Source organism: Glutamicibacter sp. AGC46, from assembly GCF_053543715.1.
Genome location: NZ_JBLVOJ010000025.1, coordinates 625,982 through 671,782 on the forward strand (window position 1 = coordinate 625,982; position 45,801 = coordinate 671,782).

Annotated in this window: 25 protein-coding genes and 1 pseudogene (1 of these 26 running past the window's edge); 3 read left to right on the forward strand and 23 right to left on the reverse strand. The window is 59.9% G+C overall.

Annotated features, from left to right (window positions below; translation table 11 throughout):
- The 6 genes from ACNPM8_RS17865 to ACNPM8_RS17890 form a co-directional block, all read right to left on the reverse strand.
- On the reverse strand, window positions 1-1,456 hold the 5' portion of the coding sequence (locus tag ACNPM8_RS17865) for a glycosyltransferase family 4 protein (RefSeq protein WP_448940359.1). 296 nt of this gene lie to the left of the window's left edge; only the first 1,456 of its 1,752 coding nucleotides appear in the window; the start codon lies at window positions 1,454-1,456; its stop codon lies off the left edge, out of view.
- Window positions 1,453-2,634, reverse strand: a complete 1,182-nt coding sequence (locus ACNPM8_RS17870) for a glycosyltransferase family 4 protein (RefSeq protein WP_448940360.1) — start codon at window positions 2,632-2,634, stop codon at window positions 1,453-1,455. Before ACNPM8_RS17870 ends, ACNPM8_RS17865 begins: the two co-directional genes overlap by 4 nt.
- On the reverse strand, window positions 2,621-4,528 hold the full coding sequence (locus tag ACNPM8_RS17875; protein WP_448940361.1) for a glycosyltransferase family protein: 1,908 nt from the start codon (window positions 4,526-4,528) through the stop codon (window positions 2,621-2,623). Before ACNPM8_RS17875 ends, ACNPM8_RS17870 begins: the two co-directional genes overlap by 14 nt.
- Window positions 4,529-4,563: 35 nt before the next feature.
- Window positions 4,564-7,218 (reverse strand): glycosyltransferase, encoded by a 2,655-nt coding sequence (locus ACNPM8_RS17880; protein ID WP_448940362.1) that lies wholly within the window; start codon window positions 7,216-7,218, stop codon window positions 4,564-4,566.
- A gap of 4 nt (window positions 7,219-7,222) precedes the next feature.
- Complete coding sequence (locus ACNPM8_RS17885) at window positions 7,223-7,579, reverse strand: hypothetical protein (protein ID WP_448940363.1); 357 nt, start codon at window positions 7,577-7,579, stop codon at window positions 7,223-7,225.
- A 62-nt stretch (window positions 7,580-7,641) separates the two neighbouring features.
- The gene (locus tag ACNPM8_RS17890; RefSeq protein ID WP_448940364.1) at window positions 7,642-10,524 is read right to left on the reverse strand and encodes a heparinase II/III domain-containing protein; all 2,883 of its coding nucleotides are present in this window, start codon (window positions 10,522-10,524) and stop codon (window positions 7,642-7,644) included.
- A gap of 464 nt (window positions 10,525-10,988) precedes the next feature.
- Between ACNPM8_RS17890 and ACNPM8_RS17895 the strand changes: the two genes are divergently transcribed.
- Window positions 10,989-12,074: a glycosyltransferase family 4 protein gene (locus ACNPM8_RS17895; RefSeq protein WP_448940365.1), complete on the forward strand. Its 1,086-nt coding sequence runs from the start codon at window positions 10,989-10,991 to the stop codon at window positions 12,072-12,074.
- A gap of 25 nt (window positions 12,075-12,099) precedes the next feature.
- Here ACNPM8_RS17895 and ACNPM8_RS17900 read toward each other — a convergent pair whose 3' ends face one another.
- The 5 genes from ACNPM8_RS17900 to ACNPM8_RS17920 all read right to left on the reverse strand — a co-directional run bounded on the left by ACNPM8_RS17900 (window position 12,100) and on the right by ACNPM8_RS17920 (window position 19,649).
- Window positions 12,100-13,545: a glycerophosphodiester phosphodiesterase gene (locus ACNPM8_RS17900; RefSeq protein ID WP_448940366.1), complete on the reverse strand. Its 1,446-nt coding sequence runs from the start codon at window positions 13,543-13,545 to the stop codon at window positions 12,100-12,102.
- Between the two features lie 70 nt (window positions 13,546-13,615).
- Window positions 13,616-17,143: a PKD domain-containing protein gene (locus ACNPM8_RS17905; protein WP_448940367.1), complete on the reverse strand. Its 3,528-nt coding sequence runs from the start codon at window positions 17,141-17,143 to the stop codon at window positions 13,616-13,618.
- Window positions 17,140-17,892 (reverse strand): hypothetical protein, encoded by a 753-nt coding sequence (locus ACNPM8_RS17910; protein ID WP_400290968.1) that lies wholly within the window; start codon window positions 17,890-17,892, stop codon window positions 17,140-17,142. Before ACNPM8_RS17910 ends, ACNPM8_RS17905 begins: the two co-directional genes overlap by 4 nt.
- Before the next feature lie 19 nt (window positions 17,893-17,911).
- On the reverse strand, window positions 17,912-18,352 hold the full coding sequence (locus ACNPM8_RS17915) for an adenylyltransferase/cytidyltransferase family protein (RefSeq protein WP_105658121.1): 441 nt from the start codon (window positions 18,350-18,352) through the stop codon (window positions 17,912-17,914).
- Between the two features lie 109 nt (window positions 18,353-18,461).
- Window positions 18,462-19,649: a DUF1972 domain-containing protein gene (locus ACNPM8_RS17920; protein WP_448940368.1), complete on the reverse strand. Its 1,188-nt coding sequence runs from the start codon at window positions 19,647-19,649 to the stop codon at window positions 18,462-18,464.
- A gap of 397 nt (window positions 19,650-20,046) precedes the next feature.
- Here ACNPM8_RS17920 and ACNPM8_RS17925 point away from each other — a divergent pair, with 397 nt between their 5' ends.
- The gene (locus ACNPM8_RS17925) at window positions 20,047-22,593 is read left to right on the forward strand and encodes a right-handed parallel beta-helix repeat-containing protein (protein ID WP_448940369.1); all 2,547 of its coding nucleotides are present in this window, start codon (window positions 20,047-20,049) and stop codon (window positions 22,591-22,593) included.
- Between the two features lie 78 nt (window positions 22,594-22,671).
- On the opposite strand, the gene ACNPM8_RS17930 is transcribed toward ACNPM8_RS17925, so the two are convergent.
- The 11 genes from ACNPM8_RS17930 to rfbB form a co-directional block, all read right to left on the reverse strand.
- A complete protein-coding gene (locus ACNPM8_RS17930; RefSeq protein WP_448940370.1) occupies window positions 22,672-23,955 on the reverse strand; it encodes an O-antigen ligase family protein in 1,284 nt (427 codons plus the stop codon).
- A 2-nt stretch (window positions 23,956-23,957) separates the two neighbouring features.
- Window positions 23,958-25,343: a Wzz/FepE/Etk N-terminal domain-containing protein gene (locus ACNPM8_RS17935; protein ID WP_448940371.1), complete on the reverse strand. Its 1,386-nt coding sequence runs from the start codon at window positions 25,341-25,343 to the stop codon at window positions 23,958-23,960.
- Complete coding sequence (locus ACNPM8_RS17940) at window positions 25,327-26,070, reverse strand: CDP-alcohol phosphatidyltransferase family protein (RefSeq protein WP_105658095.1); 744 nt, start codon at window positions 26,068-26,070, stop codon at window positions 25,327-25,329. Before ACNPM8_RS17940 ends, ACNPM8_RS17935 begins: the two co-directional genes overlap by 17 nt.
- Before the next feature lie 244 nt (window positions 26,071-26,314).
- Window positions 26,315-31,771, reverse strand: a complete 5,457-nt coding sequence (locus ACNPM8_RS17945) for a PKD domain-containing protein (protein WP_448940372.1) — start codon at window positions 31,769-31,771, stop codon at window positions 26,315-26,317.
- A 33-nt stretch (window positions 31,772-31,804) separates the two neighbouring features.
- Window positions 31,805-33,070 carry a hypothetical protein gene (locus tag ACNPM8_RS17950; protein WP_448940373.1) on the reverse strand — a complete coding sequence of 422 codons (1,266 nt, stop codon included), beginning with the start codon at window positions 33,068-33,070 and terminating at the stop codon, window positions 31,805-31,807.
- Window positions 33,067-33,600, reverse strand: a complete 534-nt coding sequence (locus tag ACNPM8_RS17955) for a hypothetical protein (RefSeq protein WP_448940374.1) — start codon at window positions 33,598-33,600, stop codon at window positions 33,067-33,069. The genes ACNPM8_RS17950 and ACNPM8_RS17955 overlap by 4 nt, the downstream gene beginning before the upstream one ends.
- Window positions 33,601-34,227: 627 nt before the next feature.
- Window positions 34,228-35,757 carry a sugar transferase gene (locus tag ACNPM8_RS17960; RefSeq protein WP_448940375.1) on the reverse strand — a complete coding sequence of 510 codons (1,530 nt, stop codon included), beginning with the start codon at window positions 35,755-35,757 and terminating at the stop codon, window positions 34,228-34,230.
- A gap of 568 nt (window positions 35,758-36,325) precedes the next feature.
- Window positions 36,326-39,013 carry a LuxR C-terminal-related transcriptional regulator gene (locus ACNPM8_RS17965; protein ID WP_448940376.1) on the reverse strand — a complete coding sequence of 896 codons (2,688 nt, stop codon included), beginning with the start codon at window positions 39,011-39,013 and terminating at the stop codon, window positions 36,326-36,328.
- Complete coding sequence (locus ACNPM8_RS17970; protein ID WP_448940377.1) at window positions 39,010-41,460, reverse strand: helix-turn-helix transcriptional regulator; 2,451 nt, start codon at window positions 41,458-41,460, stop codon at window positions 39,010-39,012. Before ACNPM8_RS17970 ends, ACNPM8_RS17965 begins: the two co-directional genes overlap by 4 nt.
- A gap of 514 nt (window positions 41,461-41,974) precedes the next feature.
- The gene (rfbD, locus tag ACNPM8_RS17975; protein ID WP_105661118.1) at window positions 41,975-43,396 is read right to left on the reverse strand and encodes a dTDP-4-dehydrorhamnose reductase; all 1,422 of its coding nucleotides are present in this window, start codon (window positions 43,394-43,396) and stop codon (window positions 41,975-41,977) included.
- Entirely contained in the window at window positions 43,396-44,412 is a 1,017-nt protein-coding gene (gene rfbB, locus ACNPM8_RS17980) for a dTDP-glucose 4,6-dehydratase (protein WP_105658120.1), read from the reverse strand. Before rfbB ends, rfbD begins: the two co-directional genes overlap by 1 nt.
- 105 nt (window positions 44,413-44,517) lie before the next feature.
- Between rfbB and rfbA the strand changes: the two genes are divergently transcribed.
- Window positions 44,518-45,435 carry a glucose-1-phosphate thymidylyltransferase RfbA gene (rfbA, locus tag ACNPM8_RS17985; RefSeq protein WP_332595373.1) on the forward strand — a complete coding sequence of 306 codons (918 nt, stop codon included), beginning with the start codon at window positions 44,518-44,520 and terminating at the stop codon, window positions 45,433-45,435.
- Window positions 45,436-45,490: 55 nt separating this feature from the next.
- On the opposite strand, the pseudogene ACNPM8_RS17990 reads toward rfbA, so the two are convergent.
- Window positions 45,491-45,801: pseudogene (locus ACNPM8_RS17990) on the reverse strand (SAM-dependent methyltransferase); the annotation flags it as partial.

Genomic DNA, 45,801 nt, shown 5'->3' on the forward strand with positions numbered 1-45,801 from the left:
GAGGAACCGCAAACACATCAAGCGCTGCATGATACTTTGCTGCTTGCTGGTGCGAAACGCGACCAGCGAAAATACAACGCTCGCCCACACCCAGGTCGTGGGCCAGGCGCATTAGCACTTCACGCTCCACGCCGTCGCCCACAATCAACAAATGCAGATTTGGCCTGCGTTCTGCCAGGCTAGCCATGACCCTGACGAGCGTATCGAGACCTTCGTAGGCAACAAGTGAACTGACTGTCCCAAAATACTCTGCGTGCGGTTCCAACCCCAGCGCGGTTCTTGCTTCGACCGCAGACAGTGGCTGATCAGTATAGGGTTTCCCAACACCGTTCGGGATAACCGTTATTTTCTCCGGCCTGACACCGGAGTCTTCTAGGTTTTTACGCATTGCTTGGCCCAGAGTTAAAACTTCGCTCGCACTCGCAGCCATTTCCGCTTCGCGCGCCTTGAAAAGCCGGTATCGCTGCGACTCAATGGCAGAAGCTGGTCGAGTCGATGCCCACGTATCAGCGAGCTGACCGCGGACTTCGTAAACCCACGGCAAATCAAAAGACTTCGCAACAGCACGAACTGCGAGTGCGTTGGTGAAGTCCGTCGTGGTATGCAGGATAGTTGGCTTCAGCTTCTCAACCAAGGCTGAGAGCATCTGCGTTTGTTGCTGAATTCTTCCAGCTGTATCGAATTGCAGATTCGCTGGAAGCAGATGGTGATAGGTAATTCCGTCCACCACTGATGCTCCCTCTGCCAAGGGGTGCCCAATGGATAGTGGATAACCGACCCGCGTAGCTGCGTGCACTTCGACGTTGTCGCTTTTTAGCGCTAGCAGAAGGGAATGGGTCCGCTGGGTATAACCGCTTGCGGTAAAAGGAAGGGAATTAGTTGCTACATATAGGACCCGCACCGGTCCACTTAGTTCCCAGTCACGTTCCTTTAAACTTGCAACTGGATTCCAAGACTCAAGCACCCTGAGTTCACTGCGATAGTGGCGCAGCTGTCGCGACCTCGAATTGCCGCTGCGGGAAAGTACATTGATGGCTCTATCCAGGTTGCCCATCGAGAAATCCAAGCGCGCCTTTGATCTGGCAGTTACTTCGGTTACCGGTGCGCATTCGAGAATGGCAGATGCCAAATCCCATAGCTGGGCTGCTATAGCGGTGTTTGCCAGCCGTGATGCATTAGCCGAATGAGTCCATTGTTTCTTCTGGGAGGTTATATATTCGGACACCGCTACACGATCTTCACTCAATAGCGCGAGCAGTCCGTCAATTTTCCCGGCGACGAGAGGCGCGCCTCTAAGCTTTTCCAACCGCTTCAGTTGCGGGCCTTTTGCAAATTTCCGGACAGCTTGAAGACAGAAATATTGTGGATCGTCTAAAAGGTTCTCAGTGATGAGTCGGATCACGTTCAGCATGTTTTGTGCTTTATTTCCAGGGAAGTACCCCACATCAGGATTCATGATCTACCCTCCACTAGGGCCGTCAGTTCACTCAGATACTTGGCGCCGAGCCGGTCGAGCGAAGCGTTCTCAAGAACCCACTGAGGCCCTTGTCCATTGTGGGTTTGCGAAGTCTTTGAAGCACCCATGATCGTCAAATGATGAACCAAGCTTTGCACGTCTTGTGGCACAATTTGGCCGGCATTCGATTCCTGGATAATTCTCGTTGCTTCTCCTCGAACCAACCCAGTAATGTGCCGATTGAAGTAAAGCAGTTCATAGAGCTTTGAAGGAATTGTATGTTCAAAGCTTGGCCAATCCGGACGAAGACTTACTATGCAGGTATCAGCCCATGCGTACTGTTCAAGGACTTGCTCGCCACGAACTGGGTGCAAAAATTCCACAGGCGCATCGAGCTTGGCGGCCAGCTTCTGTAGCCGCTCCCGTTCCGTACCATCACCGACGAAACGAATTCGAATGGAAGACGGAAGCTCAGCAGCTGCTCGAATCACGACATCTAAACCTTGGCTCAGTCCCAGATTCCCCAGATAAAGCACGTGAAGGAGGGAGTCCCCACGACTGACCCGGGGAAGGGTGGAGGTGTAGTTCGACAGGTCAACGCCATTTGAAATGACGGATACCCGTCGAGCCCCCTGTTTACGCGCGACATCACCCAACCCAGGGGTTACAGTCACAACCAAATCGGCGCGGCTTAAGACATAAAGGATCAGTTTGGTGACAACCGGTTCCAATTTGGATGACCGCAAGATATTCGACTCGCTAAGAAGATTCGGCCACGAATCGCGAAGATCTACTACAAGTTTAGAACGAAACAATCGGCTAATGATAAATCCGCTAAGTAAGGTGCTAAGTGCAGGAATCGTTGCAATCACAACATCCTGACGGCCTACGAATAGGCAAGCAGGAATCGACGCCAGCGCCTGAAGCACACTACGCATGGCTCTGAATACCAAAAGCTTGGGCTTGCCAAATGTCGGATATCGGACGAGTCGAATGCCACCATCTGTGATCTGAAATGCTTTGCCCCCTGGGTTAGGTGCGACGACACTTATTGAGTTGCCTTGGGTAGCAAATACCTCGGTGAAAGCTCTCCATCGCCGTTGAGGGGGTGTAAATTCCGGAGAAAAGGAATGCGTAAGGAGCAGAACTTTTAAGTTCTTCGAATCAGAAGAAGACATGATTATCATTTCTGCCAAACCATTGAAGGGTGCCGGTTGCTGCGAGCTCTCGATCATTCGCTTGCCAAGTGTGGCCGGTTCCCGCAGAGCGCATCTGCACGAAGTTGAATCGATCCGCCGAATAGATGCGTGCTCCCGCTTGGCCTATGCGGTTCAGGAAATCCGTGTCTTCCCCTCGGCTACGATCGGCAAAGCGATGTTCTTCAAACAGATTTCGCGTACCCAATAGCGTCGGTCCCATGACAATATCTGTAAAGCGATGCTCGCGGTCTGCCATACGAAGAAGAGTCCGATTGGTTCCTTCGAGGTACATATAGTGCGCCTGTTTACCCACAAGGTCTGCTCCGCTAAATCTCAAAGCATTGATTTGATCAGCAAGGTAATAGCAACCGTAAAGGTCGTCATCATCCATTTTGGCAACAAAGTCGCCACCACTGCGTTCAATGCCCAGGTTCAAGCACTGGCCCAAGCTCAACTTGCTATCCGCGTTCACCGTTACAACGTCTCTAAAGTTTCCTTTTTCCAGCGCTTCACTAATGATTTTCCGCTCTGGCTGGAATCCGTGGGACACCAGTATCAGTTGTAGCTCAACATCGGTTTGCGCACCGATCGTTGAGAGCATGTGGGCAAGCTGCTCAGGTCGTCGTGTAGCTGCTATGACACTCACATTTCTTTTAGCAGCCATGGAGAACTTATTTGCCGTTGCATCCGTTGCATACTGGTCCAGACCGGCTAGGCTCAAGACGTTCTGGCTACGGTGGGCGTAGCTATGGTTCATCCAGATTCGACGTTGCGCCAGATGGACGCTTCTGTCACGTTGCTCTCTGCTCCTCGCAAGCATCCTCAAGGTTTGGGAAGCCTGTTCGACGTCAACGACCTCGAAGACTTCATCAGCTGCGAAATAGGTGGACAAAGCTTCACTCGGAGCAGACACCACTGGTGTACCGCAAGCAGAAATTTCGAAGATTCTTCGCGCACACATGCTTGGCGAATCAATGACCGAATTTGCGTTCAAGAATGCAACAAAATCCTGGTACGCGAGGACCATCTGATCATAGGGTAGTGAGCCAATAACTAACTGCGCGTAAGGATCAGGGAACTGATAATTCGGGTCATTACCCAGTTGACGGGAGAAGATTGATACTGGTTCTCCCCCATGCTGAGCTGCATCACGTGCCCCATCGAGCAGGAGCTGCAATTGCTCGCGGCGTTCCGGATATTTGTGGGCGAAATACATGCCAGCGAAAGCAACGCCCTTCGGGTCTACAGACCGTGTCCGAACCGGGTTGTGAATTTCGGGCTGGGCAGCAAACGGCAGTACTGCGATCCGGTCGTGGCCGAGATTTTCACGGTAATTCTCAATCTTCCGTGAATCAGAAGTCAGAACCGCGTCGAAGAGCTTAGCTGTCTCCAAAAAGTCAGCATAGTGCGGTGGGTCTTCCTTATTCCAAAACACTGTCGGGATTCCCGCGTCCTTGAATCCACTAACCATCTGTGCCACGGCATCTCGCGGTGCCGACGGTCCGGTGAGATGATATTGCCATGCGCCGTTGTTGCCGTTCCAGGCAGACTCCACAAATAGCAATTCGAAGTTCTCGGTTCGAAGTTGTTGTTGCCAGTTCTCGGGCGTCACCAATCCAAGGTTCCATTCCGCACCCCACGCGACCTGGCTGAAATCGTCGAGAATGGCAGCTACACGAATAGGTGTGCGGGCACGCCCCTTATTAACGGCCAGACCGGCGCGGCCGCTTCCAACGTGGGCTTGTCCTCGTTTCCGCTTCGAAGGTACTGAAGGATTGAGCCCCAACGCTTGGCGGCGCTGCCACTTCTTGAATTGCGGCAGCCCGCCCCTGCGCAAATGCCATAGACCTCTGCGCAGTGAATCGATGTCCATCTATTTCTAAACTTTCTCTTGCCCAACGCGCTTATCTACACGCCGTAAGGTGTCCCCACTGGCGCTTTATTCGCTGCGAAGAAATCCTTCAGTTCCGGATCTTCCCATTGGTGTGCACCGTAGAACTCGGTCAGTTGAACCACCAACTGCTTGGATTCTTCCAATTCTTCGGGTGCAACACGATTCAACTTGTCGATGTACCACCCCTTGGTGAACTTTTCCATGCGGCGCTTGCGGTATTCGCTAAGCAACCCTATGCGTTCCAGCCATTCAGCACGTGCGCTTTCCAACGGAATATATTTACGGTAGAACTTCGGCCCGAGGCTGTTCACCGTGGAATTCGCCACGGCAGCGAAGTACATATGGATTGGTTCGTTCAGCAACGAGATTTGCTTTGCGTAATAGAGCATCTGCTGGAAGAAGTACGAGTCTTGCCCGACTGCGCCGACAGGCTGTTCGATTCCCAAGGAACGCAACCACTGAGTATTAGCCACGAGTGCTTGGATGCTCATCGGCGTGAAATTAATCTTCCGCAGAACGGACTCATCGACCTCGTAGGTGTCTTCCGCTACTTCGTTCTGGATGATCTGCTTGCGCAGGATGCGAACATAGTTCACGAGTTTGCGACCCACGGCGTTGCGCGCCATATTGCCGATTGCAAACTCCGAATCATTCTCACGAGCTAGCTTGAGCAATTTGGCGTAACCGTCATTGAGGGCTTCATTGTCTGGGTCAAGGTAGGTAATCCACTCTGCTGACGCCATGGCCAGGCCATGGTTACGTGGACGAGAGGCGCTGCCTGAACCGCCGGTTTCAAAGAAGTGCGTGCGTACGTTTGGATAACGTGCAGCAAGGTTCTTGACTGTTTGAACGGTTGTCGGGTCCGTAGATCCATCATCGATGAGCAAGATTTCCATCTGTGCAAACAACGAGCTCCTGCGCAAGGACTCGAAGCACTTGAACTCCAGATGCTCGCCGTTGTTGAAGATAGGAATCACAACGCTGATCGCTGCTGGTTCTTGGCTAACGGTGAGTGACTCACGGCCGCGTTCCGCAACTTCGAAACCGTCTAGTCGGTAGGCATCGCCGTTAGCCGATGAAGTAGCACTAGCTGCCGTGAGCCAGCGCAATGCTCCATGTTCGGGCTCAGCAGCGTCAGTGAACGCATGATGCGTCTGGTAGGCATCGGCTTCTCCCGCCTTGAACACCACATCGCTTGCAACGTACTTTGTCGCATTCAATAAGTCCTGCAGGTAGTGCTGGCCATAGTCGAAACCATCTGCGATAGTGCAAGCCACATCGAAGCCTGCAACACGAGCTGCTTCTACCGAGGCAAAAACTTCTAGTTCTTCTCGGTACGACTGGCCGTCCACAAATTCTTGGGCCGTCGAGAGCGCTCCAACGACCGCAACCTTTGGTTTCGGCGCCCCTGCTTCAGCCAAGCCGCATACGCTCAACAGCTTACGAATGCGATCAAAGTTCACATGATGGGTGAACACGTTGCGTAAGCCAGCCATCTGGTTACGGTATTGGTGTTCAGGAGTCAGCGATTCGATGATGCTCTGGGTTTCCAGGGCGCCGTCTGGCATGAACACGTTCGGGAACTGATCGTTGACACCAGCACTGTAGTTGGATAGTACGCTGCAGCCCATTGCTTGAAGTTCTACAACGCGGTTCGCATACATGCTGGGGCTGCCAACCACGGAGTTCAGGTTAATCACCAGATCGCTGGTGCGATGAATCTGCAATAATTCATCGTGCTTGATCGCTGGCTCTACATAAGGAAGGTAACGCTCTGGAAACAGATACTTTTCATTGTCAAGAGACCAGTTCCGGTCTACGATGCGTAGGCGTTTACCTGATTCAATCACTCCGTCGAAGATCTGCAAAGCCGAGCGTCGTCGCTCATGATATTTATGGTTATGCCACGAACCGGCAAATACCACGTCATCAATACGGTTCTCTCGACTCCCTACCGGATTGTGGTGCAGGTGATCGACGCTGAATGATAATACTTCAATTGCCTTAGCTTCAGGACATGCTTTTTCGTAATCCGGGATCTTCTCCAGCGCACTGGTGAATATGTAATCGCATTTCTTAGCCGTGGACAGAAATACGTCGAAGTTCGGAGGGTCCTCTTTCGAGTAGAAGGCCACCGGAGTACCCGCATTCTGGAACAGCGGGATCAGTTCATTTTCGATAAGTTTGCGAATTCGGCTTCGCTGCTGTGACGCACCAACCCATTCGCCGGCAAGCCCACGCCAGCTCGTCGTCACTAATACCAAGTCCAGCTGACCGAGATGGTCACGAAAGTTCTTTGGAGTCAGCGGGATGAAATTGGCGGTTGAGACGAACGACTTATAGAGGAACTCATCGGCAATAATTCCAATTCTTGCACTGAAAGGAGCGTACCAACGTTGGCCGTTGGTTTCTTCACGGTTAATGATTCCCTTGTACTGTTCACTGAGGCCAGTGCTGATCGAATTAAAGTGAGCTCGGCGTTCAAAATAGTCTTCAGCATTTCTTGCGGGCTCCAGGAAAGGGTGCTCCCCCAGCAACGATCCTCGGAAATAGGCTGAATCCAGGTGCTTCGCAATTTCGAAACCCATGGGATACCCAAGAGGCGCTTCGAGCTGCCCGACCCGTGCTTCAATGGTATTGAGTCTCTTCTCAAGACTTGCTGCATCCATGGTTCTATTTCCCTGCTTTCTTGCGCCAGTACCAAAGTTGAAGCCGCCCCAGTTTGGAATTCTTCAACGCTTCGTAACGCTTCTGTAAATAGTTCAGCTCGGAATTGAGGCGGGAGATCTCCTTGCGATCCGCGGGACGCGCAACGATTTTCTTCTTGGCCGGCAGCTTGATTGACTGGCCGGCAGCTACCTGAGCGAGCTGGTCGTCGCGTTTATCAATGATCTTCAACAGCTTCACTTCTCGCTGATAGAGATCAATGAGTTCTTGCTTGAGCTGAGCGTTCTCAGCTTGATACTTCAACGGCAGAAAACTCGCGCGTTCACCCAGCGCTCTCAGATCTTGTCCATCCTGATGGGTCATTTAGTTACTTTCTCTTCAAGTTCTTCACATTGAATGGCCGGTAATAATGGAATATCCAAAGATCAGTGCCCCTCTTGAGCCATTACTTTCTCATGAGGATGCAAACCCACCTCACCCAACAGGCGCAAGTACACTTCGGCATTTGGGCTTCGATGGCCACTTCCCCATGCTTCTGTGATGGTCCGTGCTGTGATGCCTGGTAGATCTTCAATCTTCTCTAGGAAGGGTTGGCGATGTTCGCTCGAATGATGTGAATCCCCGTCGTTACGGATGAAGAGCACATCCACTTTTGAGTTGAGTGCCTTGTATCGTTCCGCAGCGTCCAACCGCTGACGAATGCGGGCGTCACTGAGACGACCATTCGGGAAGACTACATCCGTCGCCTTTTGCGCCAGACGAGCGTGGTAGGACGTGACACACGTCTGAGGATTGAAGGCAATCACTCTGCTCTCAGGTAGGAACGCGGCGACTTGGAGCGCAGCGAAACCACCTCCTGAACTTCCTGAGAGCACCACCCGATCCATTCCGAGAGCTTTCATGCGTTCTCCGACGAGCAATGCCATCTCTTCATGAAGGTCCTGTGTTTCTGTGCCGAGGAACCATGCCAAGCTCACGCCGGGGTCAAGATCTAGCGTTGGGTCTGCAAAAACCATCTGATTGATTCCCAATCCCGATAAGCTTTGACCTCGCTCGAACCGAGGAAGCGAGTACTTGCCGCGGTCCAATGCTCCATGGAAGGACACGTGCAAGGTATCGCCTTGGCCCGGGATGGTGGATATTGGCAGTGTCAGCCGGCCATACCGGTAACTCTGGATGCCCCGGTAGCCTGAGTCTTTCGCAATAGCGCTCCGCGATTCGTAACTCCGGACATTTCCATTGCGATTCGAAATTGGCTTCTTCTGGTCCCAAGAGATCAGCGGTGCACGCAATTTAGCCACGTCCATAAGTTCTTCAGGCAGCGACAAGTCCGTTCCGGCGAGATCAATCATTCCTGTCGCTAGCCCGGACCGATAGCCAGCATTAAGGCCAACACGTTTAATTTCGTCATAGGCCGCGTTCAGCGCCATCTGGCGTTCAGGAACCGTGCTAATACCTGGAATTAGAGGGTCAAAAAGATCCTCCGCGAACAGAGCTGATTTACCCGTTGTTTCAGAAACCGCCGAAAAGTAGTCATCGATTTTCTCTTCGCGGAAAGGGCGATCCGAAATCACTGCGCCCTTTTTCCCCAATAGAACGTATTCAGTGCCGACTCGCCCACGAATGGTGAACTCTTGGTATCCCGGGGCAACACGGCGCATTGTGCTCACTGTCCCTTCCGAGCTGGATCCCGCACCAATCACTGTGCGGAAGGTAAGTTGAGTCCCTTTTTGTACTGCACTGATAACGGTAGTTTCTTTGTTTTTACGCCAACCCGTACTGGTCCACCCGTTATATGGCTTCGTTTCGCCTTTTGCAGTTGTCAGCCTCGCGTTACGACCTACCCAATGCAACTGGCACTCGGCCTTGCCGTTACTGAGGACAGCAGAGGACTTTTCGAGAATGGTTGCAGTAGATTCATGAGCGTGCCAACGCTGCTCAATTTCGACTTCTTCCTTTGCCGATACGGCATCGATCACCAGCAAGTACTCGCCGCGCTTTGAGAAGATAACTCGGCGGGTCATCAAAATATCCTCATAGCCGGTGTCCCGAGTCACAGCTTCGAAATGACGCGCGGATTCGTCGGTTCGAAATAGAGTTACGTTAGCGGCGCGGTCGTATTTGCGCCCGTTAGCCACGAGCAAGTTGTGCCCTGGGCGATTGACGACGTAAGTGCGCATTGGGTGGCGTCCATACAAGTACTTCCCGGTATCAATGAGCCATGGAAAACCGTTCGCGAAGAAGGTAACGGAACTGCCATCGGCCTGCCCATGAATTTTGCGCTGCGCTCCAAAGCAAAGTGAAAAGAATGTCTCCTGCGCGAATTCTCGTTCAGTTTCACCCCATCCGCTGCGCCCATACACATAACCGCCGTTGTAGACCTTAATCAGATCACGCGGGGCGCTCCCCTTGGAGCCAGCTGTGCTGACGTACTGGGTGAATGGCGATTTGATCTTGGATGGTCCGCCACTGTCCATGTCGCCGATGCGAACGTAGCTACCGTCGGGTTGGGTGGCATGAGCAAGCGATTCTGGGGCTGCATCGAGAACTGCAGCCCACGCGGGCCGAGCTATCCCTTCGAGTTCAAGACGGCGAAGCGCTTCATGCCACCAGCGGTAGTTGGCTTCTTGATAAGAGATACTGCCTTCTTCATTTACGCCTTGGGCATCATATGATCCAGAAACCAGCTCGCCCATGCGTTGGATGGCAAGTTCAACCAAGGATGGCTCTTCGAGAATGCTTGCAGCGACGAATAGCGCCTGATGCTGGTGCAAAGCATGGTTACCGTGCCCGAGATTCTCTTCAATTGCCAGCCAGTGCATGTGTTGTTCCAGTGAATCAGAAAGCCACTTCGGAGGGTCGCTGTACATGTTCAGGCCAAAGGACAAGACGTAGGTGCGCAAAGCGTCACCCATATCGATCCACGCCCATTTGGTCCGAGTAGTCCCTGGAGGATTTGCAGCAATCCAAGACTGAACGTAGCGCTCCCACACCTGACGCGCATTCTCGTTGCCAGCCACGGCCTCACGGCGCAACGGATCGAGCCAACGCAATGAATGGTATTGGAACTGCCAGTTGTCATCCTTCAACGGATTTTCGAGCCAGGTTGGATCTTCAGGTAACTGCCATTCTGGGTGCGGCGACATCGTGAGCCGGCTGTCCAAAACCCGTTTGGCAAGGATTTTGTCCTTCGTAGTTCGCTCGTAACGGGCACCGAAGCTTTGACGCTTTGCGCACTCGAGATTCATGGCATTTCCTCCAGTTATTGCTGAACGAGCATTGCTCGCATCGCACTTTTCTGGATCCATGCTATTTGCTTTAGTTGGCCAAAAAGCCCATAAAGAAGCTAGTCAACCGGATGTTCTCACGTTGTTCACCCTCGGTTCACCCTCGGCTTCATCTGCTTGATTACTGGACTGGTCTGCGGATCAAGTACAGAATAAGTTCTCTGGTCAGTCAGCTACCCAAAGGAGGCTCATTCAACCAGCTGAAGTCCGCTCTTCGCATATTCAATATTGACAATCACCAATGGCCGCAGTTTATTGGTCCACACGACGAATGACATTTCGTGCTGGTTTCGCAATCTCTTCAAGGTGGTTGGCTAAAATCTGCTAATACCCACCCCCTACTTCTACTTGGATACAAGATCTGCGACTGACTGCTCCTATCGGATGTCAGTTTTGAATGGGAAGATCATTTCATGGGGGCAAAGGCATCGAACCGAACGATCGTGGTAGCGCATCCAGGTTCCGAAATGTATGGATCCGACAGAATGCTGCTGGAGGACGTCAAAGGCTTGTTGCGGGGAAATTGGAGGGTCACCGTCGGACTTCCTGCCGAGGGTCTACTGGCGTCGGCCTTGCGTGCGCAGGGTGCCAAAGTGGTGGTCTGCAATACGCCGGTGCTGCGCAAGTCAATCTTCACCCCGCGCGGGGCCGTAGGGTTTGCCAAAGACACTTTCCAAGGCGTGCGCCAGATGCATGCATTGCTCAAGAGCACCAAACCATCCGCTGTCCTGGTGAACACCACCATCATTCCCTTATGGGTCGCCTATGCCCGCCTGTCGGGGCACAAGGTTGCCCTGCACGTGCACGAGTCCGAATCCCATTCCCCCAAACCGATGCGCTTGGGCTTGTCCCTGCCCGGGACCTTCGCTCACAGGATCATCACCAACAGCCGCTTCACCAATACCGCGTACCTCCAGCACGTGCCTTGGGCGCAGAAGAACAGCCAAGTCATCTACAACGGCATCGCAGGTCCCCCGAATCCAGTGCCGGCTCGGCAGAAACTTAACGGCCCCTTGCGATTGCTCTACGTTGGACGGCTCTCTGAGCGAAAAGGGTTGCTGGTGCTGCTCGATGCCGTCACGATCCTGCAACAGCAAGGCGTGGACGTGTCGTTGAGCCTAGTCGGGGCCGTATTCGAAGGCTACGAATCCTTCGAACAGGCGCTCCAAGATCGCGTCAAGGCTCTGCCGCGACCCGAACTTGTAGAGTTCCTGGGATTCCAATCCGATGTTTGGCCCCATTATGAATCCGCGGATATCGCCGTTGTCCCCGCGCAGCTCGAAGAATCCTTCGGGAACACCGCGGTGGAAGCCGTACTCGCCGAACGTCCGGTCATTGCCTCGCGCATCGGCGGCTTGCAGGAAGCCGTGGAACCGTATTCCAGTGCGGTGCTCGTTGAACCAGGAAATCCCCAAGAGCTGGCGGCGGCCATCGAGACGATTCGCAGCGGGTGGGAGCAGTTCAGAGTTTCGGCGCAGCAGTCGGCGCTGAAGGCGCGAGAATTCCACGACCCCGAGCTCTTCGGACAGCGCATGGATTCCGCCTTGAAATCGCTTCTTGCCTCCGGATAGTCTTCAGTCCCATGCTGTGCCCAGGTTACTCCGATGCTTCCAGCTCCAGCGACACCTGTCGGAAGTCCACCCCATGCCCGGCCGGAATCAGGTTCAGCAGGTGCAGGTAGCCCGGCGCAACAGATTCGCCCAGCTCCGCGGCCAATGCCTCGCCACCGCATTCGGCCAGGATCCGCCCATCCGCCATCACCAGCTCGATCTGCGCCCATTCACCCCCAGAAGGCGCATTCCACATTGCCCTTCCCAGCTTGTGCGGAGTTTTCCCGCCTGCTCGCCAGAGCGATACTTCACCGTGGCTTTCGAGCTGGAGGTGGAATCCGTCTGTCTGCGATTCCTCGAATGCCCGGTAGGGCTCATCCGTTGGCAATCCGAAGGCCAGTCCGGCAATCTGGTTCCCGCTTCCCCGCTGCGGCCAGCGGATCTGGGCCTTCAAACGCCAATTGCCGGCCCCAGCCAAGGCCATTGATCCCAAGGCATAGGATGCCTTGCGGGAGCCGCCAAGCGTGAGAATGCCTTCTGCGGCCAAGATCTGCGGCTGCGCTTTCCAGGTGATCGCATCGGGCAGGTCACCCGCGGCCCGCAGGCCGCTGGTAAAGCCGTCTGCAACCGTCGGCACGGCTTGCGGTGAAGAAGTTACGTAGGGCAAGTTCGAGCACATCATCCCCCGTACGCCCTGCCGTGCCAGCCAGTCCCTCTGGCTTCTGCGGTGCACTTCCCAGCAGATCACAGGAAGCCCCGTGGCCACTGCTCGTTCAATGGTGCCCGGATCAGCCGACTCATGGATGCCTAGTGCATCGAACCCACCAGCAAGCTGTTCAATGCCGCCAAAATTCTCCGGGGCGAAGTAGCCCCAGGTCTTCATCCCGGCGGCCGATGCCAATTCGGCTCCGGTGCCGGTTGCCGGCTGCTTCCACACCGTCGATTCGATAGGAACCGGGGAAGCAGCAATCATCTCGATCAGCTCGGCGGCATGCTGTCCGCTCTTGTCCTCGATAAAGAGGACCGCCTGGTCCGCCAGTGCTTCCAGAACGGTTTCCAGGCGTGCCAAGGGCTCCAACGCAGCATTCGGTCCAAGCCATTGGCGAGCATCGTTGCGCAGTGCTTGGAGCTCGTCCCACGCGGTTTCGCTGATCAGCCGCGGGACTCCGCACAGGCGCTCCAGGCTGGCGTCATGGTGGCAAATGAAATGGCCGTCCTTGCTCCGGTGCACCGAGATCTCGATGGCTTGGGCGCCATGGGCCAGGGCTTGCCGGTAGGCATGCAGCGTATGCTCGGTCCAGTTATCCCCCGACCCGCGGTGGGCAATGTAGAAGAGATCTTGCCCGAGCAGGTCTGCCGCGCTGACCGCCTTGGGCGAGGCGCGCTTTGCCACTAATTCCCCTGAGCACCCGGCCAGCAGCAATGCGCCGGCAGCCAAGCCCAGGAACGTGCGGCGGCTGACCGCGAGCGGCCCTGCAGTTCCGGTTTCCATGATGCCCCCTCGGCAGCCCAGGCCCGCCAAGGCCTGGGCTCTGGCGGGTCTGGCATTGTGCGGATCCTTGCTAACCGATCACGGACAGGTTGTCGAAGGACGCGGTCACCGGTGCATTGGATGTCGAGCCGGAGAGATACAGGCGCAGGCCTATGCCTCCTGGAACTTGCAGCTCGCTGGTCGAGTCGCTGGCGTTGAGCTGCCAGTTGGCTGGCTCGCTGTCTGCGGCAGCCCAGATCTTTGCCGCCAGCTGCGTCGGGTTGGTTCCTGTCACCGACAGCTTCAAGTGGACCGCCTGGCCAGCCTGATAGCCGAAGGAGGACTGGTATTGCGTGGCCAGAACACTCTCCGCACCGCCCACGGCACGAATCAGCTGGATCTGGATGCCGCCCGAGGAAGTGAACTGGCTTTTGAGGTAGTACTGGCTCGCATTGCCCAGATACCTCGACGAGAAGGACACATAGGTTCCATTGCCGGTCGGCTGCTTATCCAGCTGCACCTGGACAGCGGCTTGCGTGGTGGTGCTGTCGACCACCGGCAGGTAGATCGCCGGCCCTGAACCGGGATTCAGGCCCAGAAGCTGGCCGACTCCCCCAGCGACGTTGGCGGTCGCCGCGGATCCGGTCCGCGTCCACGTGCCACCGGTATCGGCAGCGCCCCAATTGCCGGTGACATTGCGGCTAAAGGCGTCAACTGCCACCGGCCTTGGCGGTAGCGAGACCTTCACCGTTTCGGTGTGGCTATCCACCAAGCCGTCCGGATCACTGGCTTCCAGGGTTATCGTGTACTCATCTGGTTCGCTGTAGCTGAACGATTCAATGGCTGCGCCCTCCACCCAGTCGCTGCCGTTGCCGAAGGACCAGCGGTAGCTGAGCTCATCATTATCGGGATCAGAACTCTGCGAGGCATCAACGGTAACCTTCAGCCCGTCCACTTCAGTAATTTCGAAGGCCGCTTCCGGAGGCTGGTTGGGTTCGGGCGGCGGCAGGATGGTGACCTGCTTCGTGGCCGTATCCGTCCCGTTGGCATCATCGGTGACCGTCAGCTTCACCTGATAGGTCCCGGGTTCTGCGTAGCTATGCCCGGCGGTGATGCCTTCGGCGCTGTTTCCATCTCCGAAATCCCATCCATAGCTGGCGATGGTGCCGTCGGGATCCGTGGACTCCGATGCATCCACGGTGAGCTGCTGGCCCTGGATCTCATGGGTGAATTCAGCCGTCGGACTGGCATTGGCAGGTCGTCCGATTCCAGCCTGGTAGTGGTTCGCCACCGCGGCCGGGCTCAGCTGCTTGCCGTAGACCGCGACTTCGTCGACCCGTCCGGCGAAACCGCCAGTTGGCGCCGAGCTCCATCCGCTGACACGGTCATTGCCCACTCGCCAGAAGCCGTCGAGTTCCAATGCGGATTTGGTGCTTGCACGCGAGGCTACTTGCTGCCCGTCCACGTACAGGCGCATGCCATCTTCTCCCAGGCTTGAGACCACATGATGCCACCTGTTGTCGTTGTAGATCCCGGACGAGGTGATCACCCGGCGAGCGCCGCGTTCGGTCACGCCGAAGGACAACCGTCCCAGGGAATTCACATAGGTCAGCCGGTCATGGTCGGTCGAGTCCGCATTCTGTCCATTGCCATAGCCGATGAGCCGGCCACGCTGCAGGGGCGAGGCTTTGAACCACAGTTCGGTCGTGAACTCCTGCGGACGCTGCCAGCGAACCATGTCCTGCGCCCCGCTGCCGCCCAGGGACAGGCTGCGGCCATTTCCCCCGGCAATAGCTGATGAGGAATCGACTCCTGCATTTCCTGCGAGCTGCAGGTCTTCGCTTCCGGCGGCGTCAAGGGCAGTGGAGTTGTCAGCTGCTCCGAATGGCCAGTAGGCCTTGGGCTTGTCAGCTTTGATGACCTTTTCGTATGCGGTGGAGGCAACGGTGTCCTGCGCCACCGTGATGCTTTCGGTGGTGCTGCGTGCCTCCTTCCCCGTCGGGTCCACGGCGAAGATCCGGTAGCTGTGCGTGCTTCCCGGCTCCACGTCCTTGTCCACGAAGGACATGCCTTGGCGCATCCAGAAGGTCGAGTCGGCTTGGACCGTGTGGATGGGCGCGTTATTCGCCCCGTCACGGATCACCTTGTAGGCCAGGGTCTCGTTGTCCATGTCCGAGGCTGCCTGCCAGCGGATGCGCACTTCGCCTGCAGTGGTGGAGCTCAGGGTCGGAACGAAGTCCTCGCCGCTTGGCAGCGGTCCCCTGTCATTGGGCGCCAGGCTGCGGATAGCGAAGCGGACCAGTCCCTGCTGGTTCTTGTAGTTCACCCGCTGGAATTCACCACCATAGACAATGTATTCGTCATTGCCTGTGACACTCCATGGTCCTTGGCTCTGCCCGGTATAGGTGCCGGTGCTCAACGCCGGGAACCAGGTCTGCAGCCGCGGATGCGGCAGTCCTTCGAAGTTGGTATATCCGTGGATTTCACGGTCAATTGTCCCTGCTGTTTCCTTGCTGAAGGCCATGGCGCGGTTGTACTGCCAGTTGGGTTCCTGGGCGAATCCGCCGATGTTTCCGCAATAGTGCGGATGGCCGGCAAGGTAGAGCAGGTCTCCGGTGGCGTGCACGGAGTAGGTATCCCCGTGGCAGTCCTCTACCCAGCGTGTTTCGAGGTCTGCCCATTTGATGGCCACCACGCCTTCCAGGGTGGTCGCTCGACCGAACGTGTAGCCGCTGGCGTAGAAAGTGTCCTGATCTGTGGCAATGGACGTGATGGAACCAGTTTCCCCGCCATTGCGGACATGCGAGGCTGCCGGATATGGGTACTTCCCGCTGGTCTCGGTGCTCACGACGGCCAGGCCGTTGGCAAAGTCGCTGGTCGAGTTCACCTGCGTGAATTTGCCGCCCAAGGCCAGCTTTGTCCCATCGGGCGACAGCGACATGGACTCGACGTGCCCTCCTGCGACCACGGGCCTGAACGACAGGAGGGCCGCGTCGCTGGCACGCAACGCAGCCGCTTGCTCACGCCAGGCTTCGCCAATGCGGAAGAACGAACCGCCCAGGTACACCGTGGTGTTCGTGGCGACAATGCTGCGCACGGAATTTGAAGGCTGCGGGTCGAATTCCTCGATGCGTTCTCCGGTCACCGGGTTCAGTGCCGCAATGCGCGAAGCGCTTTGCCCGTCCAAGGTGGTGAAGTCGCCGCCAGCGTAGAGCCGGCTGCCGTCCGGCGAGGCAGCAAGAGTGAGTACCTGGGCATTGAATTCCGGAGTGAAGCTGTTGAGCAGTTCTCCGGTTCGAATGTCGTAGGCGAGGATGTTCTTGCGTGTTGCGGTTTGCGTCCCGGCCGCAGCACCTGCAGGACGCGCGGTAGCGAAGCTTCCTCCTGCATATACCGTGTTGCCAATGACCACTTGACTCCAGACCACGCCATCGATCTGGACGGTCGGGAGGGCATCGGCGGTGACGGTCGCAGGGGTGAGCGGGTCTGACGGATCCGCGGGCACACTATCTGCAAGTGCCTGCGGCGGCGTGGCTAATGCGGCGGCCGCGATCAGCGCGGTTGCAGCAATCATGGTCATGGCCCATCGGGCGATGGCCGGGGCGGATCTGCGGATCATGGCGATACCTCACCTGCGAGCTGTTGGATTTTCTTGGTTGCGCCAGTTTCGAATTCAAGGGTCACGTCAGACGCTGATTCCGTTTGGGCGCTGAATAGATAGGTGGCAGTAGCCTGCTTGCCTGCCGCCAGTTGTGGAGGAAGTACGGTGCTGCGTGTGTCGGTGAGCACGGCCGCCGGTTCCCTGCCGTCCCCGTAGAACAAGCGCACTTGGGCCTCGCCCAAGTCCAGCGCGGTGACTCCGTCGTTGGATAACTCGATTTCAACCAGTGTCGCGGCCCCGGCGATTTGCCCGATGCCTTCTGCTTCGGACTGGGTTTGCTCGATGCGCTTGATCCGCATCTGCGCATGCGGGCCCGCCTGGACTTCTTCAGCAAGGTCCACTGCCTTGGCTGTGGCAGGCGGCTTGCCAGCCGCTTGGGCATCCGGCGCCACTTTCTGCGCATCCTTGTCCTTTTTCCATGTGGACTTCTCTGCTTTCTCGGCAGGAGAAGCTGAATCCTCGGATTTTTCAGCGGCCTTGCCCGCCTTGGTGGAGGGCGCCGCCAAGGCTGATTCGTGCAGCTGCTGATCGATAGTCGCCAATGTAGTTTCGGCTGGTTCCCCAGGCATGGCCGCTTGCGGCGAAGCCTGGGGTTCTACCGTGCAGGAAACCAGGGCGATTCCCAGCAAGAGCAGCATCGGAACGATGCGCATCTTGGCTGGGACATGGCCGCAGGCCGGAGGTTCTGCTGCTTGTGCGCGTTGCATGATCTGTCTGGTTCTGCGCTCAGGCCCGCTGGACCTGGATAGATGGCGAGCTTAGTTGCCCTAAGGCCACTCTGAGCTTGGTGCTGGAAGTATGCACGGTGTAGGGGAAGTACTCGACTCTCACCCCGACGGTTGCAAAGAGCTCTTCTAGTCCTTTTCCTTCGCGGGTTCCCTTCCAGTCATCTCCCTTGAAGAACACATCGAATCTGACATCCTCCCACGTCAGTAATCGGTTCGGATGAAAATCGAGAACCGCCTCATCCACGAAGCCTATCGAGGAGACGATATCCAGTCGTTCGCTTTCCGGTATCACCGGCCGTTTCCCCTTGGTTTGGAGCAGCCTTTCATCACTGACCACACCGGCAATCAGATAGTCGCATCTGGACTTGGCTTGCCTGAGAATATTCAGGTGCCCGACGTGGAACAGGTCGAAAGCACCTGCGGCGTACCCAGTGATCATTATTTTCCCCAATTTCTCATGAACCAGTTGCTGATTCGATTCCCCATAGCATCCGGGCCATCCCCATGGCCTGGACGCTTTACTGTTTCCCAGAATTCTCGTGCCAGCCTCAGGCGCGGCGGCGGCCAATTTCCGCAGACGGTTCTGCGTCAAATTCCACCGAAGGCTCTCCGGCACCGGCCAAATCCAAGCACAGCTTTTCGTAGGCCCGGGCAACATCCTCCCAGTCATAGTCCATAGCGCGCTTTCGTGCGAGCTGGGCGCGTTGGCGAACGGCATCGTCCTTTGATTCGGTGCGGTCGAAGAGCCTGGACGCGGATTGCGGGTCATTGAAGTATTCGCCGGCTGCCTGGGCCACTTCGCGGTTGAAGTTCACGTCATAGGCGTTGATCGCCGTACCGGCACCCAACGCCCTGAGCAATGATGGGTTGGTACCGCCGACCGAATGGCCATGCCAATAGGCAAGTGCATGGGCATAGAGCTCATCTAGCAGCTGCTGGTCCCATACCCCGCCTAGGAAGCGGACTTGTTCCGTGGCCGCGGCATGAACCTGCTGAGTGTATTGCTCGGCATAGGGCGCCGAACCGACGACCACCAGCGGGAGCCTGGCCTGCGACTGGCTGTAGCCACGGACAATCATCTCCACGTGGTTCTCCGGCTCGAAGCGGGCCACTACCAGATGGAACTTTCCGGATTCCAAGCCGAGCTCAGCCAATTTCACTGCAGCAGCCTCGGGAATTTGCGGTGCCCCATAGGTGATGAGCCTCGTTGCCCGCGAGAATTTCGCCGCGTAGTAGTTGGCGATACCCAGGGCATCGGCAATCAATTCCCTGCTCCACCAGACGCAGAGGCGCTCGCATAGCCGGTAGTACTTCTGGCCAATAGGTCCCCACTTGGCCCGTTTCCATTCCAGCCCATCCACGTGCGTGGCGACGGGAATCCTTCCCAAACGCAGCAGCGGGAGCAGCGGGGCATTGGCCGCGTTGAAGACAATCGCCGCATCGGGCCGGTTGAAGAGGGCATGGATCACCGACAGTGCAGTATGGCTCAGCGTCTCGAGGCTCCTTCGCCTCATGGCAGGCAAATGCACCAGCTTCATGCCCTGGTATTCGCGCATGCGCTCGTCTTTGGCAGTGCCACGGCAATATACGGTCACCTCGTGCCCTTGATCGGCCAGGCGGCGCCCTACCTCTTCAATAGCGGTCTCGAAACCGCCATAGCGTGCAGGTACTCCCCTGGTGCCAATCAAGGCGATGCGCAGCTTGGCGCGCGAGTCATGGTGCTCGGTGCGTTGCATTCTGTTCCCCCAAATTTAAACAGCAGAATCAACGTTCGCTTGCTTGCCGCACCAGCGTCGATCCCCAAAATCAACGGCGAGTTCCGGAACATGCCGCAAGCATGCGTTTCTCATCTACCGAGCATATGTGTCGTGCCGTTGCGGCACACGAGTGCACCCGTACTTGCGTTACCCGCGAATTACTTGCTCGGGGGTACTTGGAATACTCACTGGCCACTGGGGAAGTTTCCTCGTCAACCTCGAAGTCCAGGGATCGAGAGAGAAACATCACGATTGAATAACGGTTCATTCCATGCCACCATTTACAGCAGGGCCCGCGTGACCCTTAAACCATCGTCTATATTGAATGAGCAGGGCCTGTTTTGCTGGGGAGCACGGGTTAAGCTCCGAGGATCCTTTGCAGAACCTTTCCCCCAAGAACCTCTTGCCCCTAGGTCCGGATACATCCGGCCAATCTTCCCAGCGGCCGCGCCTGATCGCGGCATTGGCCTTAGCCGCCGCGTGCGGCATCGTCGCCACCTCCTTGAACCCGGTGCCCGTGGCCGCTTCGACCACATTGGTCGCCGATGCCATGAACCGCACAGTTGGCTCCGGCTGGGGCTCTGCTTCAAGTGGAATCCCCTACCTAGCCAACAGTCCAAGCCGTTTCGCCGTAGATGGTTCCCAGGGTGAAATTACCTTGGTCCCCGGCAAGCTCAGCCATGCCACCGCCGCCATCAACGCTGCCGACATGCAGGCCGGCGTCGATATTTCCTTCGACTCGCTGCCCAGCACGGGTTCGTCCTATGCGCACCTAGGTGCCCGAAGTACCGCAGATGGCCAATACACCGCTTCGCTTCGGCTGCAAAGCACTGGCAATCTGTCCCTGGAAATTTCACGGACCGTCAGCGGTAAAAAGATCGTGCTCGATTCTCGGCAGATCAGCGCAGCGGCTCGCCCGGGGACTGCGTACCATCTTGACTTCGCCGTCGCCGGAAGCGGCACCGCGTCGCTCAAGGCCCGCGCCTTCGCAGCTGGCAGCGGAACCCCCGAATGGCAACTGGAATCGGAAGATGCATCCACAGCGCTGGCCTCGGCCGAAGGCAGCTTGCGCATAGGCGGTTACCTTTCGGCCAGCGCCGCCGGCAACTCCGGTCTGCACGTTGATAATCTGGTGGCGCGTTCAGCTACCGAACCGGCGATGCAGGCCCCGGAACCGGCACCTGCCCCATCGCCTTCCCCAACTCCCGAACCTGCACCTGAGGCCGAAGGAACCGTTCCCCACTCCGAAGAGGTCAGCGTTGGCGAGCAGGCACCGCAGGCGGGAACCCTGGGCGCCATCCCTTCAACAGCACTTTATGTTTCGGCATCCGGAAATGATGCCTCCGGCGGTACCGCCTCAGCGCCACTGCGCACCCTGTCCAAGGCCATTTCCAAAGCCTCCAGCGGACAGACCATCGTGGTGCGTGGTGGCAGCTACCATGAGTCGGTAGTGATCCCCGCAGGCAAGAGCCTCAAGCTGCGCGAATACCCGGGAGAGACCGTCTGGCTCGATGGTTCCAAGGCAATCACGGGCTTCTCCGCCGCGAGCAATGGATGGGTGAAATCCGGCTGGGACTACGATTTCGATACCAGCCCGACCTACACCCGGGGAGCCACAGACAATACGGCTGAAGCATGGGGCTTCATCAATTCCAGCTATCCCATGGCAGCCCACCCCGACCAGGTATGGATCAACGGGACCAAGCAGACCCAGGTATCCTCGGTTGCCAAGCTCAAACCGGGTGCATTCTATGTGGACCGCGCCAACAACAAGCTGCACCTCGGCACCGACCCAACCGGAAAGTCCGTGCGCGCTTCTACGCTGGTCAAGGCCCTGAGCATCCGCAGCGGCAATTCCAGCGTTTCGGGTATCAATGTGCGCAAGTTCGCTCCTTCGGTGCCCGACATGGGTGCGGTCACCGCGGAGAAGCCGGGCATCACTGTGCAGAACCTGACCATCGAGGATACGGCAACCACGGGTTTGAACGTCAGCGCTGTGAAGAACACCGTGAGCAACGTGAAGATCCAGCGCAGCGGCATGCTGGGCATGAACGCCGTGTACGCTGACGGACTGGTCGTCAACAAACTGGCCTCCACAGGCAATAACCACGAGCGGTTCAACACTTCGCCTGTCTCCGGCGGGCTGAAGATCGGACGCACCCGGGGCGTGACGGTGAAGGATTCCAAGCTCAACAGCAACTACGGTCCGGGACTATGGCTGGATGAATCCGTCTACGATTCCAAGATCCTGAATAATGACCTGATCTCCAATACCGGGCACGGACTGTCGCTGGAGATCTCCGCAAAAGCAGTGGTTGCCAACAACCGCATCACCAAGAATTCCGGATTCGCCTTCAAACTGAACAACACCAGCGATGTGAAGATCTGGAACAACACCATCAGCGGCAAGAACCGGGTGCTGAACATCGTGCAGGATGCGCGCCGCGCAGCGAACAAGTCCGCCCCCGGGCACGATCCGCGCCAGCCATTCCCTGACACCACCATGACCTGGATCAATAAGAACATTGTCGCGAAGAACAACGTGTTCTCCAATACCGGCGGTGGCAACGCAATTCTTGCCGTCGAGGACTACTCGGGCAGCTACACGGCGGAACAGATGAAGATCTCCCTGGCGTCCAATGCCTATCACCGCATCAACTCCACGAATCCGAAGTGGTCCTCCGTCTGGTCCAAAGGCGCTGGAAACCCCGCGGTGTTCACCACCTTGCCCGCCTTCGCCAAGTCCACCGGACAAGAGCTGAATTCCTTTGAACTCACCTCCAGCACGGTGCTGAGCAGTACCAATAATCCGACTACCAGCGTTACGGGCAAGAACAGCCAAGCTACCGCATTGCCTAGCGATATTGCCTCCCTGATAGGACAGGCTCCCGCTTCCAAGCGCATCGGCAGCTACCCGCGCTAGGCTCCGGGCCACCCCGTCAGTACAAGCAACGGATCCCGGCTCGGCATTGTGCCCAGCCGGGATCCGGTGCATTCGGGTTCAGTTGCCCATCGCCACCGGCGGATCCGGCGGCTGCTTGCGCTGCAGGGGTGCAGCGTGTTCCCAGTCCAAGGCCGCACGGCTGCTGGCGGGCTCCAGCATCAGGGCGAACACCAGGAAAATCAGGAATAGCGCACCGGCATCTACCAGCCCGTTTTCCATGACGCTGCGGATGATCACGAATGCCAGCAGCGGGAACAGCAAGCTGCGCAACCTGCTTGAACGCAATGCGGCGAAAACCGTCAGCAGAACCCAGAAAGCCACAAGCAGCGTTCCGATGATTCCAGTTTGCGCCAGCAAGGAAATCCACGAAGAATCGAAAACCTGCTCGTCCCAGTACTGCCCTTCGACAGCAATGGTCTTCTGGCTCAATCCCGCACCGATCCATCTCTGCCATGAATCATTGGGCAGGTTCAGCACGACCGACCAGCTGATAGTCCGGGAGTTCAACGTCATCACCGAGGCACTGTCCTCGCGAGCCATCAGATTCTGCAAAACCGGAGTCAGGAACGCAAGGTAGAACAACAGCGGAAGGGCCGCCAGCGCCGCCACGATGGTCTGCAACGGGATTCGGCGGAGCATCAGCAGCATGCCAGCTGCCGTGCAAGCAGCCGCGATGAGAGCGGTGCGCGACTCGGAGAGCAGAAGGATGGAGCTGAGCAACACCAGCATCCCCACGTGCCACCACCGCACGTGCGCGCGCAGCGATTGGTGGAAAAGAACCAGTGCCGGGATGCCGGAAAGCAAGGCAATCTCATTGGGGCTCAGCGGAGGGATGCCGCCTGTCAAGCGCCCGCCTCCGCCCAGCGCCAGCCCGGTCCCCGCGCTGATGATGCCCACCGCGGCCAAACCGACGCACATGGCCAGCAGCACCTGGTGGGCCGGGAAAACCCGCATGATGAACAGCACTGTCGCTGCCAGCATCGCCACGCGGATCGCGATGATGGCCGAGGCCATGACATTGCCTTCTGCCATCGCCCCGATCACGCTCAGGGCCAGAACCGGAGCGAGCAGCGCTATACTGCGCACGCCTACCGGCTGGCGGGCCCCACTCCACATCCACAGCAGGATCGCCCAGCACAGCACGGCGCCTTGCAGCAGCGCCTTGAGCACGACCACGAGGTCCAGTCCGCCGGTGAACAGCGTTCCCTGGCGCCAGGCAACCACGCTGAAGACCATCAGGATCCACAGCAGGTTCAACTGCCACAGACGCGGAACCCGGTAGCGCCGTGGCACCGGAATCTGCTCCGCCGGCGTCCAGGACGCGCTGACGGCCGGAGGCATGATCAGGTACCCCGCCGGTGCCGGAAGCGCGAAGGCTTGCGCACCAGCACCAGCCCGGTCGCTCCGACTCGCACAGCGTTCAGCTCCTGCAGGGCATCGGCAACCTGTCGGTAGGTGGTTCGCCGTTCACGTCCGGTGAGGATCACGCAATCGCTGTGCAGGGCCACTGCGGTGGCGTCCACCGGCTGGCCCTCCATGCTGGCTACGAAGATCACTACATCGAAATCTTCTTCGAGGGAAGCGATCAAGCTGTCCAATCCGGCGAACACATCGAAACGGCGCAGCGTTTCAGGTTGCGGTCCGGCAGGGAGGTAGCCCATCGGCACCGATTTGATATGCGTGAGCGCATCATGCAGCTCGCTGGTGCCAGCGAGCACTTGGGCCAGGCCCTTTCCACTTGCCTCGTCGCGGCGCAGCGGCTCCAGTTGGCGGTCGGCCTGCACGATCACCGAGCGCTTGCCCATGGCCGCCAGGGTCTGGGCGAGCTGCTGCCCATCGAGAACCGCATCGGCACGGGTACTGAGCACCAGGATGCGTTGCGGCAGGCGCCCGTCATTGGCCATCAGCAGGTTCGATACCAGCTGGCGGTAACCGACCTGGATGCCGGTCGGGTTGGCACGGGCTCCGTCCTTGGACCGGGCCGTCACGGTGCCCAGCACGCGCATGCGCAATTGCCGTTCGGCGTCGCGGCCGCGCAGGATCCTCGGATCCAACTTGTGCAGCGCCAGAGCCAGCAGCAATCCCAAGCTGGCTCCCGAAACCAGGCCCAGGGCCAGATTCACGGATTTGCGAGGCGCGGTGGCGTACTGCGGTGCCGCGGCCGGCACGGACAGCTCCGCTTTGACTTCGAGCTTCTTGGGATCGGTGTTCTCCAGTTTCTGGATGGACTCCGCCAGCAACCCGGCAGCCGTATTGGCGATGTCCGCGGCCTGCTGGGCCTCCGGGGCCTTCGCCGTCACGGCCAGCAGCACGGTATCGACCGGATTGGTGGCGTTCACATTGGATTTGACGTCCTGGAAACTGCGATCCAGATCAAGCTCGCGGATCACCTGGTTGATCAGCTGCGGATCATTGACCAGCTGCGGGTAGGACCCCACTCGCTGCAGCGCGAACTGGCCACGGGCATAGGCCGTATCCTGGCTGGAATTGACGCTGACGAACAAGGTCGACTTCGCGGTGTAGACCGGGGTCATCCCCAGGGTGATGGCGATGGAGGCGAGTATCCCGGCAAGGGTGCTGGCCGCGATCCACCACATGCGGGTTCGCAGCACGAAGAGGAAATCACTCAGATCCATGCCTGCCGCCTCCCGATGCGCATGCTGTCCCCAGCCCAATTCCGGTGCAGCTGGCCAGGTGCGATGTTCTTGGTAATCAAGCGCTTTGGCCAAGGCCCTTCACCTCCCGGTACCACTTGCCCAGGGCCAGCGCCAGGAAGCCTGCGTTGGCCAGCAGCAGCAGGACATACACCGGAATGAACACCGATGGCAGCCACAGCGTCAGGAAGGCCAGACAGATCAGGCCGAAGTCGGTAGGCACGACGGCCAATGAATACAGGGCCGAGCTCTTGCCCTGGCCCTGCAGGTAGTGCCCTGTTCTCCCGGAGTTCAGCCGGCGCAGCTGATCGGTGAGGATCATGGAGAAGAACAGGCTGCAGGCCACGACTTGGTAGGCAATGGGCACCAGGTACCAGGCGCCTTCTACCGGGTAGAACCGGTACCACGAGATCAGCACCATCGCGTGCAGGGCGGCGGTCTTGATCGCATCGACAATATGGTCCAGCCATTCGCCGGCAGCGGATCCGGAACCTTGGAGACGGGCCAGCTGCCCATCAGCAGAATCCAGCGCGTAGCCGAGCACCAGCAAAGCCGTGATCAGCAGCGAAGAGCCGAAGGACGGTTCCAGCAGCGCGATCACCGCCAGTCCGCCAGCCGTGCATAGTGCGCTGATGCCGGTGACGCCATTGGGCGTTAGCCGAAGCAGATAGGCTAGTGCCGCCAGCCGGCGGCCCAGTGGCCTGTTGACGAAGCGCGAGTAGGCTGGCGCTCCCTTATTGGTTTTCTGCCGCTGGCGCAGTTCTGCGACTGCCCAACGGTATCCTTGTTGTTCTTGCAGCATGTGAGTCCTCCCCAGTGAACTCTTATGTGCTTGCGGCCGCGATCGGCCGCAAGCGCCCCCGATATTCAGCCCTGTCCCCAAGCACCGCATTTGTGCAGCGCATCCCCAGGGGACAACCCAAGCTGAGTACAATCTAGTTCATTTCCCGTGTTCTATCCATCGAATGCCCATTCCTAGGCGAAGCCGCTGAGCCAGCGCTCGCGATTCGCACCGCATTGGCGCAACGAACCGCGAACGCCCGGACTCATTCGGCGATTTCCCGCACCTCCAGATCATCGAACCCGCCGTTGACCGGCGCGTTACCCGCCGAGCCGGAGAGGTAGACCGACAACCCCAAACGGCCTTCGGCCTGCAGTGCGGCGGTGGAGTCGGTGGCGTTGAGCTGCCAGTTCACCGGCTCATCCTGGCCTTGGTTGTAGGCCTTGGCCCGCAAGCTGGTGGAGCTGCTGCCCTGAGCCTGCAAACGCAGCCACACGGCCTTGCCCGGCGAACCGTCTACCTGGCCGATGACGGTCTCGGCGCTCAACGCACTGACGCTGCCGGAGACAACCTTCTCCAGGGTCACCGCCACCGAGCCGTTGGACAGGAACCTGACCTTGGCGCGGTACGCCCCGACGCCAGGAATATCCCGGATGGTCACCGTCTGGTAGATGCCTCCGCCGGTGGCAGCCTTGTCGCGGCTGAGCTTGATGCGCATGTCGCCTTCCCGTACCGTGGCTGGCAGCCACGACAGCGGTCCACTGCCGGCGGAGGACATGCGGATCGTTCCGGTGCCTCCGGCCACGCTGAAGTTGGACGATGAGCCTTGCCGCGTCCAGGTTCCCCCGGTATCGGCGTCACCCCAGCCATCGGAAACGGTGCGTCCAAATGCATCTGAAACCAGCAGGGCCGGTTCGGCGACGACCGCGACCTGCACTTGCTGGACCAGCTCGGCACTTGCGCCGTCCTCGTCGGTGACCACCAGCTTGATCGGATAGCCGCCTGGCTCGGCGTACTCATGGGAGGCATTCTGGCCGCTGGCGGTGTTACCGTCTCCGAAATCCCATGCGTAAGTGGCAATCTGGCCATCAGCATCACTGGAGGCGGCGCCATCGACCTGGACTTCAAGTCCGTTCACTTCCAGGGCGAAGGCCACCACCGGTGCCGAATTCTGGACATCCACTTCGGTTTCAGTGCGTGATTCCAGCCCGTTCCCATCGCTGACCGTCAGGGTGACCGTGTACCGGCCGTCCTCGGCGTAGCGATGCTGCGCAGTTTTTCCCAGAGCGTTCTGCCCATCGCCGAAGTCCCACTGGTATCCGGTAATCGGCGTATCCCCGGCCGTGCTGCCCGAGGCATCGACGCCCAGTGCGAGTCCGCGGACCGAGGTGCTGAACTGCGCCTGCGGACCTTGGGCGGCGGCAACCGTGGCCACCTGGCTGATGGTGCTTTCCCGCTCTCCTGCCTGGACGGTCAGCGTCACCGAGTAGGTGCCGGCCGACTCGTAGCTGTGGCTGGCCGCCACTCCGCTGGCCTGGGTTCCATCGCCGAACTCCCACAGGTACCCGGTGATCTCCCCGCCGGCTGCCGGAGGCAGCGAATCGGAGGCGTCCACGGTAATCGCGAGCTCATCGGCTTCCCAGGTGAAGGCCGCGGTCGGATCCAGCTCGGCCGGGTCCTGCACGGTGACTTCGCTGGAAGCGGTGCCGGTGGCGCCCTCGTTGTCGGTGACGGTCAGGGTCACGGTCTTGGTGCCGCTGCTCGAGTACTGGTGCATGGCTTCGGCCCCGGTCCCGGTGGTCCCGTCGCCGAAGTCCCATTCCCAGGACACGATCTGCCCATCGGCATCCTGCGATGGTGCGGCGGTGAAGACGGCGGCCAGTCCGTCGACGGTGGATTCGAAGGCAGCGTCCGGTGCCGTGTTCGGCACCTTCACTTGCACCGAATTCGCCACCGTGCCGGTGGCCCCGTGCTCATCGGCGACCACGAGGGTGACCTCGTAGGTTCCCGGTTCCGCGTATTCGTGGGCGGCTTCGGCCCCGGTGGCCTCGGTCCCGTCGCCGAAGTCCCAGGCGTAGTCCAGTTCCCCGCCCTCGGGGTCTGCTGAACCAGATCCGTAGACTTGGATGCCCAGGCCGTCAACAACCACTTCCATGGCCGCGAGCGGAGCGGAGTTTTCCACCGTCAGGATGCTCTGCGCCTGGGCGGTGGCCCCAGCGCTGTCTGTCACCGTCAGGGTCACCGTGTACTCTCCGCCTGCGCCATAGGCATGCTCCACGTCCTGGCCGGAGGCCTTCTGGCTGCCATCGCCGAAGTCCCATTCGTAGGACAGCTCTCCTTGTTCCGGATCCTCGGATCCGGAACCGCTCAGGCTTACCTTCAAACCGGTCTGTTCGCTGGCTATCGCGGCCACCGGCGGCTGGTTGACCGCCTTGGCCTCGACCTGCTGCGTCTTCGTGGCAGTGCCACCGCGGTCATCGGTAATGGTCAGCACCACCGTGTAGGTGCCGGCCTGGGCGTATTCATGAAGCACTCCTTCGGTCTGCACGGTGGTGCTTTGCCCGTCGCCGAAGTCCCAGGCGTAGCTGGCGATGGTGCCGTCGGCATCGGTTGATCCGCTGGCCTCGAAGGCCACCGCCAGACCTTGGCTGGTGCTGGTGAAGTCGGCCAGCGGATCCTGGTTCGGCTCGCCGGCAATCCCGTAGTGCTCATTGACCTCGGCTTGGCTCAGTGCCCTGGCGTAGACGGCGGCCTCATCGATTTCGCCATCGAACCATGCGGAGCTGGCTCCGGACCATACCCGGTCCCCGCCAATGCGCCAGTAGCCGTTGAACGGCTCGGCCGCGGTTTGCGGGTTGGTGCCGGTGAGCGCGCCATCGACGTACAGCTTCATGCCCTCGCCGGACAACGTGGCAACCAGATGATGCCAGTCACCGTCGTTGTAGGCCCGGCCGGTGGTGACCAGATTTTCAGCTCCGGTGTAGACGCCGAAGACCAAGGTGCCGTCATTGCGCATGTAGACATGCCGGTCGTAGCTGGAGGACAGGCCGCTGGCCGCATTGCCGAAACCGATGATCTTGCCTCCATTGCCCGTGGTTGTCCGGAACCAGGCCTCGGTGGAGAACACTGTCGGGTTCTGCACCGCCCGGTTCGAGACCACCGCGGCATCGGACTCCCCGAAGCCCAGCGATGTGCCGTGGCCGATGGCGGAATCTTCTGCGTAGCGGACCGGGCCGTTGATGGTTCCGTCGTTTCGGGCGATGGTGCTGTCCGTGGCCACGTTGCCCCCGGTTTCATCCAGGCGCCAGTACATCTGCGGTTCATCGCCGTAGACCACGATGCCGTAGGCATCGGCTGGAGGCTCGGGAATGTCCGCAGTGCGCCCGGTGGATTGGAAGAGCTGCAGCACGGTGGCTGCGTCAATCTGCTCGTTGAAGATCGCCACCTCGTCCAGCTCGCCGTTGAAGGCCTTGCTCGACGGCTGGTTCGGCCAGCCGTTGAGGTTGTCCCCGCCGATGCGCCACATGCCGGAGTAGGCCTGGCCGCTGCTGGCATCGGTGCGTTCGGCGACCTTCAGCCCGTCAACGTACAGGTGCATTCCGGCTTGGCCCAGTGTTGCGGTGAGCTGGTGCCACTGCCCGTCGTTGTAGCTCGCCGAGGAACTGACCGTTGCCGCCCACCCCAGCCATGTGCCAAAGTGCAAGCGTCCGGAATTGTCCATCCAGGCATGGCGGTCGTAGCTACCGGAGTCGCCGGTGGCCGAGCTGCCATAGCCGATCAGCTTGCCGCCCTGGTCGCTCTCGGTCTTGAACCACAGCTGGGTGGTGAAGGTGTCCGGCGCGGTCGCGGCATTTCGGCTCGCCAGCGACTGCCCGCTGAATCCGCTGGCATCATCGTCGCTGATCGCACCGGGCAGGCCGCGCTGCAGGGCCGCGCTGGCGTCGGCATCGACGAAGCCGATGTTGTCAAAGGCTACGCTGCCATCGGATTCGTTCAGTGGATAGTAGATATCCGCGCCGGTCTCTCGCAGGACCTGCGTATACGGACTCTCGGCGCTGTTGCTGACGGTCACCGGATCCGAGCGCGGACCGATGTAGTTATTGCCCCACGGGTCCGAGACGCGTACCCGGTAGGTGTGGGTGCTGCCCGGAGCCACGCTGTCATCGCGGAAGCCCAGCGACTGCTTTTTCCACCAGATGGAGGACACGTCCTGGCTGTCGATGGCGGTGAGCGAATTATCGCGCAGCAGCTCGTAGGTGAGCGTTTCGTCATCGATATCCCAGGTAGTCGGCCAGGCCACGCGCACGGAACCGCTGCGTTGGGAAATCGCCGACGGCTTCAGCTCCGCGGTGTACTCGGGCCGTATCGAATTCGACGACAGCGACCGCTTGGGGAAGACAGCCAAGCCCTGCTGGTTGGTGTTGTTCAACCTGGTGAACTCGCCGCCGAGAACCAGGTAGTCCCCGTTATTATCCATGGCCCAGCCACCTTGGTACTGCCCGGTGTAGGTACCGGTATTGATCGAGGGATACCAGTGCAGCAAGGTCGGGATTGGCTGGTTGCGCACCAGCGAATTATTCGACGGCGCAGTGGCATCCGTACCGGTGGCGAAGGCAGTCTCCGCCAGCGCGCGCTTCCAGATCATCGGATTCTCCTCGGGGAACCCGTTGACCGACGAGCAGTCGTGGGCGTGCGGGGTCGAGTAGACCACGTCGCCCATGATGCTGATCGATGAGGTCGATCCATAGCAATTATCGAGCCAGATCAGGTCTCCGGTGGCGTAATCGGCGGCAAATCGGCCGTCGAACCAGTGCCAGCCCATGCCGTTGTTCGCCGCGTAGATGACGCCGTTTTCCAGTTTCAGGTCCGCGACCCATGCACGGGCATTGTCATCGATCCGCGCCGGGACCGGAGTGGAGCTCCATGCCGCCTGCTGGCCGGTGGTCTCATTCACGGCGCCGATGCCGACCTTGGGCTCGTTGTTGATCGTCTGGAAGCGTCCGCCAATGACCACGCGGTCGCTCTGGTCGGTGGCGATGATGCCGTGGACGATATCATCGGTGGCCGGTGCCCACGCCTGAAGTTCCGCGTTGGCGCGGTTCAGCTTGGCGACATTGCGCCGGGTCTGGTTGGCCACGGAGTTGAAGGAGCCGCCCAGGTAGACAGCGTCGCTGGTCACTGCAAGGGTTTCCACAGACCCGCCCACGCTGGCGGAGAAGGAAGTCAGCGCCCCGTTGGAAGTGGTGAATTCAGCGATCTTGCTGCGGGCTTGGCCGCTGACGGCGGTGAACTGTCCACCTGCGTAGAAACGGCTTCCATCCGGAGAGAACTCGATATCCATGACTGGAGCGTTGAAGTTCGGGTTCCAGGGCAGGATCTGCCCGTTGGTGATGTTGAAGGCCATGGCGTTATTGCGAACCACTTCCCCGGCGCCGCCAGGATTCGCACCGCTTGGCCGTACCCGGGTGAATGAACCGACCACATAAGCCACATTCCCGCGCACACGCAGGTCCCAAGCCACCCCGTTCAGCTGCGGGGTAGGAAGATGATTTGCGCTGACCGTCTCGGGCAGCTCGATTTCCTCTTCGCCAGCGGCTGTCGCCGGAATTGCGCTCAGGCCGGCAATGACCAGCACAGCCGCGGCGACCGAAGCCAGCACCCGTGTGAATCGCCGCACGGGTGTGCGCCGGCCTGCCGTTATCTGCTGCTCTTCCATGTCCATTCCGTTCATTGTTGATACCGGGGCTTTGCCAAGTCAGCGCTGCTGGGCGAATCGGCCCGCTGGTTGCCCCTGCCGGGGCAAGTGCACGGCAACCGATTTCTGCAGCCACCGCCGCATGGCCAAGCCGCCGGCCAAGGCACCAGCGGCGGCGGCCCACGGAACCAGCCGGTAGTCCGAAGTGAATACCAGGACCGAGGCAATCAGCACCACGGACAGGATGCTGTCCATGAACCTGATAGCAAATATCGGCCGTGCATTCTCGTGTACCGCAGCCAGCAGGCCATACGGCGTGGATGCCGCCACCGCGCTGGCATACGCCAGCCACCCGGTAACAGCAAGACCTGACGGGCGGATGCCCGTCAGCAGAGGTCCGCCCCAAGGCAGCAGCACCAGCCCAATGGCCGCGCAGCCTGCGGTGGCCAGCAAAAGCTTGAGCACCACCGAATCAGTGTTCTTCAGCTGGCGCCAAGGACCGGCATCTCGGTCGCGGGCCAGTGACGCAAACAGGTAGGCACAGGTGCCGGTGACCAGCAGCATCGCAGGAGCAGCATAAAGCCTAGCCGCCTCCAGCGCGCCGGCTGCGGCCAGGCCGATCAAGGCGGTGACGAGCACGCGCATCACGGTCAGCTGGGCCGGGCGCAGTCCTTGCAGGGCAGAGCGCCAGATTCCGAATCTGGCCACAGCCCGGATTTGCGCCGGACGGTGGGCCGGCGTTTTTTCGCTGTTTGGCAGGCGCAGCCAACCGAAGGCGGTTCCGGCGCATTGCCCGGCCAGGACCGCCAAGAAGAACGCTTCCAGCGTCAAGGTGGAAAAGACGCCGAATCCCAGCAGCACCATGCTGGTGGTTCCCAATACCACCAGGTCCACCGCGATCAGCTTTCCGAAGCTGAGGATCACCATGTAACTGCGCCGAACCAGCTCTTCAGCGACGTAGGCAACCACTGCCAGGCCGTAGAGCACAGCTCCGAGCAAGCCCAGCTCGGTACCCGCCCAGCAAAGCAACGCTCCTATGGCCCCCAGGGACAGGGCCAGCAACGCGAGCCAGAAGCGCAGTCCGGCCCGCACATGCGGATCATGCCGGTCCAGTACCGTCAACGAGTCGCCGACAAAGCCGGAGATGATGGCGGCTGCAAGGATCAGCGCTCCGTAAAGCGTCGAAATGAGGCCCAGCGCCTCCAGCCCGAGAAGCTTGGCGGCCAGCATCAGCACAATCAGGCTCGTCAGGGACTGGATTGCCTGTGCCGTGGAAGATGAAGCTACACCGGCAACCTTGTTCAGCAGGGTTCTGGCTAGAGTCATTTCTTCTCTGCCTTCAACGTGAACAACCCTGGAGCGTGCTGGTTGTCCAGATCCACCTGCACCTTTGCCACGGCTCCGGCATCTTGGACGATGAAGGCGTAGTGGGCGCTGGCCTGCTTTCCTGCCTCGATCGTGCCAGAGAAGTCATAGGCCTCGACCTCGCCGTATAGCGGCAGTGCTGCCTGCTGGCCCTTGCCCGGCACGAGGTTAATGATCACACTGGAGATGTCCAGTTCCTCACCGGATCCATTGCTAATCCGGACCTCGTACACCCGGTATTTCGCTCCGGTGAAATAGCCTGGTCCCTCGCTTTTCACGATGCCATTGCCGATCGCGGCAACCGTGACGTTGATGCCGTCCCGATAGCTGGCTTGTGTCGCATCCTTCATATTCGCCGGCATGCGGTCTGCGGCCCTGACTGCTTCACCGGATCGCTTCACCACCGGCAGCTTTCCATCGCCGGCTTCGAAGGCTATCCCGCTGTAGTCCGCTGGCTTCTCTACTTCGGGTGCTGGCTCGTCGCTGGGCACTTTGGTAGCTTCCAGCTGCGGCGCACTGTCTTCCGGTGCCTTCGTCGGATTGGCCTGCGGCTTCCCAGTTGGCGGTGCGTACGGTGATGGTGCTTGTTCTTGCGGCGCCGCATTGTCCAGCTCGTTCGCCTGGGGCGCAGCTGAAGTGCACGCTGCAAGCAAGAAGATCGATGAGCAGAGCATCCCCAGCGTTGCCAGAATTCTTATCCGTCCGGCGGGTTTCGTGGCAAAGGAGTCGGCGGCAGCTGGGGGGCAAGTCGTGTTTTCGCGCGACTGACATGCCGCCGACTCCGCCTCATGAGCCCACCCGGAACTCGCAAGCGGGAATTCTCCCGCGCAGGAAATCGGATGGACTGGTTGATGCGCATCCGGCGGTGTCCCGCCAGAGCAATTCTTGTTGATAGCCCGAGTGCTTCCAGGCTCATGTGCTCGCAACGAACGCATTTTCTGATCCCCCACAGAATCCGTACTGCTTTGTTTTCGAACATTGGTTGCGCTTGGCACCCGATGAGAGGTGGCGCATGCTTGCGGATCCTGGCTGCAAATTGATGCGGCCCGATATCTTCTTGTCCCAGTGGCCCTGCCACGGCGTGCCCGCGGGCACGCTGCAAGTTCTCATCCTGGCTCCTAGTAGGCACCGTCGGGCTTGATCATGACCTGGAAGGTACGCCAGATCAACCGCAAATCGCTGAGCACGGTCCAGTTCTCTGCGTAGTACAGATCCAGCCGCACGCTTTCCTTCCACTCCAGGTTTGACCGTCCGGAGACCTGCCAAAGTCCGGTCACCCCCGGCTTCAGCAGCAACCTGCGGCGGGCGTGGCCATCATAGGTTTCCACTTCGGCGAACAGCGCCGGACGGGGTCCGACCACCGACATGTCCCCGCGCAGGACGTTGAGGAACTGCGGCAGCTCATCCAATGAATGCTTGCGCAGCCAGTTGCCGCACCGGGTGACCCTCGGGTCGTCTTTCAATTTGAACAGCGGCCCTGCCCCTTCATTCAGCTTTTGCAGGGCGGCCAATTGCGCTTCGGCATCTTGGACCATGGTGCGGAATTTGATCATCTTGAAGGGGCGGCCGTCCTGTCCGGCCCTTTCTTGGAGGAAGAAGATCTTCCCCGGGCCCTCGCGCCGGATCAGCAAGGCGATCACCAGGAAAACCGGTGACAAGGCCAGCAAGGCGAGCAGCGAGAAGACGATGTCGAAGCCGCGCTTGCAGAGGTATCGCGCTCCGGTGAACTTTGCCAGTTCCACATGCAGCAGCGGCATCCCATCCACGGGGCTGGTCCGCACGCGGCGGCTGGCAACCCCGATGATCGAGGAGGCCACGATGAGCCTGGTCCCGGTGCCCTCAAGCCGCCAGCCCAGTTGCTGCAAGGCTTCATTGCCACCGGGCAATGGTCCGGCCACGATCACCGAATCAGCATGCAACCGCTGGATTTCCTGCTCGATGGCGCCGGTGTCGTAGGCCAGAGGAAGGGTCGGATCGGTTTTGCGGATATCGCGTTCGGCTTCCGGATCCGCCGCGCCGTCCATCAGCGCGCCAACAACCCGGTAGGCGGGCCCGGATTTCTTGGAAATCTGGCGAACGGCGTACGGGACGTCGGTGGGCTGGCCGTAGATCAGCACATTGCTCAAGGCGTAGCCGCTTCGACTGCGCCAGCTCAGCCACTGGCGACAGGTCCACCTGCTCAGCAGCAGTGCGGGCAGTCCCAGCGGCAAAGAGAGGACCAGGAAAATTTTCAGGCTGTCTTGGCCGGTGAGCACGATAAGTACCCCCATGAAGCCCGACAGTGCCAGCCCCGAATAGACCATGATCCTGTATTCCTGCATCCCCACGGCAACACTTCCCAGCCGGTGGGCCTTGAAGGATAGCAAGCTGGCCATCCAGGCGAAAGTGAGCAGCAACCCGGCCAGCGCGTAGTAATGCGTGCTGTCCGCAATGAACTGCGGCATCTGCGAGCTCTGGAATTGCGTGATTGCCGGCAAGGAGCTCACCAAGGAAATGACCAGCAGATCAGTGCCGTAAAGCCGACGCAGATAAGCGCGGCCCCGGGCACTGGCGGTACCGGTTTCCTGATTTGTCCTTGGAGGTGCGAACGTCCAGGTGCCGAGAGAAGATACCCGATCTTCGCGCAGCTTGCTGCTAATTTGCGACATGTCTTGTTCCCACCCTGGCTAGCGATTCGACGCAGCAAGGGTGGTCGCAGACCGGCAACACAACGTCAATCATCTGTATTCCCCCAAGAAATAAGCGAGTTCCCCAATACACATGGCAATCGCGCTGTCCCACCAGCCCGGCTGCCGTTCTCGACCTTGAGCCTATGATGCGAATGCATCCGATGCACGAGTGGAAGAACACTCAAAAGATGGCCTGCATATCCTTCAAATACTCACACGGCACTTGGTTCATACTCGCTCGCTACTTGGAAGGAAGTTTCCGGGCATGGAAAAACCCTGCACCGGCGCAGAGGGGTTGCCGATACAGGGCCTTTTCGGGAAGGGACCGGCGGTAGCGCTGGGGGTAATCCTCGCGGATTCGCTGGCCGCCGGCCCCGTTTCAGGGAAGAGCTTCGCCGCCACGGCACCGACCGCGCACCCTACGGATAGGCACTCGTTCGCAAAAGAACGCCTGCGTAAGTCTCCAGCTCCCGCAAATCACATTACCCACCTGTGCTGGGCCGGGCACGGGTGGTACCTACTCCAAGTTTGCGCAAACCGGCACGTGCTACCTGCCGGTTGTACCCGCTTCAAGCCCTGCGTGATCCAATTCCGCGCGCTCGGTAATCCCCAACTTCGAAAATACCCGGTAGAGATGCCCCTCCACCGTGCGCTGCGAGACCGTCAAGGTCCGGGCAATCTGCGCGTTATTCAATCCCTGCCGGGCCAAACCGACGATTTCCGCTTCCCGGGCGGTCAATTCGGTCAGCGCCAGGACACGGGCGATGTACTTTCCCGGGTCCATCCCCTGTTGGTCGATCAGTTGGGCGGCCCGGCGCAGCAAGGCGCCGCAGCGCCGCTGGTCCCCGGACTGGGCGTAGCGTTCGGCCGCCCGGGCCCAGGCCTCGATCACCACCAGGTATTCTTTCTTGGCCAGGGCGTCCTGGGCCAGCTGCTCCAGCGGCTCGCCAAGCTCTGAGCCTCGCAAGTCCATCAGGCGCGCCAAAAACGCCGCTCGCGATCCCTGCTGCCCCGCAGCCAAGGCACGCAGTCTTTCACCCATCTGGGATTCGGCCAGCTCCTGGTCCCCCAGCTGCCGGGTCATGCTGAAAAGGAATTCGCGTTCCACCAGCGGGAAGCACTCCAGCGACTCACCCGGATACGGATGGCCCAGTCCCGCTGCGAAGGCCCGTGCGAAGATGCGCTGCTTCGACGACTCCTCGCCCAGTTGTCCGTTCAGCGAAATCGTACCGCTGGAACTGAAGGACTCGGGCCCGGTGACCAGGGCTTCAGGCACCGGAAAGCCCAACCGGGCCAGCAGCAGCCGGTACAGATTACTGGCCAAGGCCAGCAGTTGAGTGGTGTCCGCAATCTGCAGTTCCGTCACGGCCTCGGCCATTTTGGCCATGGCGAGCTGTACTCTGCCTTGCAGCAGGTGGCTGACGCCGTCGAGCAGCGAGATTGCCCCCTGGTAGTACTGGATGGAACGGAGCCGGGCATGGCGGTAGGAGTCGATGAATGCCGCGGCGCGCTCGTATTGTCCCAAGAACAGCAGGTTCCAGCCAATGCGGAAGAACACCCGGACCTCGTACATGGCCTGCGGGGCCGGGTTCTCCTTGAGGTCTTGCAAAGCCGGTTCCATCAGATCCAAGGCCTGCTGGCACCGGCCGGCGGACGTGTGCAGGTCGCTGAGCACCATCATGCCGATGAAGCGCACCTGCGCGGGCAGCAGCCGGTCCTCCAGGAATTCTTGCAGCTCGGAAACGCTCGGCAGTGGACCGCGGGCGGTATTGACCCTGAGCCAGAAATCCAGGACCCTGGCCCCTGCGCTATGCAGGGCCAAGAAGCTGGCTACCTCTTCTGCGTCCGCGTGCCCCAGGGCCCGATGCTTCCAATCGTCCAGGATCCGCCCCAATTCGACGCCATCGGTTCCGATATTCGTGGTGACCTCCAGCAGGTAGGCGTAGGCCTGCCCCAGCAGCGCCAGATCGGTCAGCTGATCGATCAGGCGCAGCAACAGCGCGCGCGCGGCATGGTGCCGCCCCATGCTCAGCAGCATCCGCGCTTCGAGCAGCGCTCCTTGCCCATGATGCCGGGCGAGCTTACCCAGGACGCATAGGCGCAGGGCCAACCCGAAATTCAGTTCCCGAGCGGCCTGCTCGGCCAGATCCAGGACCAACTTCATGGGCACCTGCTTACCGGTTTCCAAGGACCACAGCACCTCGCGGGCGTTTGGCTCTTTTCCCAGCGAGACCGCCGCGGTAACCCACAGGTCATGCAGCTGTGCGATGTCATGTTCGGTGGCCAAGGCGCGGACGATCCGCTGCATCAGCTTGGATTTCAAGACCATTGCCGGGCCTTGCTGCATCAGCTCACCGATTTTCAGCAGCCGTTGGTAAGGCAATCCGCACTGCTCCAGCACTTCTGGGGGCTGCGGGCCAGCCAAAGCCAACAGCAACAGCGACTGCTGCTCCTGAACGGACAGGGTCCGGGTGATTTCCCGGCCCAGCGTCAACATTGGCGTATCGATTTCCGGAAGTGCGCGGGCCACGATCCATACCGGCTCGTGGAGCCCGTGGCTCTGCAGCAACCTGTCATCGTGGAAAAGCGTGCCTTGTTCCAGGCAGGATGCAGCATAGGCTTCAACGAAGCTGGGGTTACCGCCGGTGACCACGTCGATCAGGCTCACCGTGCCCTCGGCGAGCTTGCGTCCGATCACGCCTTCGGCCACCGCGCGCACTCCTTTGCGGTCCAGGCGCTGCAGGGCCATGGTGGTGAAGGATCCCAGCTCGGCCAGCGCGCCCAGCGGGCTATCCGCTTCCAACGACCCGCTGCCCAGGGCCAGCACCTTCACCTCGGCGTTTTCCACCAACAGAGAGAGGATAAAGCAGGACTGCGGGTCCAGGAACTGCGCATCTTCGACGACAACGATATGCGGTTCAAGCTGCCCGCGGCTGGAAAGCAGGCTCCGATTCAATTCGCGCAGCACGCTCACCGGCTCGTCGATGCTCTCCAGGGCCCCAAGATATGGCGACAAGGCACCATGGGCAACAGTGCTCAAGGACGGCGTGCCATACAGCGTCATGACGGGCTCGCCCGCGCCCGAGGAGGCAAGCACTGCCTCCACGAGGCTTGTCTTGCCCACGCCCTGCTCGCCCAGCAGCAAGACGCCGGCGGGACCTGGCCTTTGCAGGATCTGCAGCAGCCGGTTGTATTCAGTTGGCCTGGTCTTGGCAATCAGTTGATGCTGTTTCATCGCAGCCCTGCGGTACGGCGGCTGGTGCGGTCAAGCGCAGTGAGCTCCTGGCGATTTCGGACCTGGAGCTTGGAATATACCTGGTACAGATGCCCCTCCACGGTGCGAATCGAGACGCCATTGAATTTTGCAATTTCCGAATTCGTTTTGCCAGTTATGGCCATCTTGGCGATCTGGGCCTCACGCTTGGTCAACTCGCGCATCCAGCCCGGCTGCTGTTCGATGGCTTCAAACTGCAGCTCGTCGTGCTGCTGGATCTGCGGAGCCGAGGCCCGCTTGCGGCCGTTGACTGTCCGGGAAAGCTTGCGCTGGTCCCTGGCTTCCATTGATGCGACGAACTCGTTGTTCGATGGCACGGACATGAGCAAGTGCCCGGCCTCGACCATGCTGTCCAGAGCCGCTGCCAAGCGCGGCGAGTCCTTGGCCGCCGCCGCGTCTGCGAGCGCCTCCAGATTCTGTCCGACAAGGCCCTCGCAGCGTCTGGCGGCGCTGCGCAGCTGCGGCAGCACCAGCTGGTCTCCCAGCCGCGCGGCGAACCCCAAGGCCAGCGCTTCGAGCAGGGTGTGCTGGCCGCCGCGGGCACGCTGGGCGAAGGTTGCCAGCCGCAGCCTTGCAGCCTGCGGCGAGCCGAATTCGGCCAACGCAAGGCAGGAGAAGACTTCTGCCGCCCAGGAGTAGAAGCTCAGCGGCATCTGCATCGCTCCGGGGGTCCCGTATTCAGGGCATACCAGTACGGATGCCTCCACCCGCCTCCCGGAGCAAGCCAGCGCATAGGCAATGACCGACCCAATCAGCGCTTCGGTTCCCCGGTCTCCGGCCACTTGCATCTGGTGCAGGTTCGGTTCCAGCAGGCGCAAGGCAGCGTCGTAGTCATTGCCCAGTCCCAGCAGGATCCCCCGCATGATGTCCCCGTAGGAAATGAGCAAGGGACTGATGTACTGCCCTTCGGCCAGGCGCTGGGCGCGGGCTGATGCCGCGTTCCAGACTCCGGAGAGCAATTCGGCCTGGAGCAGCTGGAACTCTATGTCTGCTGCGTCCTCGGAATGGAAATTCGAGACCGTCGGGCCGTTGAAGCGGATATTGCGCAGTTCCCCGTCCACGTAACGGACCAGCTTCACGGCATCGGCCTGTCGCGACTGCGCCGCCCAGCTGGCAGCTTGCAACGACAGGGACCGCAGGTGCAATGACTCGCTCATCCAGCCTGACGAAGACAGCAGTGACTCGCTGCTGCCGGCGATGCTCGTTTCTTTGGTCATCTCGGTGCTGAATAAGGTCGCGAACGTGCTGAGCAGTTCCAGTTCCTGGAATGCGATATCCAGGGATTCGCGCGGGCCCGATTCCCTGATGGCCTGGGCCAGTCCCGCCCTGGCCAGGTCGATTGCTTCGAGTCCGTGGGACAACTGGCCGAGCATGGCCAGCGCGCGCACGTGCATTTCCACGATGCCCACCCGGGTGCGCGGGTCAGTTGGCCAGCGTTCGGCGTGATAGCCCTGCTGCTGGAAGTCTTCAGCCACCCTGAGCTGCGATTCGTAGTCGCCAAGGTCGTTCAGGGATTTCAGTTGCGCAAGGATCCGGGCAGCCAATGGGTCCTTGTGCAACTTGGCCAGCAGTTCCACACCGTGAGGGTGAGCCTGATTGCTGGATTCGGCGCGCACGAGCAGGGACAGCAGCGGATTGGATATGCCTACCTTGTAGGCGGCGCCGGGCAGGTACTTGGCCTGGCCACGGTTCAGCAAGCCGTCAAGCTCGCAGGTCAGGCCCGAACGCCGGATGCGGTTGAGTTCCACCGGCCCGCCCAGTGCCAGGGCCCCGAGCAGTTCGCGTTCACCGTCATCGAGCCCATGGACCAGCGAAACGTGCAGGGCCTGCATCGCAGGCCCGGAATCGAGCGCGTTTATCCGCAAGGCCCAGGTACCGTTGTGCTGCAGCAGATGGCCGTCTTCGCGCCAGCTGTGCATCAGCTTGAGCATCAGCGAGCGGTTGCCCCCGGCCAAGTAGCACAGGGTTGCCGAGGCGTAGGCGGAGACCCGCCCTTCCAATTCCTGCTGGACGAAGGCGTAGGTTTCCATGCTGCCCATGCGCTTGACACGCTGGTGCGCCAGCCGGCCCGAACGGTACAAGGCGAACAGGTCCCCAGGAAGATCCTGCACGTGTTCGCAGATCACGAAAAGCTTGATCTTGCCCATCGTGGCCAGCTGGGCGAGCAAGGAGCTGGATTGCTCGTCGATTAATTCAGGCCGCCCGAGGACCACCATCGACGGGCGCCGGTCGGTGCACAGCACCCGACCCAGCTGGTGGATCAGCTCATGGCGGGTCGAAGCGCCCGCCACGTCGACTTGGGCAAGCAGGAATGAAAGCACACCGAAAGGCACTTTCGTGCCGAAGTTGCTTCCGTTAAGCCGAATCAGTTTCGGAGGCTCAGCCATCTGGCCCAGGTCGGTTTCCAACTGCGTCCTTCGACCGCTGCCCGGTGGTCCGGAGACCACAGCTCCGGCGCAATGCGGGTCGTTCAGGACCCTGCCCAAAATGCCTTGCGAAATCCGCGAAAGTTTCGAAGTTGTCTTGCTATCTCCCCGCTGCGCTTGAGCATTGCGAGTGCCCGCCAGCGAGAGAATTCGTGAATATTCCATTATTCAAACCGCCCCAATCGGTTCGTTCCCCCCAAATTAACCGCGAAAGAATCTGTCAGGACTCTTCCTCGTATTTCCCCATCCTAGGACTTAAAGGCACCGAGAACACTGGGTTCGGCAGGATAAATGAAGCTCAGTCACTTTTTCTTCTTTTCCCAGTGATTGCACAGCACTTCGCCTTCACTCGGGAACAACGAGTTAGTCCCCATGACTTTTCTAGTTGACTTGGAATAACTCGCACCTTGGGCAGGATTGCCGAGCCTGGATGAGGGGTTCTGGCCGTTCACCTGCCATTCACTGGGACCACACCCGATATTTACCTACCCGGTTTTTATGGCGTTACGCGATTCTGGCCAAGGAACTGATCCAGCAAGTCGGCTAACGGCTTCGGTGCGAAGCCGGTCGCTTGCAATTTTGCGGTGTCCAGCGTGCTGTTCGCCGGCCGGGGTGCCAACTGCGGCCGGCCCAAGGCATACTCCCGGGTGGAAACCGGCTGCACGGAATCCGGGTCATGGCCGCACAAGGCGAAGACCTCGCGGGCAACCTGGTACCAGCTGGCGGGTTCGCCGCCACCCTGCAGGTGATAGGTCCCCGGGGCGCTGCCGGCATCAATCAAATGCATGATGCCGCGGGCCAGCTCGCTGGCGAAGGTCAACCGGCCGATTTGGTCATCGACCACCCTGGGCGCGATTCCCTGCTCGGCGAGCCGGCGCATGGTGGACACGAAATTGTTGCCCTGCCCGATAACCCAACTGGTGCGCACCACATAGTTTCTGGTGTGGGCCAGCACGGCCTGCTCGCCGGCGGCCTTGCTTTGGCCGTAGACTCCGAGCGGCGCGATCGGATGCAACTCATCAACCTCGCGTTGCGCGCCATCGAACACATAGTCGGTGGACACATGCACCAGCGGCACCCCCCGCTCGGCGCATCGTGACGCCAGCTGGCGCACGGCCACGGCATTGACCTGCCACGCTTCGGCACTGCCCGCAGGGGTTTGCGCCCGGTCCACTGAGGTCATCGCCGCCGCGTTGACCACGTGGCTGCAATTTGCAAGGTCCAGCGATGCCGCGAAGCCCGGGGACTGCAAGTCGGTCTGGGCGCGGGTATACAAAGCGATCCGTTCATCTGACTTCGCCAGCTGGGCGAAGGCACGTCCGAGCTGACCGTTCCCGCCGAGCACCGCAATTTTCTTGGGCTGCACTGGTTTCGCCTGCGCCAGCGGTGGGTGCTCCTTGTCCGCCTGTGAAACTATGGCCTCATCCAAGCTGATGGGCCAGGGGATGTCCAAATCCGGGTCGGCCAGATTGACGTAGCTGTATTCCAACCGGGCTGGCTCGGTCCAGTGCTCGGTGACCAGGTAGGAGTACACGGTATTCGAGGCCAGGGTCTGGAAGGCGTTGGCCACCCCGCGGGGCACGAAGACCGCTTGGCCTTCGCCCACCTGAGCGGTGAACAGCCTGCCGAAACCGTGCCCGGGACGCAGGTCCACCCAGGCGCCGAAGATCTCCCCAGACAGCACCGAAATGTATTTGTCCCATGGCTCGGCGTGCAATCCGCGAGTGGTCCCGCGCTGGCCATTGAAGGAGACATTGTTCTGCACCGGACGGAAGTCCGGCAAACCCGCAGCCACCATTTTCTCCCGCTGCCAGTTCTCCTTGAACCAGCCGCGCTCATCGCGGTGCACCGGCAGGCTGACCACTTTGAGTCCCTGAATCGGGCTGTCCTCTACCCGTAGCTGTGCCGCGCCGCCCATCAGCTGGCAACCTTGAACGCATCGGCCTGCTGCGCATAGCGCTGCTCGGTCTGTGCCTTGGCCGGCTCCCACCAGGAGCGGTGCTGACGGTACCAGCCAATGGCCTGCTCCAGGCCCTGCACCAGGTCGGTGTACCGCGGCTGCCAGCCAAGCTCGGTGCGCAGCACCGTGGAATCGATGGCATAGCGCAGGTCATGGCCGGCCCGGTCGGCCACCGCATCGAAGTCATCGGCTTTCCTGCCCATCAGCTCCAGAATCAGGGCGAGCACTTCGCGGTTGCTCTTCTCTCCGTCCGCACCAATCAAATAGGTGCGCCCGGTCTGGCCCGCTTCCAGAATGAGCTGCACCGCCGAGGAGTGGTCGCTGGCGTGGATCCAATCGCGCACATTTGCTCCATTGCCGTAGAGCTTGGGCCGCAATCCCCCCAGGACGTTGGTGATCTGCCGCGGGATGAACTTCTCCACATGCTGGTACGGCCCGTAGTTGTTCGAGCAGTTGGACAGCGTCGCCTCGATCCCGAAGGAACGGACCCAGGCCTTGACCAGCAGGTCGCTGGAGGCTTTGGTAGCCGAATAAGGGCTGGATGGCTTGTAGGGCGTGGTTTCGGTGAAGCGCTGCGGATCATCGAGTTCCAGGTCTCCATAGACCTCGTCGGTGGAAATATGGTGCAGGCGCACACCGTGGTTGCGCACGGCTTCCAGGAGTTCGAAAGTTCCCAAGACATTGGAATTCACGAAGCTGCGCGGGTCATGCAAGGAATTATCGTTGTGCGTCTCTGCCGCGAAGTGGACCACAGCATCATGCTGCGGCACCAGTTCGTTGACCAACACGTAGTCGCAGATGTCGCCAACAACAAGGTTGACGCGTTTGCTGTCCAAGCCTTCCAGCGACTGCCGGTTGGCGGCGTAGGTCATCTTATCCAATACGGTGATTTCACTGTCGGAATGCGCAATCATATGGTGCACGAAATTTGCCCCAATGAATCCTGCTCCCCCAGTTACAAGGATTCTTTTCATCTCACCAATGTAGCCAGTGGGCACCGCGGCCAAGCAGCTTCCTAGCAATTCTCGAGTATGACTACTCTGACAAGATCGCTGCCCGCTTCATTAGGCTCGATAGCCATGAGGGGAATAATTCTAGCTGGGGGAACCGGGTCTCGTTTGCACCCGATCACGCGAGGCATCTCAAAGCAATTGGTGCCTGTCTTCGACAAGCCGATGATCTACTATCCGCTGACCACGCTTATGCTCGCTGGAATCAGGGACATCCTGGTCATCACGACGCCGCAGGATGAGGGGCAGTTCAAGTCCTTGCTCGGCGATGGCTCGCAGTTCGGCATCACTCTGTCCTATGCCGTGCAAGCCCGGCCTGAAGGCCTGGCCCAAGCGTTCATACTTGGCGCCGAGCACATCGGAGGGGAATCCGTGGCGCTGGTGCTGGGTGACAACATCTTCCATGGACCGGGGTTCGGCACCCAGTTGGGAAGCTACGCCGACCAGACCGGCGCGACGATCTTCGGCTACTGGGTCAAGGATCCCAGGTCCTACGGCGTCGTCGAGTTCGATAGCTCCGGAAGGGCCGTATCGCTGGAAGAGAAGCCGCTGGACCCGAAAAGCCACTACGCTGTTCCGGGATTGTACTTCTACGACAATTCCGTGGTTGGCAAAGCCCGGACATTGCAGCCTTCGGCCCGTGGAGAGCTTGAGATCACCGACATCAACCGCTTGTACCTCGAAGAGGGCAACCTCAACGTCACGGTGCTGGCCCGCGGAACTGCGTGGCTTGATACCGGAACCTTCGATTCGCTCAACGACGCCTCCAACTTCGTGCGCACTGTCGAAGCGCGGCAGGGTTTGAAGATCGGTTCTCCCGAGGAAGTTGCATGGCGCCAGGGGTTCATCTGCGATGACCAGTTGCGCACTTTGGGCCGGGAGTTGGGCAAGAGCGGGTATGGCGATTACTTGCTTCAGCTGGCAGAAAACAGTTTCGTCGATCCCCATCATTCAACGCGTCCTGCCGCTATGCCGGCTATCAGCTGACATTCGAGGGCTTCGCGGCTTCCGGACCCGTTGGCACCCGGAAGCAGTGCGCTGGCTAGCGCGTCGAGCGCAGCGAGAAGAACAGGAAGCCCAAGAACGCGTCGCGTTCACGCAAGGCTTCTGGAATCACGCCTTCGGGCGCATCCTTGGCATACGGCGGCTCCCAAACACGCTCCACCGCGAACCCTGCGGAGATCAGTGCCTTCATGGTTTCATGCAAAGGCCGATGCCAATAGGTCAGTTCGGCAGGCTTCCCCTTGAAAGTCACTTCGTCGGTGTACTGGGTGAGCTGGAAGTAGTCCTTGCCTCGGTGGTTGAACGGGTAGAGAATCGGATGGTTCACCGACATGATGAGCCGGGGGGCCG

Bases quoted from the DNA above. Each gene is read 5' to 3' on its own strand.
- ACNPM8_RS17965 (WP_448940376.1), bottom strand. From the start codon at position 39,013: ATGAAACAGCATCAACTGATTGCCAAGACCAGGCCAACTGAATACAAC.
- ACNPM8_RS17885 (WP_448940363.1), bottom strand. From the start codon at position 7,579: ATGACCCATCAGGATGGACAAGATCTGAGAGCGCTGGGTGAACGCGCG.
- ACNPM8_RS17900 (WP_448940366.1), bottom strand. From the start codon at position 13,545: ATGGAAACCGGAACTGCAGGGCCGCTCGCGGTCAGCCGCCGCACGTTC.
- ACNPM8_RS17875 (WP_448940361.1), bottom strand. From the start codon at position 4,528: ATGGACATCGATTCACTGCGCAGAGGTCTATGGCATTTGCGCAGGGGC.
- ACNPM8_RS17920 (WP_448940368.1), bottom strand. From the start codon at position 19,649: ATGCAACGCACCGAGCACCATGACTCGCGCGCCAAGCTGCGCATCGCC.
- rfbB (WP_105658120.1), bottom strand. From the start codon at position 44,412: ATGAAAAGAATCCTTGTAACTGGGGGAGCAGGATTCATTGGGGCAAAT.
- ACNPM8_RS17870 (WP_448940360.1), bottom strand. From the start codon at position 2,634: ATGTCTTCTTCTGATTCGAAGAACTTAAAAGTTCTGCTCCTTACGCAT.
- rfbD (WP_105661118.1), bottom strand. From the start codon at position 43,396: ATGGGCGGCGCGGCACAGCTACGGGTAGAGGACAGCCCGATTCAGGGA.
- ACNPM8_RS17915 (WP_105658121.1), bottom strand. From the start codon at position 18,352: ATGATCACTGGGTACGCCGCAGGTGCTTTCGACCTGTTCCACGTCGGG.
- rfbA (WP_332595373.1), top strand. From the start codon at position 44,518: ATGAGGGGAATAATTCTAGCTGGGGGAACCGGGTCTCGTTTGCACCCG.
- ACNPM8_RS17905 (WP_448940367.1), bottom strand. From the start codon at position 17,143: ATGATCCGCAGATCCGCCCCGGCCATCGCCCGATGGGCCATGACCATG.
- ACNPM8_RS17895 (WP_448940365.1), top strand. From the start codon at position 10,989: ATGCTGCTGGAGGACGTCAAAGGCTTGTTGCGGGGAAATTGGAGGGTC.
- ACNPM8_RS17880 (WP_448940362.1), bottom strand. From the start codon at position 7,218: ATGGATGCAGCAAGTCTTGAGAAGAGACTCAATACCATTGAAGCACGG.
- ACNPM8_RS17890 (WP_448940364.1), bottom strand. From the start codon at position 10,524: ATGGATCCAGAAAAGTGCGATGCGAGCAATGCTCGTTCAGCAATAACT.
- ACNPM8_RS17910 (WP_400290968.1), bottom strand. From the start codon at position 17,892: ATGCAACGCGCACAAGCAGCAGAACCTCCGGCCTGCGGCCATGTCCCA.
- ACNPM8_RS17950 (WP_448940373.1), bottom strand. From the start codon at position 33,070: ATGACTCTAGCCAGAACCCTGCTGAACAAGGTTGCCGGTGTAGCTTCA.
- ACNPM8_RS17940 (WP_105658095.1), bottom strand. From the start codon at position 26,070: ATGCTGCAAGAACAACAAGGATACCGTTGGGCAGTCGCAGAACTGCGC.
- ACNPM8_RS17945 (WP_448940372.1), bottom strand. From the start codon at position 31,771: ATGGACATGGAAGAGCAGCAGATAACGGCAGGCCGGCGCACACCCGTG.
- ACNPM8_RS17930 (WP_448940370.1), bottom strand. From the start codon at position 23,955: ATGCCTCCGGCCGTCAGCGCGTCCTGGACGCCGGCGGAGCAGATTCCG.
- ACNPM8_RS17960 (WP_448940375.1), bottom strand. From the start codon at position 35,757: ATGTCGCAAATTAGCAGCAAGCTGCGCGAAGATCGGGTATCTTCTCTC.